General features: G+C 72.1%; 50 protein-coding genes (2 of these 50 running past the window's edge). 16 read left to right on the forward strand and 34 right to left on the reverse strand.

All coding sequences use genetic code 11. The annotated features are described in order from the left end of the window. The 7 genes in view from ACWEPX_RS15640 to ACWEPX_RS15670 are tightly spaced (at most 28 nt apart) and all read right to left on the reverse strand, a layout consistent with a single transcriptional unit that may run on beyond the window. On the reverse strand, window positions 1-115 hold the beginning of the coding sequence (locus ACWEPX_RS15640) for a 3-hydroxyacyl-CoA dehydrogenase family protein (protein WP_451897850.1). The gene continues 746 nt to the left of window position 1, outside the view; the window shows 115 of its 861 coding nt (coding positions 1-115); its start codon is at window positions 113-115; the stop codon falls past the left edge of the window. Between the two features lies 1 nt (window position 116). Further along, window positions 117-3,533: a thioester reductase domain-containing protein gene (locus tag ACWEPX_RS15645; protein ID WP_451897851.1), complete on the reverse strand. Its 3,417-nt coding sequence runs from the start codon at window positions 3,531-3,533 to the stop codon at window positions 117-119. Further along, complete coding sequence (locus ACWEPX_RS15650; RefSeq protein WP_451897852.1) at window positions 3,530-3,868, reverse strand: acyl carrier protein; 339 nt, start codon at window positions 3,866-3,868, stop codon at window positions 3,530-3,532. Before ACWEPX_RS15650 ends, ACWEPX_RS15645 begins: the two co-directional genes overlap by 4 nt. Next, window positions 3,865-4,743 (reverse strand): NAD(P)-dependent oxidoreductase, encoded by an 879-nt coding sequence (locus ACWEPX_RS15655; RefSeq protein ID WP_451897853.1) that lies wholly within the window; start codon window positions 4,741-4,743, stop codon window positions 3,865-3,867. The genes ACWEPX_RS15650 and ACWEPX_RS15655 overlap by 4 nt, the downstream gene beginning before the upstream one ends. Window positions 4,744-4,750: 7 nt before the next feature. After that, window positions 4,751-5,584 carry a class I SAM-dependent methyltransferase gene (locus ACWEPX_RS15660; RefSeq protein WP_451897854.1) on the reverse strand — a complete coding sequence of 278 codons (834 nt, stop codon included), beginning with the start codon at window positions 5,582-5,584 and terminating at the stop codon, window positions 4,751-4,753. Continuing rightward, a complete protein-coding gene (locus ACWEPX_RS15665; RefSeq protein ID WP_451897855.1) occupies window positions 5,581-6,000 on the reverse strand; it encodes a RidA family protein in 420 nt (139 codons plus the stop codon). The genes ACWEPX_RS15660 and ACWEPX_RS15665 overlap by 4 nt, the downstream gene beginning before the upstream one ends. A 28-nt stretch (window positions 6,001-6,028) precedes the next feature. Beyond that, window positions 6,029-7,315, reverse strand: coding sequence for an ATP-grasp domain-containing protein (locus ACWEPX_RS15670; protein WP_451897856.1), 1,287 nt, complete (start codon window positions 7,313-7,315; stop codon window positions 6,029-6,031). A 521-nt stretch (window positions 7,316-7,836) separates the two neighbouring features. Here ACWEPX_RS15670 and ACWEPX_RS15675 point away from each other — a divergent pair. Both ACWEPX_RS15675 and ACWEPX_RS15680 read left to right on the forward strand, forming a co-directional pair. Continuing rightward, the gene (locus ACWEPX_RS15675; RefSeq protein WP_451897857.1) at window positions 7,837-10,848 is read left to right on the forward strand and encodes a BTAD domain-containing putative transcriptional regulator; all 3,012 of its coding nucleotides are present in this window, start codon (window positions 7,837-7,839) and stop codon (window positions 10,846-10,848) included. A 77-nt stretch (window positions 10,849-10,925) separates the two neighbouring features. Further along, complete coding sequence (locus ACWEPX_RS15680) at window positions 10,926-11,558, forward strand: CHAP domain-containing protein (protein WP_451897858.1); 633 nt, start codon at window positions 10,926-10,928, stop codon at window positions 11,556-11,558. A gap of 103 nt (window positions 11,559-11,661) precedes the next feature. Here ACWEPX_RS15680 and ACWEPX_RS15685 read toward each other — a convergent pair whose 3' ends face one another. Then, a complete protein-coding gene (locus tag ACWEPX_RS15685) occupies window positions 11,662-13,626 on the reverse strand; it encodes a tetratricopeptide repeat protein (protein ID WP_451897859.1) in 1,965 nt (654 codons plus the stop codon). Continuing rightward, on the reverse strand, window positions 13,605-14,111 hold the full coding sequence (locus ACWEPX_RS15690; protein ID WP_451897860.1) for a hypothetical protein: 507 nt from the start codon (window positions 14,109-14,111) through the stop codon (window positions 13,605-13,607). Before ACWEPX_RS15690 ends, ACWEPX_RS15685 begins: the two co-directional genes overlap by 22 nt. 233 nt (window positions 14,112-14,344) lie before the next feature. On the opposite strand from ACWEPX_RS15690, the gene ACWEPX_RS15695 reads away from it, so the two are divergent. Beyond that, window positions 14,345-14,665: a DUF6881 domain-containing protein gene (locus ACWEPX_RS15695; RefSeq protein WP_451897861.1), complete on the forward strand. Its 321-nt coding sequence runs from the start codon at window positions 14,345-14,347 to the stop codon at window positions 14,663-14,665. 21 nt (window positions 14,666-14,686) lie between these two features. Here the strand turns inward: ACWEPX_RS15695 and ACWEPX_RS15700 are convergent, their stop codons facing one another. The 3 genes from ACWEPX_RS15700 to ACWEPX_RS15710 form a co-directional block, all read right to left on the reverse strand. Next, complete coding sequence (locus ACWEPX_RS15700; RefSeq protein ID WP_451897862.1) at window positions 14,687-15,577, reverse strand: S8 family serine peptidase; 891 nt, start codon at window positions 15,575-15,577, stop codon at window positions 14,687-14,689. Window positions 15,578-15,761: 184 nt separating this feature from the next. After that, on the reverse strand, window positions 15,762-17,879 hold the full coding sequence (locus ACWEPX_RS15705) for an ATP-binding protein (protein ID WP_451897863.1): 2,118 nt from the start codon (window positions 17,877-17,879) through the stop codon (window positions 15,762-15,764). A gap of 56 nt (window positions 17,880-17,935) precedes the next feature. Then, window positions 17,936-19,315, reverse strand: coding sequence for a peptidoglycan-binding protein (locus ACWEPX_RS15710; RefSeq protein WP_451897864.1), 1,380 nt, complete (start codon window positions 19,313-19,315; stop codon window positions 17,936-17,938). A 230-nt stretch (window positions 19,316-19,545) separates the two neighbouring features. On the opposite strand from ACWEPX_RS15710, the gene ACWEPX_RS15715 reads away from it, so the two are divergent. Next, window positions 19,546-20,184 carry a hypothetical protein gene (locus ACWEPX_RS15715; protein ID WP_451897865.1) on the forward strand — a complete coding sequence of 213 codons (639 nt, stop codon included), beginning with the start codon at window positions 19,546-19,548 and terminating at the stop codon, window positions 20,182-20,184. A gap of 92 nt (window positions 20,185-20,276) precedes the next feature. Further along, window positions 20,277-20,804, forward strand: coding sequence for a DUF488 domain-containing protein (locus tag ACWEPX_RS15720; RefSeq protein ID WP_451897866.1), 528 nt, complete (start codon window positions 20,277-20,279; stop codon window positions 20,802-20,804). Window positions 20,805-20,930: 126 nt separating this feature from the next. On the opposite strand, the gene ACWEPX_RS15725 is transcribed toward ACWEPX_RS15720, so the two are convergent. Continuing rightward, window positions 20,931-21,137, reverse strand: coding sequence for a hypothetical protein (locus ACWEPX_RS15725; RefSeq protein ID WP_451897867.1), 207 nt, complete (start codon window positions 21,135-21,137; stop codon window positions 20,931-20,933). Window positions 21,138-21,467: 330 nt separating this feature from the next. After that, entirely contained in the window at window positions 21,468-22,079 is a 612-nt protein-coding gene (locus ACWEPX_RS15730) for a class I SAM-dependent methyltransferase (RefSeq protein ID WP_451897868.1), read from the reverse strand. 122 nt (window positions 22,080-22,201) lie between these two features. Between ACWEPX_RS15730 and ACWEPX_RS15735 the strand changes: the two genes are divergently transcribed. After that, on the forward strand, window positions 22,202-23,476 hold the full coding sequence (locus ACWEPX_RS15735; RefSeq protein ID WP_451897869.1) for a cytochrome P450: 1,275 nt from the start codon (window positions 22,202-22,204) through the stop codon (window positions 23,474-23,476). Between the two features lie 97 nt (window positions 23,477-23,573). Here the strand turns inward: ACWEPX_RS15735 and ACWEPX_RS15740 are convergent, their stop codons facing one another. From ACWEPX_RS15740 to ACWEPX_RS15775, 8 genes are read right to left on the reverse strand one after another with little or no spacing between them, the layout of a single operon-like run. Further along, entirely contained in the window at window positions 23,574-24,014 is a 441-nt protein-coding gene (locus tag ACWEPX_RS15740) for a hypothetical protein (RefSeq protein WP_451897870.1), read from the reverse strand. 59 nt (window positions 24,015-24,073) lie between these two features. Next, entirely contained in the window at window positions 24,074-24,598 is a 525-nt protein-coding gene (locus ACWEPX_RS15745) for an EF-hand domain-containing protein (protein ID WP_451897871.1), read from the reverse strand. A 46-nt stretch (window positions 24,599-24,644) separates the two neighbouring features. Continuing rightward, window positions 24,645-25,853, reverse strand: a complete 1,209-nt coding sequence (locus ACWEPX_RS15750; protein WP_451897872.1) for a cytochrome P450 — start codon at window positions 25,851-25,853, stop codon at window positions 24,645-24,647. Beyond that, window positions 25,850-26,584, reverse strand: a complete 735-nt coding sequence (locus ACWEPX_RS15755) for a thioesterase II family protein (RefSeq protein ID WP_451897873.1) — start codon at window positions 26,582-26,584, stop codon at window positions 25,850-25,852. Before ACWEPX_RS15755 ends, ACWEPX_RS15750 begins: the two co-directional genes overlap by 4 nt. After that, a complete protein-coding gene (locus tag ACWEPX_RS15760; protein ID WP_451897874.1) occupies window positions 26,577-30,905 on the reverse strand; it encodes a type I polyketide synthase in 4,329 nt (1,442 codons plus the stop codon). Before ACWEPX_RS15760 ends, ACWEPX_RS15755 begins: the two co-directional genes overlap by 8 nt. Further along, window positions 30,902-32,662 carry a non-ribosomal peptide synthetase gene (locus tag ACWEPX_RS15765; protein WP_451897875.1) on the reverse strand — a complete coding sequence of 587 codons (1,761 nt, stop codon included), beginning with the start codon at window positions 32,660-32,662 and terminating at the stop codon, window positions 30,902-30,904. The genes ACWEPX_RS15760 and ACWEPX_RS15765 overlap by 4 nt, the downstream gene beginning before the upstream one ends. After that, on the reverse strand, window positions 32,659-33,528 hold the full coding sequence (locus ACWEPX_RS15770) for an NAD(P)-dependent oxidoreductase (RefSeq protein ID WP_451897876.1): 870 nt from the start codon (window positions 33,526-33,528) through the stop codon (window positions 32,659-32,661). The genes ACWEPX_RS15765 and ACWEPX_RS15770 overlap by 4 nt, the downstream gene beginning before the upstream one ends. A gap of 27 nt (window positions 33,529-33,555) precedes the next feature. Then, the gene (locus ACWEPX_RS15775) at window positions 33,556-34,356 is read right to left on the reverse strand and encodes an SAM-dependent methyltransferase (protein ID WP_451897877.1); all 801 of its coding nucleotides are present in this window, start codon (window positions 34,354-34,356) and stop codon (window positions 33,556-33,558) included. Window positions 34,357-34,542: 186 nt separating this feature from the next. Here ACWEPX_RS15775 and ACWEPX_RS15780 point away from each other — a divergent pair, with 186 nt between their 5' ends. From ACWEPX_RS15780 to ACWEPX_RS15800, 5 genes are all read left to right on the forward strand, one after another. After that, window positions 34,543-35,739, forward strand: a complete 1,197-nt coding sequence (locus ACWEPX_RS15780; RefSeq protein ID WP_451897878.1) for a cytochrome P450 — start codon at window positions 34,543-34,545, stop codon at window positions 35,737-35,739. Then, window positions 35,736-37,025: an aminotransferase class III-fold pyridoxal phosphate-dependent enzyme gene (locus ACWEPX_RS15785; protein WP_451897879.1), complete on the forward strand. Its 1,290-nt coding sequence runs from the start codon at window positions 35,736-35,738 to the stop codon at window positions 37,023-37,025. The genes ACWEPX_RS15780 and ACWEPX_RS15785 overlap by 4 nt, the downstream gene beginning before the upstream one ends. A 29-nt stretch (window positions 37,026-37,054) precedes the next feature. After that, window positions 37,055-39,004 (forward strand): radical SAM protein, encoded by a 1,950-nt coding sequence (locus tag ACWEPX_RS15790; protein ID WP_451897880.1) that lies wholly within the window; start codon window positions 37,055-37,057, stop codon window positions 39,002-39,004. Further along, window positions 39,001-39,579: a hypothetical protein gene (locus tag ACWEPX_RS15795; protein ID WP_451897881.1), complete on the forward strand. Its 579-nt coding sequence runs from the start codon at window positions 39,001-39,003 to the stop codon at window positions 39,577-39,579. Before ACWEPX_RS15790 ends, ACWEPX_RS15795 begins: the two co-directional genes overlap by 4 nt. Before the next feature lie 142 nt (window positions 39,580-39,721). Continuing rightward, window positions 39,722-40,906 (forward strand): FAD-dependent monooxygenase, encoded by a 1,185-nt coding sequence (locus tag ACWEPX_RS15800; RefSeq protein WP_451897882.1) that lies wholly within the window; start codon window positions 39,722-39,724, stop codon window positions 40,904-40,906. Between the two features lies 1 nt (window position 40,907). Here ACWEPX_RS15800 and ACWEPX_RS15805 read toward each other — a convergent pair whose 3' ends face one another. Then, the gene (locus tag ACWEPX_RS15805; RefSeq protein ID WP_451897883.1) at window positions 40,908-42,008 is read right to left on the reverse strand and encodes a class II histone deacetylase; all 1,101 of its coding nucleotides are present in this window, start codon (window positions 42,006-42,008) and stop codon (window positions 40,908-40,910) included. Between the two features lie 145 nt (window positions 42,009-42,153). On the opposite strand from ACWEPX_RS15805, the gene ACWEPX_RS15810 reads away from it, so the two are divergent. Next, on the forward strand, window positions 42,154-42,945 hold the full coding sequence (locus ACWEPX_RS15810) for a hypothetical protein (protein ID WP_451897884.1): 792 nt from the start codon (window positions 42,154-42,156) through the stop codon (window positions 42,943-42,945). Window positions 42,946-42,948: 3 nt separating this feature from the next. Here the strand turns inward: ACWEPX_RS15810 and ACWEPX_RS15815 are convergent, their stop codons facing one another. The 9 genes from ACWEPX_RS15815 to ACWEPX_RS15855 all read right to left on the reverse strand — a co-directional run bounded on the left by ACWEPX_RS15815 (window position 42,949) and on the right by ACWEPX_RS15855 (window position 53,826). After that, entirely contained in the window at window positions 42,949-43,992 is a 1,044-nt protein-coding gene (locus tag ACWEPX_RS15815; protein WP_451897885.1) for a hypothetical protein, read from the reverse strand. Beyond that, on the reverse strand, window positions 43,989-45,080 hold the full coding sequence (locus ACWEPX_RS15820) for a proton-conducting transporter transmembrane domain-containing protein (RefSeq protein ID WP_451897886.1): 1,092 nt from the start codon (window positions 45,078-45,080) through the stop codon (window positions 43,989-43,991). The genes ACWEPX_RS15815 and ACWEPX_RS15820 overlap by 4 nt, the downstream gene beginning before the upstream one ends. A 277-nt stretch (window positions 45,081-45,357) precedes the next feature. Further along, window positions 45,358-48,111, reverse strand: coding sequence for a putative inorganic carbon transporter subunit DabA (locus ACWEPX_RS15825; protein ID WP_451897887.1), 2,754 nt, complete (start codon window positions 48,109-48,111; stop codon window positions 45,358-45,360). Beyond that, a complete protein-coding gene (locus ACWEPX_RS15830; protein ID WP_451897888.1) occupies window positions 48,108-49,655 on the reverse strand; it encodes a SulP family inorganic anion transporter in 1,548 nt (515 codons plus the stop codon). Before ACWEPX_RS15830 ends, ACWEPX_RS15825 begins: the two co-directional genes overlap by 4 nt. Before the next feature lie 61 nt (window positions 49,656-49,716). Then, window positions 49,717-49,995, reverse strand: coding sequence for a hypothetical protein (locus tag ACWEPX_RS15835; RefSeq protein WP_451897889.1), 279 nt, complete (start codon window positions 49,993-49,995; stop codon window positions 49,717-49,719). 240 nt (window positions 49,996-50,235) lie between these two features. After that, window positions 50,236-50,685: a MerR family transcriptional regulator gene (locus ACWEPX_RS15840; protein WP_451897890.1), complete on the reverse strand. Its 450-nt coding sequence runs from the start codon at window positions 50,683-50,685 to the stop codon at window positions 50,236-50,238. Window positions 50,686-50,719: 34 nt separating this feature from the next. Beyond that, window positions 50,720-51,406, reverse strand: a complete 687-nt coding sequence (locus tag ACWEPX_RS15845) for an ANTAR domain-containing protein (RefSeq protein ID WP_451897891.1) — start codon at window positions 51,404-51,406, stop codon at window positions 50,720-50,722. A gap of 111 nt (window positions 51,407-51,517) precedes the next feature. Continuing rightward, window positions 51,518-52,882 carry a glutamate decarboxylase gene (locus ACWEPX_RS15850; protein ID WP_451898051.1) on the reverse strand — a complete coding sequence of 455 codons (1,365 nt, stop codon included), beginning with the start codon at window positions 52,880-52,882 and terminating at the stop codon, window positions 51,518-51,520. Window positions 52,883-52,959: 77 nt separating this feature from the next. Next, window positions 52,960-53,826, reverse strand: a complete 867-nt coding sequence (locus tag ACWEPX_RS15855) for a class II glutamine amidotransferase (RefSeq protein ID WP_451897892.1) — start codon at window positions 53,824-53,826, stop codon at window positions 52,960-52,962. A 202-nt stretch (window positions 53,827-54,028) separates the two neighbouring features. Here ACWEPX_RS15855 and ACWEPX_RS15860 point away from each other — a divergent pair, with 202 nt between their 5' ends. Beyond that, window positions 54,029-54,586: a hypothetical protein gene (locus ACWEPX_RS15860; protein ID WP_451897893.1), complete on the forward strand. Its 558-nt coding sequence runs from the start codon at window positions 54,029-54,031 to the stop codon at window positions 54,584-54,586. 17 nt (window positions 54,587-54,603) lie between these two features. On the opposite strand, the gene ACWEPX_RS15865 is transcribed toward ACWEPX_RS15860, so the two are convergent. Both ACWEPX_RS15865 and ACWEPX_RS15870 read right to left on the reverse strand, forming a co-directional pair. Then, complete coding sequence (locus ACWEPX_RS15865; RefSeq protein ID WP_451898052.1) at window positions 54,604-55,428, reverse strand: DUF72 domain-containing protein; 825 nt, start codon at window positions 55,426-55,428, stop codon at window positions 54,604-54,606. A gap of 142 nt (window positions 55,429-55,570) precedes the next feature. Beyond that, window positions 55,571-56,077, reverse strand: a complete 507-nt coding sequence (locus tag ACWEPX_RS15870; RefSeq protein ID WP_451897894.1) for a hypothetical protein — start codon at window positions 56,075-56,077, stop codon at window positions 55,571-55,573. Window positions 56,078-56,087: 10 nt separating this feature from the next. Here ACWEPX_RS15870 and ACWEPX_RS15875 point away from each other — a divergent pair, with 10 nt between their 5' ends. The 3 genes from ACWEPX_RS15875 to ACWEPX_RS15885 form a co-directional block, all read left to right on the forward strand. After that, window positions 56,088-56,417: a hypothetical protein gene (locus ACWEPX_RS15875; RefSeq protein WP_451897895.1), complete on the forward strand. Its 330-nt coding sequence runs from the start codon at window positions 56,088-56,090 to the stop codon at window positions 56,415-56,417. A gap of 19 nt (window positions 56,418-56,436) precedes the next feature. After that, a complete protein-coding gene (locus ACWEPX_RS15880; protein ID WP_451897896.1) occupies window positions 56,437-57,144 on the forward strand; it encodes an endonuclease V in 708 nt (235 codons plus the stop codon). Window positions 57,145-57,206: 62 nt separating this feature from the next. Further along, window positions 57,207-57,369, forward strand: partial view of a hypothetical protein gene (locus ACWEPX_RS15885; RefSeq protein WP_451897897.1) — the beginning only. 272 nt of this gene lie beyond the right edge of the window; only the first 163 of its 435 coding nucleotides appear in the window; the start codon lies at window positions 57,207-57,209; its stop codon lies off the right edge, out of view.

Consider the following 57,369-nt stretch of genomic DNA (forward strand, 5'->3'; position numbering starts at 1 on the left):
CGTCGATGTCGACCAGCACGACCGGGACACCCGAACCCACCGCGAGAGCGGCGATGCCGGTGCCCATGACGCCTGCGCCGAGGATCGCGACCCGGCCGAAAGCGCTGCCACTCATCTCAGTCCTCACTCCCGGCCTTCGTGATCAGGTGACCCACCAGGTCCCGCACGAGTTCGTCGCGCTGGGCCAGGTACTCGATGCCCCGGCGCAGCACCGCGCCGGTCATGGCCGGGTCGAGCCCGTTGCGGGCCAGCCACGGCTGCCATCCGGCGGCCTGCACCGCCAGTTCGTCGCGGTCGTGCCCCTCCAGCTCCAGCAGGGCCGCCGCCGAGAGGATGGGGTTGCCCTTCTCCAGGGCCAGCTCCCTGACCTTCGCCTGCCACTGCTCCAGCGGGAGCTGCTCGGTCGGCCAACCGGCGTTGGCCAGCTGCAGGAACAGGTTGCGCATGCTGACGGCCCGCTCGGCGACCAGGTGGTAGGCCCGGTTGACGGCGCCCGGCGACAGCGCCAGGTCGACGATGCCCTGGGACACCATGTCGACCGGCGACATGACCAGGACCCGGTCGTCCTCGGGGTGGGCGCCCACGGCCAGGCCGCTGATCAGGGTGAAGTAGATCAGGTCCTTGTCGTTGCCCGCGCCGGTGCGGCTCGACGCCATGATGAGGCCGGGCCGGAACACCCGGACCCGCATGCCGTCCTCCTCGGCGCGCGCGAGCAGCCGCTCGCACACCCACTTGCTGACGCCGTAGCTGCCGGACTCCGGGTCCAGCGCCTGCTCGCGCGTCTCCAGGTAGCGCGCGCCCGAGCCCATCGCGGGTCCGGCCGCGGCGAGGGAGGACACGTAGCTGAAGTCGCGGATGCCGCAGCCGCGCGCCCAGGAGATCAGGTCCGCCATCGGCAGCACGTTCTCCTCGCGCAGGGTGCGGTACGGCTCGGTGAAGACGACCTTCGCCGCGCAGTGCAGGATGTGGCCGACAGCGCGCTCCAGCTCGCCGTCGCGGAACTGGCTGGCGACCTTGGCGATGTCGCGCAGGTCGCCGGGGACCGCGCACACCCGGTCCGCGTCCGGCTCGGGCAGCATGAACTTGCGCGCCGTCGCCTTCAGCCGCTCCAGACCGCTGTGCTCGTCGTCGGCCCGCACGACGCAGTAGACCTTGCCCTTGGTGCGATGGAGCAGCTCGTGCAGCAGGAAGGCGCCCAGGTAGCCGGTGGCGCCGGTGAGCAGGAAGTCCTTGCCGCGCGAGCGCGTCGACGACACCTCGCCCAGCGGCAGGTTCAGGTCGCCGTCGATGAGCTCGTCGTCGCCGAGGTCCAGGCCGTCGCCCATGTCGACGGCCGCGGAGTCCGCCCGCTGGGCGCGGACCAGCTCGGCGAGCCTGCGCACGGTGACGCGGCTGCCGCCCGCGCGGTGCACGTTGACCGGGGTGCCCAGCCGGTCCTGGATCTCCAGGGCCAGCTGCATCGCCAGCAGCGAGGTGCCGCCGAGCGCGCCGAACTGGTCGTCGGGGGTGATCTCCGGCTTGCCGAACAGGTCGCGCCAGACGGCCAGCAGCACCGCCTCCACGTCGTCCCCGACCGCCGCGCCCTGCTCGACGGGCGCGGCGGGGCTGGCGGCTCCGGGCGCCAGCGACACGCGGTCGAGCGCCCAGTAGCGCTGGCGGGTGAACGGGTAGGTCGGGGCGGGCACGCGGCGGCCCGCACCGGGCGACAGCACCGCCCAGTCGACGGTCACGCCGTCGAGCCACGCTTCGGCGAGCGCGGCTTCGACCGCGTCGCGCTGGTCCGCGGCGTCGACGTCGAAGACGTGCCGGTGCGCGCCGGGCTCGTCCCGCCCGATGAGCACGAGGAACCGGTCGGCGGGCACGGCGGCGAAGTCGGCGACCACCGGCGTGTCGGCGGGCAACGCCGAGCGCAGCGCATCGAGCACGTCGGCGGGCACCGCTCCCTCGACGGCGACGATCGCCGCGCGCCGGGCGGCGCTCTTCCGCGTCTGCACCAGCGGCGGGCGGGGGAGCTTCAGCGCGGCGGCCAGCTTCCCCGGCTCGGCGACGACCAGCCGGCGCTCGTCGAACTGCTTGCGCCCCACCCGCAGGGTGTGCGCGAGGTCGGCCACCGCGTCGGGGGCCAGCCCCCCGATGTGCTCGGCCAGCCGCTTCGACAGCGCGTCGAGCTCGACGCGGGTGCGCGCCGACAGCACCAGCCGGACCTTGGCGCCCACCGGGGCGCAGGGGCGGGTCGGGGCAGGCGGCGGGCCGAGCACGACGGCAGCGTTGGAGCCGCCCATGCCCACCGAGTTGACCAGCACGAAGCAGTCGTCGTCGGTGCGGGACGCCTCGGTGGCGATGGTGAAGGGGCTCTCGGCGAGCACACCGGGCTGGCGCGGCCGCTCGAACGACGGGTGCGGCGGCAGCACGCCGGTGCGCGCGATGTTGATCGCCTTGATGAAGCCCGCCATGCCCGCGTTCGGCCCGGTGTGGCCGATGTTGGACATGACCGAGCCCAGCCTGCAGTAGCCGGTGGCGTCGGTGGTCTCCCGGAATGCGTCGGTGAGCGCGGCGAGTTCGACCTGGTCGCCCAGCGGGGTCGCGGTGCCGTGCGCCTCGACGTAGCGCAGCTGGTGCGCGCCGACGCCGGAGACCTGCAGCGCCTTGCTCACCACGCGGGTGATGCCCGCGGTGCTGGGGGCGACGTAGCCGAGCTTGTCGGACCCGTCGTTGCCCACGGCGCTGCCGTGCAGCACGGCCAGGACGGTGTCGCCGTCGGCGAGCGCGTCCGACAGCAGGCGCAGCACGACCACACCGACACCGGAACCGTGGTTGGTGCCGCTGGAGCGGTGGTCGAACGAGCGGCACTGCCCGTCCTCCGACAGCGCCCGGCCCGGCTTGTGCCGGTAGCCCAGCAGCGGCTCCTGAACCGCGGAACCACCCGCGAGCGCGATGTCGCACTCCCCGGCCAGCAAGCTCAGCATCGCGTAGTGCAGGGCGTAGAGCGATGAGGAGCACCCGGTCTGCACGCTCACCGCGGGACCGCGCAGACCCAGCTTGTACGCGGTGCGCGAGGGCATGAAGTCGACCTCGCCGCCCAGGGTCAGGTCCAGGTCGCCGACGGCGGCGGCCACGCCCTCCGCGCGGGCCTTCGCCGCGAACAGCGCCGCGTGGTACGGGCCCGCCCCGGTGCCCGCGAACACCCCCACCGTGCGGGTGTCCGTGCTGGTGGAGTGGCCCGCGCGCTCCAGCGCCTCCCAGGCGGTCTCGATGAAGATCCGCTGCTGCGGGTCGATCAGCTCGGCCTCGCGCGGGGTGTAGCCGAAGAAGTCGGCGGCGAACTCCGCCGCGCCCGGCAGCAGGGTGCCGACCTTGACGTAGTCGTCGCCGCTGAGCACCGAGTCGTCGACCCCGGACGCGCGCAGCACCTCGTCGGGCAGCGGGCGCATCGAGACGACCCCGTTGTCGATGTTCGACCAGAACTGGTCCGGGGTCCAGGCGTCGGGGAACCGGCAGCCCACGCCGACGACGGCGATGGCCGTGTCGCTCACGCGCCACCCCCGGCAGCGGCCCGCCGATTCGCCAGCAGCGAGCGTCCCGAGGACTGCTGGGCCGGGGCGGGGGCGGCGGGCTCGGGGGCCGAGGTCAACAGCTCGGCCTGGGCGGCCACGGTGCCGTGGTGGAACAGCTCGGAGAGCTTCACCGGGCGCGTCGACAGCGGCTGCAACTGCTCCCACAGCATGACCAGCAGCAGGGAGTTCCCGCCTGCCTCCAGGAAGTTCACATCCAGCGGCACGCTGTCCGCCGAGTCGCTGCCCAGGACATCGGCCCAGGCCTCGCGGACCGCGACGACGACCTCTTCGTACGTTGAGGCGGCGATGCTCATAATCCCCTCGTTCTCTCAGCTCTGTCCACACAGGAACGCATGTGCGCGATCACCGCGCTGATGTCCTTGTCCCCCAAGCCCGCGGCGACCGCGTCGGCGAATGCCTTGCGCGATCCGGCCACCACGCCCGCGGGGTCGGCGCCCGCGGCGAGCGCGAGCGCGAGGTCCTTCTCGGCCAAGCCGAGGCCGAACCGGGTGGGCACGTCCTCGGCGCCGATGCGCCCGCGCACCCGCTGCACGAAGCCGCCGATCGCGGACGCGCCCAGCAGGTCCAGCGTGCGATCGGCAGCCAGGCCCAGCTGGTCGCCCAGGGCCAGCGACTCGCCGATCAGCGCGAAGGCGGAGATCGTGATGAGGTTCGCGATCAGCTTCGCCGACGCGCCCGCCCCCAGGTCCCCGACGTGGTCGACCGCGCCGAGGACGGCGAGCGCCTCGGCGGCCCGCTCGACGTCGGTTTCGCTGCCGCCCACCAGGATTCGCAGCTCGCCGCTGGTCGCCTGCGGCACGCTGCCCACCACCGGCGCGTCGATGAGCCCCACGTCCGCGCGGACCTGGGCGCGCAACTCGCCCACGGCCTCCGGGCCGATGGTCGACATCTCCACCAGCAGGGCGTCCGCCGCCAGGGCGGGGGCGGCGCCCCGCTCCCCGAACAGCACCGCGCCGACGGCCGCGCCGTCGCGCAGCATGGTGATCACGATCTCGGCCTCGCGCACGGCCCCAGCCGGGGAGTCCGCGACCAGCGCCCCCCGCTCGGCGGCGGGCGCGCACTTCTCGGGCGTCCGGTTCCAGACGGTGACCCGGTGGCCCGCTTCGACCAGCCTGCTCGCCATGGGCACTCCCATGTGCCCTTGGCCCAAGAAGGCGATGTTCGTCATGGTGGTCCTACCTGTCGGTGTGGGCGGCGGCCTGCAGCTCGGCCTGGGCGCGCAGCGTGTCGCCGTAGTCCATGCGCGCGCCGGGCTTGGCGTACTTGCGCGGAACCGCGCCGCTGGTGCGCCGCAGGATGGTGAGGCTGTTCTGCGAGAGCTTGTGCGGCTCCAGCAGGTTGACGACCTCGAACTCCCCAGGATTGGCCTCGCGCTGCCGGGCGAGGTAGCGGAGCATGGCCTCGCCCTCCGGGTACGTCATCAGGTAGTGCATGACGACGAGCCCGCCGTCGGGGTTGATGAGGTCCCAGAAGTTGTCGAAGAAGTACAGGCACTCCCAGGCGTCCACCCACGCGAAGTCGATGGGCGTGAAGTCCTCCGGGAAGTGCTGGGCGCACTCGCGCAGGTTGGCGTTGACGACGGTGACCTGCTCATCGAGCCCCAGACCGCGCAGCACGTCGAGCACCCGCGGCGACGAGGACTCCGGGACCGACCAGTCGTCGACCGCGACCATCCGCGGCTGGTACGGGGAGGTGTAGAACTCCGGCGCCAGCAGGGAAGGCTCCGCGTACATCCACTCGTCGTCCAGGTCGGCGCCCCGGTCGAGGTAGCCGCGGGTCTTCGCCGCGAGCGCGGGCGCTTGGGCCCGCGCCTCGGCGGCGGCCTCGGCGAGCGCGGCGGCCAGCCACGGGGTGGTGTACCCCATGCCGACCTCCAAGACCCGTGACGGGCGAACGAGTTTCACCAGGTTGGCCAGCAGCGGCGCGACGACTTCGGTGCCCATCGCGGGCACGCGCAGGGTTTCGACCGCCGCGCGGAACCGCGCGTCGGTCAGCAGGGCTTCCGTCACTCGTCGGCCTTGCCCTTGACGACGGCCATGACCTCGACCTCGATGACGGCCTCGGGCAGGAACAGCGCCGAGACCTCGACCGTGGTGCTGGTCGGGAGCTGGTCGGCGACCACGTACTTGCGGCGGACCTCGCCGTACTCGGCGCGCTTGCCCATGTCCGTGAGGTACGTGCGGATGTTGACCACGTCGGCCCAGGTGGCGCCGTGCGCGGCGAGGATCGCCGTGGTGATCTCGAAGATGCGCTCGGACTGGCCGCGCATGTCGTGGGGCGCAACAACATTCATGTCGTCATCGACCGAGCACTGTCCCGAGAGGAACAGCAGCGTGCTGTCCCCGACGTTGACGCTGTTGACGTGCGCGTACCGACCCGGTGGCGGGGCGGGGACACCAACAGGGTTGTCGACGGTCTTCGACATTCTGCTCCTTCGCCTGGTGGGATGACGACTAGCTCGTGGGGTAGATCAGTTCGCGGGCGCTGCGCGTAACGGCCTCGCCCTCACTTTCGAACCGGTAGCGGATCCGGTCCATGAGCTGGCCGACCGCGGCGGCCAGGGTCTCGTGGTCGTCGGCCACCAGCGAGACCAAGTCGAGGTCCTGCGTGCCGAACCCGCCGACGGTCGCCCCGCGGCGCACCAGCGGCGTGTAGCGCACCAAGCCGGGCACGCCGGCGAGATCGTCCGCGCGGCAGACCCCGGTGACGACGGCCTGCTCGACCGGGGCGGGGGTGGTGAACTGGAAGAACACGCGGTCGAGCGCGACCGGCGGCAATGCGACCTGCTCCCCGAGCGCCAGGCTCGCGCCCACCTGGACGAGGTCGATCCCGGCGGCGTGCTGGGCGAGTTCGGGGATGTACCCGCCGACCCGCCCGTTGACCTCGATGATGCGCGGACCATCCTCGGTCAGCTTGACTTCGGTGTGCAAGATGCCCGTTTGCACGCCCAGAGCTTCAATTGCCCGGGTGGTCAGAAGTTCGATTTCGGCAATCTCCGCGGCGGAGAGGCGCGCGGGCCAGAATTGCCCGCACTCGCGGAACGGCGGGGCCAGCCGAAGCTTTCCGGTGACCGCCAAGTGTCGTAACCGTCCGCTTTGGGCGACGGTTTCCACCGACACGTAGTCGCCCCACGGGTCGGCGACCTCCGCGCCGCGCAGGTATTCCTCCACGACGACCGAGGCCTCGTCCTCGATGATCGCCGCGACCAGCGCGCGGCCCTCTTCGAGGTCGTGGACGAGCACGGTGTTGCGGCTGCTCACGCCGACCTCGGGCTTGACGACGACCGGCAGCCCGATGCGCGCGACGACGTCGTCCCACCTCCCCGCGTCGACCAGCGGGACCGACACCGTCGGGTCCACGCCCGCCTCTCGCAACCGCCTGCGCTGCTCCTTTTTGCTGGTCAGCAGCGTCACGGTGGTCGGATCGTGGAACGGGAGGCCGAGGTCGGCCGCCAGCCCGGCGGTGGCGACGAGCATCGGCTCGCTGAACGTCTGGATGCCGGTGACGCCGTGGTCGCGCAGGCGCCCGACCAGCTCCGGGTCGTCGAGGTCGTGCACCGGGCACGTCTCGGCGAAGAGCGGACGCATCCGCCGCGCGTGCTCGGTCGGGGCCAGCACGACCACCAAGCCGCGGTCGGCCAGCCCCAGGATATCGGAAGGCGAAACCGCGCCCTTGTCATAAACAACGGCTAAACGCATTAGCGACCTCTGATATCCGAAGGGAATGGCGGGGTGTCGCATCGGGGCCGGTCAGGATTGGGATGCAAATTGCGAATTCGCCGGCGCAGATGGCGCGTGCGTCCCTGCTCGGCAAACCCATGCATTGCCTCCCCCAAATTCGGCCGGGACGGTACCACGCACGAGATCGGGGCGGCAAGCATAGTTCATTCGGCCATAGCGCCCCTACGGCATCGGAAGGGGTGTCATTGCCCCGAGCAGCCTATTGCGCGTCATGCCGATTGCTTGTTTCCCCGGCTTCCATTCGGTCGACGCCGGGTGGCGACCGAGCCATCCCGCTCGGCGGCCGAGCCTCCGCGGTCCCCACCTTCGCCTGGCTGTCCGCTTAGGACACTGCCGAGGTCGGGGAGCTCGGCGACGGGTTGCCGACCGGGACTCCGCCGAACAGGGCGAACCGGCAGGAATCGGCGTCGAGGCTAACGGGCCGAGCTTGGGGAAACCTTGAATCACAACGTCTTCGCTGGTCAGTTCGGTGGGCGGCGCCCATCGCCTGCTGGTAGCCTCGCTGCCCGAGGAGGCAACCTGTGGGGGCGATCAGGTTCGGCCTGCTGGGGCAGATCGAGGCGTGGCTCGGTCCGGACGCCGTCGACCTGGGGCACCAGAAGCAGCGGCACGTGCTCGCGGCGCTGCTCGTCGACGCCGACCGGGTCGTGCCGATGGCGCGCATGCTGGAGCGGGTCTGGGGCGAGGATCCGCCGCGCAGCGCGCAGACCACCCTCTACAGCTACCTTTCCCGGCTGCGCAGGGTACTGGCCGCGGAGTCGGAATGCTCGGTGATCGAGCGGCATCCGGGCGGTTACGTGGCACGCATCGATCCCGACTTCGTTGACCTGCACCGCTTCCGCAGGCTGGTCGCCGAGGCCAAGGCGACCGCCCGCCCCGGGGCCGCCGCCGAGGTGCTGGAGCAGGCGCTGGCCCTGTGGCGGGGCGAGCCGTTCGACGGGACCGACAGCACCTGGTTCACGGGGCAGCGGACCACCCTGCATCGCGAGCACGCCGCCGCCCGGCTGGAGCTGGCCGGTCTGCTGCTGCGCTGCGGCCGCGACGCCGACGCGCTCGCCGTCGCCTCGGCGTGCGCCGCCGACGACCCGCTCGACGAGCGGGCCGCCGGGCACCTGGCGCTGGCCCTGCACCGCCTGGGCCGCACGGCCGACGCGCTCGCGTGCCTCGACCGGACCCGCAGGCTGCTGGCCGACGAGCTGGGGGTCGACCCCGGCGCCGCCTTGGTCGAGCTGCGCGGGCGGGTGCTGGCGGGCGACCCGGAGCTGCTGCGGATCGATCCCGGCGCAGGCGCCGCCGAGCCCTCGACCGCCATCTCCTGGTCCGCGCCCGCCGCGCTGCCGCCGGATGTGCACGACTTCACCGACCGGGTCGCGCAACCCGCGCAGCTGGTCGAGCAGGCGATCACCGGCGGGCGGGTCGTCGCGGTCGTCGGCATGGGCGGGGTCGGCAAGACCTCGCTCGCCCGGCACGTGGCGAACCGGGTCGCCGACCGGTTCCCGGACGGGCAGCTCTGGGTGGAGCTCGGCGACGCCAAGCCCGGCGACGTGCTCGCCCGGCTGCTGCGGGAGCTCGGTGTCCCGGACCGCGCCATCCCCGCCGACCACGCCGAGCGGGGCGACGCCTTCCGCACGCTGCTGCGCGGCCGGGCGGTGCTGATCGTGCTCGACAACGCGATGTCGGCCCAGCAGGTCTACCCGCTGCTGCCGGGCACGGGCACGGGCGCGGTCCTGGTCACCAGCCGCGCCAAGCCGACCGGCGCGGAGGGGGTCGAGTGCGTCGAGCTGGACGTCTTCACCCCGGACGAGGGCGTGGCGCTGCTGGCGAAGCTGGTGGGCGCCCGGCGCGTCGAGGCCGAGCCCACCGCGGCCGAACGCATCGTCGCGCTGTGCGGCGGGCTGCCGCTGGCGGTGCGCATCGCCGGGGCGCGGCTGGCCGCCCGGCGCACGTGGCGGCTGGAGCACATGGTGGCGCAGCTGCGCGACGAGCGCAGCAGGCTCGACCGGCTCGCGGTCGGCGACCTGGAGGTGCGCGCCTCCCTGGCGATGAGCTACGCGGACCTGGCCCCGCCCGCCCGCCGGCTGCTGCGCCTGCTCGGGCTGGTCGCCGTGCCCGACTTCCCGCCGTGGGTGGCCGCCGTGCTGCTCGAACTGCCGCTGGAGGAGGCGGTCGGGCACGCCGAGGCGCTGGTCGACGCGCACCTGCTGACGGTGTCGGAGGTCGACCCGGTCGGGCAGTACCGGTACCGCTGCCACGACCTCGTGCGGCTGTTCGCGGCCGAGCGCGCCGCGGAGGAGGAGACCCCCGCCGAGCGCGCCCAGGCGGTCGAGCGGGCGCTGGGCGGCTGGCTGGCGATCGCCGAGCGGATGGCCGAGTTCGTGCCCGGCCCCTGCTACGCGCGCATCAGCGGCCCCGCGCCCCGCCCGCCGATGGACGGCCTGGGCCCCGACCTGCCGCCCGAGTGGGCGGACGCCTGGTTCGACGCGGAGCGCCAGGCGCTGCTCGCCGCGGTGCGCCAGGCGTGCCGGTCCGGGCTGGTCGACCTCGCGTTCGACCTCGCAGGCTGCCTGGAGAAGTACTTCGACCTGCGGGGCATGTACTCGGACTGGCGCGCGCTCAACAGCGAGGTGCTCCAGGTGTGCGTCGAGCACGGCCACCGGCTCGGCGAGGCGGTGATGCGCCGGGGGCTGCTCGACGTCACGACCTGGATCGCAGGCGGTGCTGGCGAGGCGATGGGCCAGCTGCGGGTGGCGGCCGCCGAGCTGTGGGAGCTGTTCACCGAGATCGGCCACGACGCGGGCGCGGCGGACGTCGCCGTGATGCACTCGTGGTCGTCGACCGCCGCGGGCAGGCACGCCGAGGCCGTCGCCACCGCCGAGGCGGCGCTGGCCTTGGCCGAGCGCGCCGACCACGGGGGCGGGAAGGCCAGGGCCGAACTCGCGCTGGCCGTCGCGCAGTGGGACAGCGGCGAGTTCACGGCGGGCATCCGGCACGCCGAACGGGCGCTGGCGCACGCGCGCGAGCTGGGCAACCCGCGCCTGGAGGCCACCGCGCTGCAGTTCGCGGCCATCGGGTACCGGGAGGCGGGGGAGTTCGAGACCAGCGGCCGCCTGCTGGACCGGTCGCTGTCCATCGCGCGCGCCCACCGCGACTCCTACACCGAGGTGCTGACCCTGCTCGCGTCCGCGCGCCTGCACCTGCGGGTCGACCGCGACCGGGCGTGCGCCGACGCCGAGCGCTCCCTGGCGCTGAGCCGCCGCCACCGGATGACCCACCACACCGCCGAGGGCCTGGAACTGCTGGGGCTGCTCGCGCTGGCGGAGGACCGGCCGCACGACGCCGTGACGCACCTGGAGGAATCCGTCGCGCTGTGGCGAACCCGCGGGTGGCACACCTTCCTCGCCGCCGCGCTGGACTCGCTCGGCCGGGCCTACGAGCAGATCGACCCGGCGGCGGCGCGCCGGGCCTTCGCCGAGGCACGCGCGATCCGCGCAGGCGACGGGCCGCCGACCAGCGCGTTCCAGGAACGTCCATAGGACCTCCAAGCAGGCTCCCCGAAAGTTGTCGGTGCCGGTCGATGACGGCCGGTCGACATGAAGGGGATGGAGCTGCGATGTCGAGGATCACCAAGGTGTTGACGCTGGCGGCGGCGGCGTTCGTGCTGAGCACGGGTGCGGCGACGGCGGCGGTGCCGGGGCAGTCGGCGGGCACGGGCCAGGTGACGGTGGCCGTCGCCGAGGTGCAGGCGCAGGCGTCGGTGCGGAGCAAGATCGTCTCGGTGGCGAAGAGCGAGCTGGCGAACAAGTCGCGCAACCGGGAGAAGGGCGCGAAGAACTGCAACTACTACAGCGGGAAGGTCGGGGGCGGGTCGACGAAGGGCTGCCCGAAGGGGTGGAAGGCCGAGGCCTGGTGCGCGGACTTCCTGAAGTTCGTGTGGAAGCAGGCGGGCGCGTCGACTTCGGGGATCACCCCGGCGGCGGCGAGCCTGTACTCGTACGGCAAGAAGCACAAGACCTGGAACCCGGGCAAGAGCATCAAGGGCGTGAAGGCCGGTGACGCGGTCGTCTACAACCTGAACAAGGCCGGGACGTGGGCCAGCCACGTGGGCATCGTGACCAAGGTCGACACCAAGTCCGGCAAGATCACGGTGATCTCGGGCAACAGCGGCAAGAACTCCATGTACGTCGCCCAGCGCACGTTCGTTCCGGACAACACCGTCTCCGGCTACGTCTCGCCCAAGGGCTGATCCCGCGCTGAATCGGCGTCACGACCCCCGGTCGTGACGCCGATTCGCCGCGACCTCCTGTAACGGAAGGGGCCAAACCGTGTTGCGCGTCGAACGACCATCGCTACTCAGGTGGAGCGGCCTGCCAGCGGGTGAGTTCATCGCGTGTTCTGCGGGTGTCGGGGTGGTCGCTTCCGAGGATGCGTTCTTGCTCGGGAAGGAGGTTGCGCAATCCGCCAAGTGCCGCTGTCGGGTTTCCCGCTTCCCCGGTCCACTTGGCGAGGCTGAAGCGGGTGGTGAGGGTGGCTGGGTGGTCTGGGCCGTTGACGCGCAGGCGGTCGGCAAGGAGGGCGTTGAACTCGGCTGCTGCCCTGCCGGGCTCACCGGCTCTCCCTCGCCAGTAGGCGAGGTTGTTGCGCGCGCTGAGGGTGTGGGTGTGGTCGGAGCCGTGGATGCGGAGGAAGTCCTGGAGCAGGTCCTCGTACAGCGCGACGGCCGTGGAATGGTTGCCGCAGTGGCCTTGCCAGTGGGCGTAGTTGTTGCGGGTTCGCAGGGTCTCGGGGTGGTCGGGGCCGTAGATGCGCTGCTTCGCGCTCAGGATGTCGCGGTGGTCGGCGACGGCCGCGGCTGGATCGCCTGCCTGTCCGCGCCAGTAGGCGAGGTCTTCTCGACCGGAGATGACGGCTGGGTGGTCCTCAGGGTAGATCCGCCGCAGGTCGGCGAGGAGTTCTTCGAACGCGGTGACGGCGGCGGCGCTGTCGCCGGCTCGGCCACGCCAACGGGCTAGGCCGGAACGCAGCGCCAGCGTGTCGCGGTCGTCCCGTCCGGCGTCCCTCTGCCATTCCAGCACGAGTTGCTCGTACATGGCTGCCGCGCCCGCGGCATCCCCGGCCTCCCCACGCCACCCCGCAAGGGAGTGCGCGATGTCCTTGACGGTGTAGGCATCCGGTTGGATCGTGCGGTTGCGAACCGCGGCGAGCAGATCTTCCAGCACGGCCACGGCGCCTTGGGCGTCACCGCTCACCCCCCGCCAGTGCGCGATCTTGATTCTGATGGAGGCGGTGTTCGGGCTGCCTGCGCCGCAGTGGTGCGCCGCTGCGGCCTCCAGCTGCTGGAAGTACTCGACGGCGGCGCGGGATTGTCCACTCTGGCCGAGGCTGTCGCCCACCCGCCACAACGTGCCGTGGCCGCTGGGCCGCCACAGGTGCGCGCCGCTGTTCTCGTGCAAGGCCATGGTGTTGGCGCGCAACGCCGCCGTGAGACCGTGATCGCGCTCAATCTCCGGCCAGACGTGGTGCAGCGCGTCGGCGATGGCCGGTGCCAGGGCGGCCAGTGCGCTGTCGTCCAGTTGTTCGCGGGTGGCGCGCTGCACGAGGGCGTGGATCTGGACCCCTAGGTGCGGGACGGTGGGGTCGTGGTTGACGAGGTTGAGCCGGTGCAGGCAGTTGAGCCCGTCGCGGGCGTGCTCCGGCTCGATGGATGGCGGAATGCGGCGCGTAAGGGCTGCCTTGACCCGGTTCAGCGGGGAAGGCTTTCCGCGCCTGCGCTCGGCGAGATAGGCCAGGGTCGGGGGAGCGGTGAAGAGCGCGAGGGGAATCCCGTTCGGGGCGAGCAGGCTGGCGACGTCCAGCAGGGGACGGGCCAACCCGGCCGGGGTGAGCAGGTCGGCCAGGTCCACCGACAGCGACCACGCGGTGGCCACGGTGGCCCGGTGCTCGTCGGGGAGCGCCTCGTGCTCGGGCAGCACGTCGCTGAGGCTGCGGCGGCGATCGCGGAAGCGCGCCAGGTACTCGGCGCAGGTCAGCCCGCGGTCGAGCAGGTAGGCCGCGGCTTGGGCCAAGGCCAGGGGCAGGTGCCCCAGCTCCTCGGCGAGTTCCTCCGCCCCGGCCGCCAACCGCGGCTGGTCGGCGACTTTGCCCGCCAGGTAGGCCTGGGACTCCGCAGGGGTGAACAGCCCGACCTCGATCAGGTGCCTCCCGTGGCCGCGCAATGCGGCGTCGCGTCGGCGGGTCGTCACCAGTACCCGGCCGGTCGTGGTGTGCGGTGGCATCAGCCCGTCGATCTCCGCTAGTGCCTGGAGGTCGTCCAAGACCACAAGCCACCGCTTCCTGCTGACCGCCAACCAGTCCAGCAGGCGCCGCGCGCCCACTCGGGATCGGCGTCTTCGACCCCGGTCAGGTCCTGGGCGAGCCGCGCGTAGTCAGCGACCACGGCAGCGCGCGTGGACGCGGTGACCCACACCAACAGGTCCACGTGCCCCGCGGCCCATGCCCGCTCGGCGTGGTCGATCGCCAACTGGGTCTTGCCGACGCCGCCCAGCCCGGACAACACGCCGGTACGCACGGCTGACCCGGAGGTGAGCACGGCCGATCCGGCCTCGTCCAACGCCCTGGCCACCACCGACGCGATCTGCCGGTCGAGAAAGGCCTCTGCCCGCGGCGGAACCCGACCGAACCGGTACGGCAACGCCACGGGCCGTCGTCCCAGCGGGCCGTAGTAGTTGTGCTGGTGCAGCGTCACACTGCCGTGGATGTCCCTGGCCAAGACCGCCTGGCCCGAGACGTCCCCTGCCACCGTGTTGCGGTTACGCCTATCCGAGCTGCCCCCATCAGGCTGCCCGGGCTCCCGGTCCACCGACATCACCCGATCATCCCGCAGAGCACTCCGCTACCGCAGGCTGGCCGGGAACGAGCGGTGATCTCCTGATCACGGAAGTGCGAGCAGCGGCTTAGGTGCGGCGCAGCCGGCAGGGAAGAATGTGTCGCTGACACCTCAGGGGCGAGTTCGTTTGAAGATCGGAGTTGTCGATGTACCTGAAGGTCCTCTGGCATCACGACTACCCGGATGAGCCGGTGGCGACCTGGAGCGAGATCGACGACGAGCGGTGGGAGGTGAGGAAGGTGGAGCAGTACCCGGATGGTTCCTTCGGGTGGGTTGACGGGGTCGAGGAGAAGGAAGGAATTGCGCTCGCGGAGGTTCCGATGCCCGAGTTGGAGTTCATCAACCAGGAGGAGGGATTGCAGCTGAGTACATCTCTGAAGATGAGTTCAGCGTGGTCTGGCAAGAGGCTCGAACGCGACAGGCGTGACGAGCGTCGGGGGCAGAAGGGAACCGCCCGACACCGGTGAGCCCTGCGTCCCCGGGGCCGACTACAGCCAGGACGGGAGGTGCAGGACCCTGCCGCCCCAGGTGGTGGGGGTTGCCATTCCGACGATGGCGGCGTGCACCTGGGCGGGGGTGGCGGTCGGGTACAGCTGGAGGTAGCGGGCGGCGGCGCCTGCTGCGTAGGCGCTGGCCTGGCCGGTGCCGTTGAAGGTGGCTGCCGACGTGTCGCTGGAGGTGAAGGCGGAGAGCACGCCCATGCCTGCCGCGTAGACGTCCACGCTCGCGCCGTAGTTGGAGAAGGGGGCCCGGGTGTCGGCGGTGGCGGTGAGGGCGCCGACGGTGATGGCGCCGGGCAGTCGGGCGGGGGAGTAGGCGCCTGCGTCGGCGTTGCTGTTGCCTGCGCCCACCACCACGGTGATTCCCGCGGCGATGAGCTGATCGAATGCGGCGTCGATCGCGGCGTCGGCGTATCCGGCGCGCGGGAACAGGACTACCGCGGGGAGGACTGCGTTGGCCTGCACCCAGGACAGGCAGGGCAGCGGGGTGCTCGCGCCGCTGAACCGCAGGCCCCAGATGGTGGCGTCCTTCGCAACGCCGTGCGTGGTTCCGGCCACGATGCCAGCCATGTGCGTGCCGAAACCGTAGAGGTCCTGCGCGATCGGGTCGTTGTCGACGCAGTCCCAGCCGTTGAACGCCTGGCCGTCGAACTCCTGGTGGGTGGTCCGGATGCCGGAGTCGATGACGTAGACGTTCACCCCGCTGCCCTCGGAGATGTAGCTGTAGGAGTTGCTCAGCGGAAACGCCGTCTGATCGAGCCGGTCGAGCCCGGGTGCCGCGGGAGATTGGGTGGTGAGCACTCCCACGGTTCCCGCCGCGGGTGGGACCACGGTGACCGCGAGCACGAGCGCGGTGAGACCTGCCGTGAAGCTGCGCATTGAAGCCTCCGGTGAACTCCAGTCGGGCTCCGCGGACCCGGTGCCCCGCCCGCGGCCCAGCGTAGGGCGAACCGCTGACACGAGGAATCAGCCAGAGGCAGGACCGGCAGATGCCGCTGTACCGCAAGTTCGCGGCCGCCCTCTTGAGGAACGATGTTCGGAGCGGGCAGACGGGCTCCCCGGCCTATGTCGCCGGGAGGTCGTTGAGTTGTTGTTCGACTCGTGTGGCGGCTTGTTCGCGTCCCTGGGTTTGGTAGAGCTCAAGCGCTTCCTGCCAGCAGGTGCGGGCCTGGTCGTGGTCGCCGAGAACGTTCTGGGAGTGGCCGAGCCGGTCGAGCGTGTTAGCCGCTTCGTAGGTGTCGCCGTGGTTGCTGCGTAGGGCGAGGGCTTGTTGGTAGTAGCTGATGGCGCTGAGGTGGTCGCCGGTGCGGTGTGCGATGAAACCGAGGCTGTCGAGGGCGGCCGCCTCGCCGGTGGGGTCGTGGTGGTTCTGGTAAAGAGCAAGGGCTGCCTGGCAGTGGATGCGGGCGGTGTCGACATCGCCGAGCCGGGCGGCGTACCAACCAACGGCATTGAAAGCGCTTGCTTCCCACAGTGGCAGGTCGAGGGGGCGGACGAGGTGCAGGGCGCAGGTGGCGTGGTTGAGCGCCTGCCGGTCGTCTCCATACCGCTCCCAGGCCCATGCCAGGACCCGATGAGTGCGGATTCGGTGGGTGGGGTCGGAGTGCTGTTCGGCTAGGGCCAACGCCTTGGTCAGGTGTTCGATCGCATTGTCGTGGTGCCCGAGACTGGAATAGGCGCGTCCGATGTACCGGTGGGTTTGGATGTGCGGCGCAGGGTCGGTTAGGTGTTCGGTGGCGGCGAGAGCGGCCCGCCATGCGGCGAGTTGACTGCGGAGGTGTCCCCGTCGGGTGTGGAAGACGTACATGGCCCAGGCCAGGTGTCGCACCGTCGAGTGCCACATGTGCGTGGCAGCGATCTCTTGGGCTGCTAGCAGGTTGGCGTGTTCGCTGTCGAACCACTCCAGTGCCGCCTGGCTGTTGAGCAACGGGTGAGGATGGGCACCGGCGACGGGCGGACCAAGTTGGCTGGGCACACGGTGGGGGTACAACAGCCGATCGGCCGTGTGAGCGGTGTGGGTGTAGAAATCCAGCACCCGCCGCAACGCGGCCAGCCGTACCTCATCATCCACGTTGAGGGTAATTGCGTAGGCGCGAATGAGGTCGTGCATTCGGTACCGGCCGTGTCCGTCGTGCTCGAGGAGAGATGCCTCCTCCAAAGCGCGCAGTATTCGCCGGGTTCGGGCCGTGGAGAGGTTGCTGAGGCTACTTGCGGCCAGCAGCCCGATCTCCGGCCCAGGGGCTATCCCGAGCAGCGCGAACACCTGCCGCTGGTCGGCGGTGAGAGCCTCGGCGGACCAGGACAGCACGGCCGGAAGGCTGGCGGTGGGGTCGTCGCTGTCCAGGGCGTCGAGCCGGGTGGTGGCATCCCGCAGTTCGGCGGCCAGTGCGGACAACGGGGTGTGAGGGCTGGTAGCGGCACGACCAGCCACGATGCCCAGGGCGAGTGGGAAGCCGCCGCAACAGGTGACCAAGTCGTCCATCGCGTGGGGTTCGTCGGCCACTCGTTGATCGCCCAGTTGCGTGGCCAGCCTGTGGTGGGCTTCGCCGTCGGTGGGCACACCGAGTTGGATGGGCCGCGCCCCATAGCGGCTAATCAACCCCGACAGGTGCCGGCGGCTGGTCGTCACCACCGTGCAGCCGGGGACGCCAGGCAACAGCGGGGTGACTTGGGCGGAACTTGCGGCGTTGTCCAAGACGATCAGCATCCGCTTCCCCGCGACCAGGCTGCGATAGAGCGCCGCTTGAGCGTGAAGATCAGCCGGGACGCGCCCGGGGGCGACACCCAGTGCGTCGAGGAATCCGCGCACTGCCACCGACGGCTCCATCGGCTTGCCGGTCGGGGAGAACCCCTGGAGGTCGACGAACAACTGCCCGTCGGGAAACCTGTCGCGGTGCTGGTAGGCCCAGTGCACGGCCAGCCACGTCTTCCCGACGCCGCCCGCGCCTGCCAGTGCCGAGATCATCCCACCCCGGCCCGACGCTAGGTCCAAGGCGGTGGTCAGCGCGGCGAGCTCCTCGGCACGGCCGACGAAATGCGCCGGAGCCACGGGAAGCTGCTGCGGAACCACGCCCCACCCATCGGACGAGGACAGGACGACCTGCCGAACGGTGCCAGCCTGCACCACCGCACCCACCACCCGACCACCGACCGCGTTCACCACGCTCTCCTGGTAATCCACACCCACAGTGTCTCGGCAACCCTGTGTGCGGGCAGCTGAAGCGGGCGCGGTGTTGCCTACTGCTGTCTGTCGGATGGGCCGCTGGACTCGTGGATGTCCTGGTACACGCCGTCGCGCCACACGACGGAGAATCGGAGTTCGTGACCGTTGGGGGCGCGGATCACCAGGACTCGCTTCACTTCGGCGGGGTCGTCGGAGAGGTCGTCCGGTTGGAGGCGGACGGGGGTGAAGTGCTCGCGCGACCACTGGTTGTACGGGGGGCGGTTCAGCGGCGGCGGATACCGGTGCATCAACTCTTCGAAGGCGGATCGCTCGGTGAGGGGTACCGATCGCGGCGTGCCGATGTCTTCGCCGCGTTGGAGGCGTTCGTAGTCGGCCACTTCTCGTTCCAGGCCGGTCAGTTCGGCCTGAGCCGCGCGGCGAATACGCTCGTCGGCAGCGCCGAGCCGGTCTCGCAGGTCGCGGACGTCGCGGAACAGGCGGCCGGATCGCTCCAGTTCATCCAGCCGGTGTCGGGCGCTCTCGATCTCGGGGGACGAGGCCTGCAGTTGCTCGACCCGCGTCGGCGGGGCGGGCAGGGACATCGGCCCGTGGGCGGTGCGCTGGCCTGGAGCCGACACCGGACCGCTCTGCGGTGCTCCGGGAGCGTGGGCTGGTCCGGTGGGAACCGCGGGCGGGTCGGTGACCGGGCCGCCGGTCGCGCCCGAGGGGGCCTCAGCCCGCTCCGGCTGGTTGTAGTGGCGGTAGACGAGGTAGCTCACGACGCCGATCACGATGACACCGGCGACGACCCACCCTGCCACCGGAATGGTCGCCGCGCCGCCTGCCGCGGCCGCCCCCGCCTCGGCGACCGCTGCAGTTGTTCCCACCGCGGCGGCAGTGCCCGTTTCGGCGGCCACGGCTCCTGCGGCGGCCGCGCCCACCTCGGCAGCGATGGCTTCCGCAGCGGCCGCCCCCGCCTCGGCGGCCGTGACTTCCGCAGCGGCCGCACCTGCTCCCGCGCCGGTCACGACGCCGGACTCCGCGGCACCCGCACCGAACAGAACCGACGGCGGGAGGCCTGCACCGGGCGCCGAGGTGGTCGGCACGATGAGCATCCCGGCCGCCAGCGGGATCGCCCCCGACAGCCCCTCCGGTGCGGGTGCCGCGACCTGGACCGCGGGAGGGTGTTCGGTCAGCGCCAGGAGCTGGTCGCGCTCCTGCATGAGCCGCTGCAGTTCGGCCGTGGACATGTTCGGGTCGGCCTGGACCTGCTGGTCGATTTCGAGGGCGCGGGCGCGGGCATCGGCCGCGGACGTGGGCCCGCCGCTGGGCGCCGCCGTGTTCACCAGCGTGTCCCAGGTCTGGGCGTCCGCCACGCCGTCGCAGGTCAGCCCGTGGTGCTCCTGGAAAGCCAGCAGGCGCTGCCTCAACCGCTCGTCGAATTCGGTAGCCACCAGGTTCTCCGATCTCGGATCACGCGGCCCGGGGTGCGTCGACCGTAACGACGGATCGCGTCGTGCGGATCGTCCGTCGAGGCGCCTGATGGGGCACGAGTTCCGGCGGATCGGCCCAGCAGGACCGAAAGGGCGCGGTGAAGAGCCCCATGGAGCACCTCGCCGGACGTCACGGAACCGCGGGCACGAGTCGATCATGGGGCCACTGCCTGCTACCCACGGTGGGGACCATGGACGCGACCGTTGAATCCGCGATCTCCGCGGTGCACCTCGACGACGAATACGCGCAGGAACGCTGGTTCGAGTTCCTCCGCACCACGGCCGAACAGCACCAGGACGGCGACTGGGGGCAGCTCTCGTCCGCGCTGGCCGAAGGTGCGATGGCGGCCGGGATCGACAACCACGTCGTCGAGACGTTCGTCGAGCACATGAACAACTACGACCCGGCGCCCGCGGAGACGATGCAGGCCATCGCCTTCCTCTCGACCGTCGACCTGCAGGAGAGCTATCGCCAGCTCACCGCCACCCCGGCTGTCGGCGACGAATCCGCCTGGTACGCCTTCCTGGCTGAGCGCGGGCCGTACTGGGACGGCACGGACGCGGCGTGGGAGCCGTTCAAGACGTGGTTCCTCTATGAGGCTGAGCAGAACGCGGTGGAGACGTACGCGACCACCTTCATCGAATACGCCGAGTCGCAGGGCGACAAGGCGGCGGTGTTCCGCGAGTACGGCGTGCCGATCGCTGTGGCAGGCGAACAGCAGACGACCGAGGACAAGCAGGACGTGAGCACATTCCCCGAGATGAAGCCCGGCGACTCGGGGGAGTGGGTCGAGTACCTGGACCGGATGCTGACGAGCCGCGGTTTCTGACCCGGCGTGCCTGCGGCCGGCGGGCAGGCGGAGAAGCCCGCCAAGGCGACCGTACAGACGACTGCGGGCGTGGCATTCGGGTATACACCGTCATGGCTCCATCCCTCCTCACCGTTGGACACGGCACGGCGTCGCAGGACGAGTTCAGCGAGCTGTTGCTCGCGGCGGGCGTGGTCAAGCTCGTTGACGTGCGCCGCTATCCCGGCAGCCGGGCCCATCCCCACGTCAGCCGCGAAGCGTTGGCCCATTGGCTTCCGGCGGCGGGCATCGACTACCGGTGGGAGGAACGGCTGGGTGGCAGGCGTCGGCTGCCGCCGGAGTCACCGGACGGGTGGTGGCGGGTTGAGGCGTTCCGCGCCTATGCCCACCACATGCGCAGCGCCGAGTTCCACGAAGCCGTCGACGGGCTCCTCGCCGACGCGGCCGTGGCCCGTACGGCGGTGATGTGCAGCGAAAGCCTCTGGTGGCGCTGTCACCGCAGGCTCATCGCCGACTTCGTCGTCCTGGCCCGATCGACGCCGGTGCACCACCTCGGTCATGACGGCAGCCTCACCGAGCACCTGGTGGCGGCCGGAGCCCGCCGAGCTGCTGCCGATGAGCTCGTATACGACCTGAGCTGAACCCTGACCAGCGGTGGCTCGCTGGCGGCGGCGTGGTCGCGTCAAGCTGCGAGACCGGACGTGCCCAGAGGAAGGGAGGTCTGGGCTGCGGTGAGTGGGTGACAGAGGAACCGTGGACGGGGGCGGTTACTCCGCGCGTCCAGAGTCCCGATCGCCGACCGCGAGCAGCAGGGCGAGGCCCGCGAAGTGCACGAGCACACCGCCGACCACGCCACCTGCGACAGCGAACAGCCAGAGCGGGCCGGAGACGACGAACCCCACGACGCCTGCGACGACCCCAGCGGGCACCAGCACCAGGCCGCCCGCCATCAACACCCAGGCGAGTGCCGTCACCAGAGGACCAGTCCGGTCAGCGCCGTGAACACCACGCCTACGGCGTTCACCAGCCGGTACCGCGGTCGTCCGGGTTCTTCCTGCCACGACGGCATTGTCATACCGACAGCCAGCCCCGTCACACCCGGCGACGTCTTCAAAGACGACTAATGCTGCGGTCGATCCGGTTCGGGCGCCTTGGTCGACGCCGGGTCGCTCTGACCGGAACGCGCCACGGGGGCGGGGTCACGCCTGGCCCGGTGGACGCCTCTGGCAGCGCTTCGGCGCGGTTCGACGAGCTTGTTGGGGCCGATTGAGTCTGGTTGCGCTGGCGGGGACGCGATGGCTGGTTCAGGCGTAGTGGGCGGTGACGGCGGGTTGGCCGGTGTAGTTGGGGCCGGCCGCGGGGTCGGCGCCGAGGTAGGTGAAGGGGAAGGTGATCTGGGCCGGGCCGGTGCGGGTGAGGTGTTTGCGGCGGGGGTTGTAGGTGAAGCCTGCGTCGCGGAGGGCGGTCAGGAGGGCGCGGCGGGAGGGGCCCTGGATGGAGGCGGCGTCGAAGTTGGCGGCGAACCTGCCGCTGGGGGTGAGCCAGGTGCTGGCTCGGGCCAGGAGGGCGAGTTTGTCGCCGAGGTAGTGCAGGCCGTGGACGCAGGTGATGAGGTCGAACGGGGAGTCGGGGTTCCAGTCGGTGAGGGATGCGGTGTGGAAGTCGACGTCGGGGTGTCGGGAGTGGAAGTAGTCGACCAAGTCGACGCCGACGAGGCGGTGGCCGCGGCCCGCGGCTTCGAGCAGGGCGCGGCCGGAGCCGCAGCACAGGTCGAGCCATCCGCCTGCGCCCAGGCCGGCAAGCGGGTCGAGGCCGAGTTCGGCGCGGTAGGTAGACAGACCGCGCTCGCGGTTCATCGCGTTGTTGGCCACGACTGCGAGTCCAGCGAGCGCGATGTCGTTCACCAGGCGGGGCACCCCACCATCCTCCCAGAGCTCATCAGGGCAGCTGGCAACGATGGGCGCGCCTGAGAGCACCGCGACAACACGGTACTCGCAGCGTTCGTTACAGTGCGTTACTGTCGCGGGTGGTGGGAAGCGTGGAGGTTGTCTTGGAGACCGTGCGGCCGGCGGAGTTGGATCCCGGGTTCATGGCGGGCTGGAGGTCTTCCGGCGGTGGGCTGGTGGAGCTGCTGGCCGCCGCGCAGCGGTTGGGTGGGGTGAGCGGGTTCCGGGTGGGCGATCGGCCTGTCGTGCTGGTCACGGAGCCTGCCGCGGTGCACCACGTGTTGGCACTGCATCCGGATCGGTATGTCAAGCGGTCGCACCGGTTGAAGGTCGTGCTGGGGGACGGGTTGCTCACGGCTTCTGGCGAGCGGTGGCGCATGCAGCGGCGGGTGATGCAGGCGCAGTTCACCCGTCAAGGGGTGCGGCGGTACGAGGGGTTGATGCGCGAGGCGGTGACGGAGATCGTCGGGCGGTGGAGCGCGAGCGCCCGGAGCGGCGAGCCTCGGGACATCGCAGCCGACATGCGGCACTTCTCGCTGGACGTGATCTGGCGGTCGATGACCGGTCGCCCGCTGGACGAGACGACCCACCGGGAGTTCCTCGCCGCGGGGCGGATCGCGGCCGCGCTGCCCGCGTTCGCGCCTGCCACCGGTGAGGCCGCGCCGGATGTGTCCGCTGAACTGGCGCAGGTCGAGGCAGTCGCCGAGCGGGCGATCGCGGCGGCGCGCGAGTGGCCGGGCCCCAGCCTGCTGCACGTGCTCCTGGCGGCGGCGCAAGAGCACCCCGGATACACCGACCGCCTCGTGCGGGACGAGTTGGTCACGCTGCTGGCCGCAGGCTACGAGACCACGGCGACCACGCTGAGCTGGTTGTTCCTTCTGCTGCGGGACAATCCCGTGGAGCTGGACCGAGTGCTCGCGTTTCCCGAGGACTCGCCCGAGCGCGCGGCGGGAATCCGCGCCCTGATCGACGAGGCGCTGCGCCTGTACCCGGCCGCGTGGATCATGCTGCGCTACGCGGCCGAGGACGACGTCCTGGCGGGCCACCGGATCGACGCGGACACCACGGTGATCGTGAGCCCCTACCTGACCCACCGCGACGAGGCGGTGTGGCCGGAGCCGGAGCGCTTCCGCCCGGAGCGGTTCCTGGAGTCCGCGCCCCGCCCGGCTCCGGGCGCGTACTACCCGTTCGGCACGGGCCCGCGGACGTGCCTGGGCTTCCTGTTCGGATTGCGCGAGATGACCATGCTGCTCCAGACCCTCCTACCCGCGTTCGAGGTCGACCTGCACACCAGACCCGAACCGGTCTTCGGCGTCACCGTCCGACCGGACGGCCCGCTCACCGCGACGATCACCACCCGGAGTTGACCCGCCGACTGCTCAGCGGCTTCAGGTGGATACGCAGAACCGGCGCAATCCGTGTTGCCGGAGCGAGGCACGCCCGGCAGGTGGGTGCCAAGCTGAGTCACCCGAGGAAGTCGCGCCACATCGTGTAGTACGCGGTGCGGGTGATTCGGCCGGTGTGATGGGGGTCTAGGGCCGCAGTGAGGGCCGCTGGGTCGGGGATGTGCAGGGGGGCCAGGAGGGTGTGCAGGGCCTCGACCGCCATGTCCTCGCCGTCCGGGGCGGCGAGGTCGTATTCGAAGTGGACGACCGGGCCGAAGGTGCGGTCGAAGTCCGCGGTTGCGGTGCCTGCGCGGAAGGCGGCTCGCGTCAGGACGTCATCAGACGGGGCGAAGGTGTTCCACAGGGTGCGGTAGTGGTGGTCGAGCGCGTGGGCCTGCGGTGAGGTGGGCGGGTGGCCGAAGGAGGCGAGCACGGCTGAGCCCATCGCCCGCAGGTCCTCGTAGTGCAGCAGGTCGTCGCCGTCGCGGTCGAGGAGGTCGAACAGGTCGTCGGCGGACACGGTGGCTCCTGTCGGCAGGGGCCGGGGAGGCGTCACCGCCTCCCCGGCGATCGTGCGGGTCAGATCCCGGCGAACACCTTGCTGCCGATGTTGCCCGCGCCGCTGAGGTAGCCGGTCGCGGCCTTGATGTACTCCTCGCGCGAGACGACGCCGTCGTGGTCCTGGTCGAGGCGGTCGAACACCTCGGCCACGTTGCCGCCCTCGCGGCTGAGGACCCGGATCAGGCGGGTGAACTCGTCGCGGTTGAGGGCGCCGTCCTCGTCGCTGTCGGCGGCGTCGAACTCGGCGCCGCTGGTTTCGGCGAGGTGGGACTTGAACTGCGGGTTGCTGGCCAGCTGGGACATCGCCTGGTCGAACTCCCGGTGGCTGATCTGGCCGTCCTGGTCGGCGTCGAGCTGGCCGCTGAGCAGCTGCCACGCCTCGCCGTAGCTGCGCGTGAGCGCCGAGGCCTTGCCGGGGTTGGACTTCAGGCCGAACTCCCGGATGACGGCCTCGGCCACCGACTCGAAGTCGCTGCGGTCGACCCTGCCGTCGCCGTTGTGGTCGAGGTGGCGGAACGAATCCTGGGATTGACGTGTGGACATCGTGGTCGAACCTTCCTGATCGGGAATCGAGCGCGCATCGCGTCGATCACCACTGGAGGGGCAGTGCGGCCAGGCCGTAGGTCGCCGACAGCGACTGGAACTGGATCTCCTCGAACGGGACCCCGAGCCGCAACCCGGGGAACCGCCGCAGGACCTGGCCGAGCACGGTGCGCAGCTGGAGCCGTGCCAGCGGCGCGCCCGCGCAGTAGTGGGCGCCGTGACCGAAGGCGAGGTGGGCGGTCGGCTCGCGGGTGAGGTCGAGCCGGTCCGCGTCGGTCAGGTAGGCGGGATCGCGGTTGCCGGAGGGGAAGGCGCACATCAGCCACTCGCCCGCGCGGATGGGCACGCCCGCCACCTCGGTGTCCACCACGGCGCTCAGCACCACGCCGTAGTGGACGACGGTGGCGTAGCGCAGCAGCTCCTCCACGGCGCGGTCGACCAGCGCCGGGCGCGCGCGCAGCAGCGCGGCCTGCTCGGGGTGGCGCAGCACCAGCAGCAGACCCAGGCCCAGCATGTTGGCCGTGGTCTCGTGCCCGGCCAGCAGCAGCAGGTTGGCCGTGCCCGCCAGCTCGGCGTCGGTGAAGTCCCGGCCGTGGTCGCGCACGAGCCTGCCGACGAGCCCGGGCCCCGGGTCGACCCGGTGGCCCCGCACCAGCTCGACCATGTACTGGCCCATCTCGGCGAAGTTCTCGGCCTGCTGCTCGGGGGTGGTGGTGAGGTCGAACAGCCGCTCGGCCCGCCTGCGGAACGCGGGCTGGTCGCCGCGCGGGACGCCGAGCAGCTCGCAGATCACCGCCGAGGTCACCGGGTGGGCGACCGCGGCCATGAAGTCCGCGACCGGCCCGCGCACGGCGAAGGCGTCGAGGTGGTCGGCGCTGATCTGCTCGACGCGGCCCGCGAACCTGCTCACCTGCTGCACGCCCAGCTCGCGGGCGAGCGCGCGCCGGTAGCGGCCGTGCTCCGGCGGGTCGTAGGCGACGAAGAACCCGGGCTGCGCGGCGGGCACCCGGCCATCGGCGTCGCGCGGCGGCGGGATCGGGCCCGCGCCCGCGACGGCGTTGCTGAAGCTGACCGGATCGCCCAGCACGCGGCGGATGTCGGCGTGCCGGGTCACCACCCACGCCTCGTCGCCGGTCGGCAGGGTGGTCCGGAACACCGGTTCCTCCACGCGCAGGCGGGCGAACTCCTCGGCGGGGGAGAACGGGCACGCGCGGCCGCGGCGCAGCGGCAGCATCGGTTCGGCGGTCGTCGTCACGCGGTCGCCTCCTCCTCCGCGCGCAGCCGCGCGGTCATGTCGGCCAGCAGTCGTGCGGCCTGGGGCACGAGGTAGAAGTGGTCGCCCGGCCACACCCGCACGTCCGCGCCCACCGAGGTCACCTCGGCCCACGCGGCGAGGTCGTCCGGGGCGACCAGCGGGTCGTCTGCGCCCGCGTAGCCGACGACGGGCACGGGCAGCGGATCCCGCCGCGCTGGCCGGTACCGGGTCATCAGGCGGTGGTCGGCGCGCAACGGGTCCAGCACCAGGTCGGCCAGGTCCGGGTCGTCCAGCAGCGCGGGGTCGACACCGCCGAGGCTGCGCAGCAGGGCCGCCAGGTCGGCGTCGGCGCGCTCGATCCGCTCGCCGAGCCGGTGGGGCGCGCGGTGCGCGGAGACGAACAGCGCGCCCGGTGCCCTGCCCGCCGCCACCAGCCGGTGCGCGACCTCGTAGGCCACGATCGCACCCATGCTGTGCCCGAACAGCGCCACCGGCCCGGCATCGATCAGCGCCGCCACCGCCGGCTCGACCAGCTGGTCCATGGTCGTTGCCGGTGGCTCGGCGAGGCGGTCCTGGCGGCCGGGGTAGGCGGCGATCCGGATCTCGACGTCGGCGGGCGCCAGCTCGGACCAGCCGCGGTAGAACGCCGGACCCGACCCGCCGTGGGGGAAGCAGACCAGCCGGGTCGCCGGGGCGCGCACCGGGCGGTAGCACCGCAGGGCGTCAGCCATCGCGCGCCTCCAGCGACCGGGCGAGCCGGGCGACCGTCGGGGCGGCGAGCAGCGTCCGGGGGCTCACCGGCGTGCCGAGGGCTTCCGCGCAGCCGCGGGCTGCCCGGATGGCCACCAGCGAGTCGCCGCCGAGGTCGAAGAAGTTGTCGTCCAGACCGATGCCGTCGATGCCCAGCGCGGCCTCCCACGCCCCCAGCAGGGCGCGTTCGACATCCGTGGCGGTCGGCGGCCCGCCGCTGCCGCGGGTCGGGGCTGCGGGCGCGGCGGGTGGCGGCGCGTTCGGGTCGTCCGGGCTGACGACGACCTGGCCGAGGTGCAGCAGGCCGAGCGCGGCGTCGAAGGCGGCGACGGCGTCGGCCGGGTCCAGCCCGCCCGTGGTGTCCGCGCCGGTCAGGTCGCGGTGGCGCTGCTCGACGTCGACGGCCATGCCGGTGCCGCGCCAGCGGTCCCAGTTCAGCGAGAGCGTGGGCACGCCGAGGTCGCGGGACGCCTGCGCGGCGAAGGAGTCCAGGAAGGCGTTGGCGGCGGCGTAGCAGGCCAGCCCGGGCGCGCCGCGCAGGGCGGCGATGGAGGAGAACAGCGCCAGGAAGTCCGGCGGGTCCGGGCGCAGGGCGTCCACGAGCACCCGGGAGCCGGTCACCTTGGCGTGCAGCGCTTCGGCGACGGTCGCGGTGTCCAGGGAGTGCAGGACGCCGCCGCCGGGCACGCCCGCGGCGTGCACAACGCCGTCGATCCTGCCGAAGCGGTCCCGGAGCTGGTCCAGCAGGAGCCGGACGGCCTCGGCGTCGCCGACGTCACCGCGGTGCGCCGACACCTGCGCGCCCAGCCCGCGCAGCCGCGCCACCAGGTCCGGATCGGCCGGGCCGCGGCCGAGCAGCGCCAGCCGCGCCTCCCGGGTCTTCGCCAGGTGCTCGGCGACCGCCGCGCCCGCGCCCCCGAAGCCACCGGTGATCAGGTAGACACCCCGGTCGCGCAGGAGCCCGGAGCTGCCGGTGACCGGCTCGAACGACCGGGTCCAGCGGTGGCCGCCGCGGTAGGCGACCGGGGTCGCGCCTGGTCGGTCGAACTCGGTGGCCAGCAGCTCGGCCACGCCATCGGCGGTGCGGCCCGCGGTGGCCTCGACGTCGGCGACGAGCACGCGCGTGCCGGGGTGCTCGACGCCCAGCACCGGGGCGGCCCCGACCGCCAGGGCCTGCGCGGGGTCCAGCCGTTCAGCGCCGGTCACGGCCAGCGCCTCGCGGGTCACCACCAGCACCTCGACGGGCACGGCGACGTCCAGTCGCGCCCACTCGGCCAGCGCGAGGGGGCCGCCTGCGCCCGCCTGGAAGTCGATCACCCGCAGCGGTTTCCCGCGGGCGCTGTCCCGCGGCACGAGCGCGGCCACCCGGTCGGCGAGGGCGGAGCCGTCGGACCGGATCAGCCAATCGCAGTCGGGAGCCGCTGGCGGGGCGGGGTCGACGGTGCGCCGCCACGAGACGCCGTGCAGGAGCCCGCGCGGCCTGGTGACGACCGGTGCGCGCGACGGGAGCGGGGTGGCCGCGAACGGGTAGGGGCCGATCGGGGCCTTGAGCCGCCGCTGCCCCGCGTGCCAGGTGTGCGTGTCGACGTCGACGCCTGCCGTCCACAGCGCGACTGCGGACGCCAGCACGGCGGCCTGGTCGGGGCCGGTGTCGCGGGGGTGCTTGCCCGCGGCGACGGCGACCGCGCCGGGCACGTGCGCACGGGCCAGGGCGGTCAGCGCGGTACCGGGGCCTGCCTCGACGAACGCCGTGTCGGGCAGCGCGTCGAGCGCGTCGGTGAACTGCACGGTGCCGCGCAGGTGTGCCACCCAGTAGTCGGGATCGGCCACCTCGTCGGCGACCTCGCGGCCCAGCAGCGACGACACCAGTGGCATCACCGGTCGGCGTAGCGGGATACCGGCCAGGAACCGGCGGAACCGCGGCAGCTCGGGGTCGATCAGGGCCGAGTGCGCGGCGGTGCGCAACGGCAGCGGACGCACGTCCACCCCGCGTTGGCGCAACTCGATGGCGACCGCCCGGAGTGGACGGGCCGCCCCGGCGAGCACGACCTGATCCCGCCCGTTGACCGCGGCCAGGCACACCCCCCGCCCCAGAAGCGGACCCACGACCCCAGGCGCTGCGGCGACACCGAGCATCGCCCCGCGAGCCGCCCCCGCCAGGATCTCGGCCCGCTCGGCCACCACGGCCAGCGCGTCGGGCAGCGTGAACACCCCGGCTATGTGCGCGGCGGCGTACTCGCCCAGACTGTGCCCGAGCAGCACATCCGCCCGCACCCCGAGAGCGCCGAGCAACCGGGCGAACGCGACCTCGGCGACGAACAGCGCAGGCAACGCATGCCGCGGATCGCCCTCACCAACCTCACCCGCAAGCAGCGCCCGAATGCGACCGGCCACCGCAGGCGCGGCGGCCTCCAGGCACTCGTCCACCGCCGCCCGAAACACCGGCTCGTCAGCGCAGAGCCCCCGCAACGCCCCGGTTGGGGAGGCCCCACCACCAGGAAACAGAAACGCCACTCGTCCAGGTGCCCGCCCGGCGTCTCCCACCAATGACCCGGAACCACCCGCAGCAAACGCAGCAAGCCCAGCAGCGGCCGCCTCCGCGTCCGCGTACACCCCACCGACTCGATGGTTGAACACCGCGCGACCAGTGGCCAGGGTGTGCGCCACGTCAGCGAGCACCACCCCGCCTGCCGCGCTGCCGAGTGCGGCGGCGGCCGAGTCGGTGTGCGCGTGAGCGTCGCCGATGTGGTGGTTGAACTCCGCGCGGCCAGCGGCCCGGGTGTGTGCGACATCGGCGAGCGCCGCCGCTGCCCCGTCCTGCGGCGGGTCGCCGAGTGCGGCGGTGTCTGGGCGGGCGTTGAGGTGGTTGGGCTCCGTGCCCCCGGTGGCGTGGCCGTGTGCGGCGTCGGTGAGCGCCACATTGTTCTGCGCCAAGGCATCGAGGGCGGTCGCGCAGCGGGACGCCAGCGTGCGTAGGGTCTGCGGGTCGCGGGCGGAGAGGACGAGTGGGGTCCATGGACGCGCTGCGTCACCCGGCCTGCGGGTGGGGGCTTGTTCCAGCACCACGTGCGCGTTGGTGCCGCCGATGCCGAAGGCGCTCACCGCGGCCCGCCGCAACCCGCCCCACCCCCCATGCGCGGCCGGGTCGAACGGGCCGAAGTCGATTTCCGGGTTGGGGGTGCGGAAGTGGACCAGCGGCGGCTTGACCCCGTGGTGCAGCGCGAGCGCCACCTTGATCAGGCCCGCGACCCCGGCCGCCGCGTCGGTGTGGCCGATGTTGGCCTTGACGGAGCCGAGCGCGCATCGGGCTGAGCTGGTGCCGCCCGCGGCGCGGTGGGCGGCGGACAGGGCCGCCACCTCGACCGCGTCACCCAAGGGCGTCGCGGTGCCGTGGGCTTCGACGTAGCCGAGGGTGTCCGGGTGGACGGCCGCGGCGTGCAGGGCGTCCACGATCACGCGGCGTTGGCCGTCGGCGCTCGGTGCGACCCAGCTCTGCTTGGCGTGGCCGTCGTTGTCGATCGCGCTGCCCTTGATCACCGCGTACACCCGGTCGCCGTCGGCGAGGGCGTCGGCGAGGCGGCGCAGGACCACCACGCCGAGCCCGTCGGCGGGTACGAACCCGCTCGCGTCGGCGTCGAAGGGGCGCATGTGGCCGTCGGCGGACCAGACCCCGCCCTCTTGGCGCAGATAACCGAAGCGGCGCAACGGCGTCCACGACACCCCACCGGCCAGCGCGGTATCGCAGTCGTAGGTGAGCAACGCCTGGCATGCCAAGTGGACGGCGACCAGCGACGTCGAGCACGCGGACTGGACCGCCACCCCCGGCCCGGTCAGCCCGAGCTTGTAGCAGACCCGCGTCGGTAGGAAGTCCTTGTCGTCGGTCGCCGCGAGCAGGTCGGCGGAGGTGCCCAGGAACGTCGCCGGGTCCAGGACGCGGTGCGTCCCCACCGTCTGCCCGGCGTACACCCCGACCCGTCCGCCCGGGCGGTGCCCGCTGTCCTCCAGCGCGTGCCAGCACGCCTGCAGGAACATCCGCTGCTGCGGGTCGATCCGGGCCGCGTCGGCCGTCGAGTAGCCGAAGAACGCCGCGTCGAACTCCTCCGCGCCCGCCAGGATGCCCGCCGCGGGCACCAGGTCGGGATCGGCGGCGCGGGCCGGGTCGACGCCCGCGGCGCGCAGGTCCTGCGGGCTGAGCCTGCTGATGCCCTCCTCGCCCCGGCTGATCAGCCGCCAGAAGGCCGCCGGGTCGTTGGCGCCGGGGAACCGGCAGCTCAGGCCGACGATCGCCACGTCGAACGTCATCGCCGCACCTCCCGCGCCAGGAACTCCAAATGCGTCCGCCTGCGGTCGGCCCGCGCGCCGGGGGAGCGGTCCGCAGGCGGCGCTCCGCCGTCGATCCGGGCGGCGAGCAGGCGCACGGTGTGCGCGGCGAGCAGGTCGGCCACGGGCAGCCGCAGCGACCAGCGGGCCTCCACCTCGGCGCGCAGCCGGGCCAGGTCCAGCGAGGTGCCGCCGAGGGCGAAGAAGTCGTCGTCCGCGCCGACCGCGGCCACCCCGAGCACGGCCGCCCAGATCCGGGCGACCGCCTGCTCGGTGTCGCCCCGGGGCGGGGTGTACCCGTGCCCGAGGTCCGGGCGGGGCCGGGCCGCGGGGAGGGCGTCGCGGTCGAGCTTGCCGTGCGGGGTCAGCGGCAGGGCGTCGACGGTGGTGAACACCGACGGGACCAGGTGCTCGGGCAGCCGCGACCGCAGGAACGAGCGCAGCACGCCCGCGGGCACGGGGTCGCGGGCGGGCCGGACGTGGGCGACGAGCCGCTGGCCTGCCGCGGACACCGCGGCGTCGGCCACGCCGGGGTGCGCCCGCAGCGCCTCCTCGACCTCCGCGGGCTCGACGCGGAACCCGCGCACCTTCAGCTGCCGGTCCACCCGGCCGACGAACTCGTACGTGCCGTCGGCGGCCAGCCGGGCCAGGTCACCGGTGCGGTACAGCCGGGCGCCGGGGTCGTCGGCGAACGGGTCCGGCCGGAAGTGCCGCGCGGTCAGCTCGGGCCGGGCGAGGTAGCCCCGCCCGACGCCCGCGCCGCCGACGTGCAGCTCGCCGACCTCGCCCTGCGGCACCGGACGCCCGTCGGGGTCGAGCAGGTGCACCGCGACGCCGGGCAGCGGCACGCCGATGGACGGCTTGCCGACGCCGGTGCAGCGGCCCGCGGTGGCGCACACGGTCGCCTCGGTCGGGCCGTAGGCGTTGATGAAGTCGACCCGCCCGCGCCACCGCCGCACCAGCGAGGCGGGCAGCACCTCACCGCCCGCCACGACGCAGCGCAGGTCCGGCAGCTCCTCGGGCGCCAGCGTGGCCAGCAGGGACGGCGCGGCGGACAGGTGCGTGGCCCGGCAGGCCCGCAGCCACCGGGTCAGCTCGGCGCCGGTCAGCGGCCCGTCGGGGTCGGGGAGGCAGAGCGCCGCGCCCCCGGGCAGGCTCATCGCCAGCTCCCACACCCAGGCGTCGAACGTCGGGCGGGCGAACTGGAACACCCGGGCCGAGGTCAGGTCGCCGAACAGGGCGGCCAGGCCGCGGGCCAGGTTCACCACCCCGCCGTGCTCGATCGCCACGCCTTTGGGGAGGCCGGTCGAGCCGGAGGTGTACAGCACGTAGGCGAGATCCCGGTCGTCCACCACGACCGGGTGGCGGCGCGGCGCTGCTGCGAGCCGGTCCAGCCGCAGCACCGATGCGGGCACGCCATCGGTGTCGGCGAGCACGATCCGCGCGCCGGTCTCGGCCACCGCGGCCCGGATGCGCGGGGTCGGATCGTCGACGGGCAGCGGGACGTACGCCGCGCCTGCCTTCCACACCCCCAGCACGGCGATCAGGCGTCGCAGCGGGTCGGTCAGCGCGAGGCCGACCACCGTGCCCGCGGCGTCCGCGGCGGCGAGCCGGTCGGCCACCTCCTCGGCACGCCGGTCGAGTTCGCCGAAGGTGACCTCGCCCGAGGCCCGCCACACCGCCACCCGATCGGGTTCGCGGCGTGCCCGCTCGGCGATGAGGTCGTGCAGCCCGCTCACCCGGCGGCCCGCCCGCCGCGGAACTGCTCGACCACCACGGCGATGTGCTCGCGGCGGCCGCCGAGGTCCACCGCGCGCTGCACCCGGTCGCGCACGGCGGGCAGGAACGAGTCGGTGATGCCCGCCTTCGCGGCGAACTCGGGCAGGTAGCGCAGGATGTCCAGGTGCGTGGTCAGCGGGGCCTGCTCGAAGGTGTAGTCACCGCGCTCGATCAGCTCGCAGCCGATATCCACAGTGGACTGAAGTCCGGCCTGGTACATCGGCACGGACTGGGCGAAGGCAGGCAGCGGGACGCCTTGGTCCAGTGCCATCGCCGCGCACTCCAGGAAACCGTTGACGCAGGCGTAGTAGTAGGCAGCGGCAACGAGCAGGTATGCCTTGGCAGTGGGCAAATCCGGTCCGAGGTGGATCCGCGTGCCGCCCACGGCGTCGGTGAGCGGCTGAACCGATTCGTAGGTGGCGGCCGGACCCGCGTACACGGTGAACGCCCCCGCCGAGCCGATCGCCTGCGGATAGTTGAGGATCGCGGCCTCCAAATAGGACCCGCCCGCGCCGTGCACCGCCTCGGCGAGCGGCTCGACCTCGGCGGGCGCCCCACTGGAGGTCTGCACCAGCGTGCGCCCGGCCAGCCCGGGCAGCGCGCGGCCCAGCACCTCGTGCGCCACGTCGTAGTTGAGCAGCGCCGACACCACGATCGGGGCGGCGCGCACCGCGTCAACGACCTCGTCGTACCGCGTGACGCCCGCGCGCTGGGGCGCCCGCTCCGGCGTGCGGTTCCACACCGCCACCGACAGCCCGGCATCGGCGCACGCCCGCGTCACCGCCGACCCCATCACGCCCGTCCCGATCACCGCGACCTGCGCCATCGATCACCCTTCCTCGTCCGGACGTGCTCATCGGCGATGCGCGGTCAGCACCGCGCCGCCCACTTCGGTGACCGACGCCCAGTCGGCGAACAGCGCGATCACCCGCTCGGCCTCCACCGGGCCGACCCGGCTGGCCAGGTCGTCCCGCCGGTCCGCCAGCACGCGGGCGAGGCGGGTGAACGACGGGCGCACGTGCGGCGTGATGTCCTCGACCGCCGCAGGCTCGAAACCCGCCTCCCGCAAGGCGACTAGGTGCTCGTCCACGGTGTGGATCGCCGTGGCCTGGACGAGTTCGAGGAATCCGGCGGCCCGACCGCGCGCGGAGGCGTCCAAGGGTCGGCGGGTGCACGGCGTCTCCACGACCAATCGCCCACCGGGCCGCACCAGCCGCCGCAGCACGGGATACAGCGCGTCCAACTCGAAGTGCGGCGTCGACTCCACGGCGATCACCGCGTCGAACGGCTCCCACTGCGCTTGCAGCACATCGTCCAACATGAACTCGACAAGGTGCTCCACGCCCGCGTCGCGCGCCCGATCCCGGGCCACCGCAAGCGCGCCGGGGTTGACGTCGATCCCGACCACCGCCGCGCCCGTCGAGGCGGCGATCTCCACCGCCGGGCCGCCGCAGCCGCACCCGACGTCGAGCACCCGCTGCCCCGGACCCGCCCCCAGCCGGGCGACCACCTCCCGGGTCAGGCGCGCGGTGGCGGCGCGGAAGTCGTCGTCCGGTTCGTCCCAGTAGCCGTAGTGCAGGTCGTGGCCCCACAGCTCGCCCACGAGGTCGCCGATGCGGTCGTAAGCCGTTGCCAGGGCTGAGGATTCCGTCACCCGTCCTCCAAGCGTTGGGCGGGACGTGACGACTGTCCGAGGTGAACCATCGCCTCGCCCTTCCTAGCAACGGCTTCCGCCCCGCGACAACCGGTGTGACCAGTACGGGTGACTTCCCGGCCGACGCGCTGCCGACGGCGCGGTATCGCGCTGAACTGAACCGTGGAAGTGGAGGGAGGCCCCGCCATGGAGCCCGGTGCCAGAGCCGTGCCCTACCCGTTCGCCGATCCCGTGCGCCTGGAGCTGGACGACGGCTACCGGCGGTGCCGGGAGCGCGGCGGGCTGACCCGCGTGGCCGTCCCGTTCGGGGACCAGGCGTGGCTGGCCACCACGCACGCCGACATCCGCGCGGTGCTGGGCGACCCCCGGTTCAGCCGGGCCGCGGCCGCCCGCCACGACGAAGCCCGGCTGACCCCGCTGCCGCTGCAGGCCAGCCTCCTGGGGGCGGACCCGCCCGACCACACCAGGATGCGCGGCCTGCTGGCGAGCGCGCTGCGGTTCACCGGCCCCCGCGTGGCGGCGATGCGGCCCGCGCTGGAGCGCACGGCCGACGAGCTGCTGGCCGCGGGGGTCGCCGCAGGCCCGCCGCTGGACCTGGCCGAAGGGCTCGCCACCCCGCTCAGCGTCGCCGTGGCGTGCGACCTGATGGGGGTGCCGACCGCGGACCAGGACATCTTCCGGGAGTGGTTCGAGGCGTTCGCGAGCACCGAGCTGCCCGCCGCCGAGGTGGAGGAGCGGATGGCGCGGATCTCCCGCTACACCCGCGACCTGCTCGCCGACCGCCGGGCCTGCCCCCGCGACGACCTGGTCAGCGCCCTGGCCGCGGCGGACGCGCTCACCGAGCACGAGCTGGTCGAGGTCGTCGACGACCTGTTCCTGGCCGGGGACAACGTCGCCACCCAGCTGACCAACGCGCTGTACGTGCTGTTGACCTCGCCGGAGCACTGGCAGGCCCTGCAGCGCGACCCCGGGCTGCTGCCCGGCGCGGTGGAGGAGCTGCTGCGGTTCGTGCCCTTCCCGTCGCACGTGACCTTCGCCCGGTACGCGCTGGAGGACGTGCGGGTGGGCGACACGCTGGTGCGCGCAGGGGAGGCCGTGCTGCCCGCGCTGCCGTCGGGCAATCGGGACGAGGCGGTGTTCACCGACCCCGACCGCCTCGACTTCCACCGCAGCCCCAACCCGCACCTGGCGTTCGGCCACGGCAGGCACCACTGCCTGGGGTCGCGGCTGGTCCGCGAGCTGCTCGCCGTCGTCATCGGCCGCGTGCAGCACTGGCTGCCCGGCGCCCGGCTCGCCGTGGCGGTCGAGGACGTGCAGTGGCGGGCCGACATGCTCATCCGCCGGGTGGCCCAGCTGCCCGTCACCTGGCTGGAGGACCGTTGACCGCCGCCCCCCTCACCGTCGACGCCGAGCGCCTGGGCGTCGTGGCGCGAGACCACCTGCTGCGCGGCTACAGCAGGCACACGGCGGACGCGGTGCCGCTGATCACCCGCGGCGAGGGCTGCCACGTGTGGGACGGGCACGGCCGCCGCTACCTCGACGCGGTGTCGGGCGCGTTCCTGGTGCAGGTCGGGCACGGCCGGGTGGATCTCGTCGAGCGCGCTGTCCGGCGCACCGCGGACCTGGGCTACTTCCCGCTGATGGAGCGCGCGCACCCGCTCGCCGCGGAGCTGGCCGAGCGGCTCACCGGGGGCGAGGGCCGGGTCTTCCTCAGCTCTGGCGGCGCGGAGGCGGTCGAGAGCGCGTGGAAGTTCGCCAAGCAGTACTTCAAGGCGATCGGGCAGCCCGCCCGCCACAAGGTGATCCGCGCCGACTGGGCCTACCACGGCGGCACGCTCGGCGCGCTGGCCGCGGGCGGGCTGCCCGGCCTGGGCGAGGTGTTCGGCCCGCTGCCGCCCAGCGGGTCGGTGGTGCCGGTCGGGATGGCCGCCGCCGACGTCGACGCGGCGATCGAGGCCGACGGCCCGGAGACGGTGGCCGCGGTCATCGTCGAGCCGCTGTCGCGGCCATCGGGGTGCAGGCCGCCCGCGCCGGGCAACTTCGTCGAGCTGCGGCGCGTCTGCGACCACCACGGCGTGCTGCTGATAGCCGACGAGGTGATCTGCGGCGCAGGCCGCCTCGGCACGCTGCGCGGCGGCGCGCGCTACGGCCTCGAACCCGACATCACCTGCATGGCCAAGGGCCTGACCAGCGGCTACGCGCCCCTGGGCGCGACGCTGGTGAGCGAGCCGATCGCGGCGGCCATGCTGGCGGGGATGCCCCTGCTGCACGGCTACACCTACAGCGGCCACCCGCTGGCGGCCGCCGTGGCGCTGGAGAACCTGGCGCTGGTCGACGCCCTGCACGACCACGTGCTGGCCACCGAGGCCGAGCTGCGCGCGACTCTGGAGGAGCTGACGTCCCTGCCTGCCGTGCGCGCCGTGCACGGGTCGGGCTTCCTGTACGCCCTGGAGCTGCAGCGCGGCCCCGGGCAGCCGCTCACCGCCCAGGAATGCGCGCGGCTGGGCACCGGGTGGCTGGCCGACGCGCTGTTCGACGCCGGGCTGCACTGCCGCGCGGGCGACCACGGCCAGCCCTACGTGCACATCGCGCCACCGCTGATCGCAGGCCCCGCCGAGTTCGCCGAGATCCGCCGGATCCTCGCCGCCGTGCTGGGCGCGCTCGACTGACGGCAGGCCCGACAACCCACGGAGCACCCATGGCCAGGCAAGTCCACCTCGTCGACCTCACCTCGGTCGACGGCATGACCTACAGCCCGACCCTGGGCTACCTGCAGGCGGCCGCGCAGTCCGACCCGGACGTCGCCGCCGCCTGCACCTTCCACAAGCACATCCGGGTGGCCCGCGGCACCCTGTTCCCGCGGGTGTGCGCGGACGTCCTGGCCGCGATGGACGACCCGCTCGTGGCCGCGTTCTCGGTCTACAACTGGAACCGCTCCACGTCGCTGGAGCTGGCCGGGCTGGTCAAGCGGCGTTGGCCGAGGTGCCGGATCGTGCTGGGCGGCAACGACGTGAGCCACCAGCAGGACGCGGTGTTCGCCGAGGCGCCGTGGGTCGACGCGCTGGTGCACGGCGAGGGCGAGCTGCGCTTCCGCGACGTGCTCGCCGCGTACCTGCGCGACGACGACGACCTGTCGGGCGTGCCGGGGGTGTCGTTCCGGCGCGGCGGCGCGGTGGTGACCACCGAGCCCGCCCAGCGGATTGCCGACCTGGCGGCCGTGCCGTCACCGCTGCTCGGCGGCGCGTTCACCGACACCGAGCTGGCCGCCACCAGCATGGTGATCTACGAGACGAACCGGGGCTGCCCCTACAGCTGCGCGTTCTGCTACTGGGGCGGCGCGGTCAACTCCAAGGTCCGGCAGTTCCCCTTCGACCGCATCGTGGCCGAGCTCGACCGGGTCGTGCGGTGCGTGCGCGATGGCGCGCTGCTGTTCCTCGCCGACGCCAACTTCGGGATGCTGCCCCGCGACCCCGACATCGCCCGCGCCATCGTGTCGCTGTGCAGGCGCCACGACCGGCAGCTGGGGTTCATCGCGGCGTGGGCCAAGAACACCAACGACCGCGTGATCGAGACCGCGACCGTGCTGCACGAGGCGGGCCTGCTCAAGGCCGTGACGCTCTCGGCCCAGTCGTTCGAGCCGTCCGCGCTGACCGCGGCCAACCGGACCAACCTGCGGCCGGACCGCTTCCGCGAGCTGCACGCGCGCTTCCGCGGCCTGGGCATCTCCACCTACACCGAGCTGATCTGGGGCCTGCCCGGCGAGACGTACGAGTCGTTCAAGAACGGCGTCGAGGAGGTGCTTGCGGTCGGCGGCAACGTCGTCGTCTACCCGTTGCAGCTGCTGAACAACACCGAGTACGACAGCGCCCGGTTCCGGGCCGAGCACGCCGTCACCACGCGCCGCATGCCCGCCGACATCAGCAACCCCGAACTGCTCGGCGAGCTGGTCGTGGCCCACTCGACCATGACCGAGCAGGACTGGCTGCGCGGCCTGGACCTGCGGCTGTCGCTGTTCCTGTTCCAGAAGACGCTGATGCGGGCGACCTTGCGCCTGCTCAGCGCCGGGACCGGCACGCGGATCATCGACCTGTGCGAACGCCTGGTGACCTACCTGCGCGACTGCCCCGACCCCCGGGTGGCCGCCTTCGCCCGCGACTACCACGAAGCATGGCGCGACCCGCAAAGCACCGACTGGACCCTGCTCTCCGACGAACTGGGCAAGGAATTCCTCACCGACGACTCGCACTACCCGACCGAGGTCCACCTGCAGGCCATCGTCCACCACCTGGTGACCACCCCGGGCGCGCTGGAGCGGTTCCTCAACGGCGCGGTCGAGCACCTGCTCCCAACCGGGAGTTGCGACGTCAGCGAAGCACTGGCCCTCGACCTGGCCGCCGCAACCGCATTCCGCGCCCACCTGTGGGGAACCCCGCAATCCGCGGAGTTCTCCCTGTCAGCGCCCACCACCCGAATCCTCCGCGCAACCGGCGAACTCCCACCCGGCCCCGATGAAGTCCTCATCGGACGGTTCGAGACCGGCCCGCAAGCCGTCGACCGCTTCTCGTTCAGCCGCTACACGGACATGGTGTGGCGCAGCCTCGCCCACCCCCTGCACGCCGCCACCCTGACCGCCGCGGTGGCGACATGACCACCGCCATCCCGGCAACCCCAGCCGACATCCCCGCCCTCAGCGCCCTCCTCGGCACAGCCCTGCACGACAACCCCTTGTCCGCCCACTACCAACCCGACCCCGAACAACGCCGCACGGCCTTGCCAGCCCACTTCACCACCCTGCTCACCACCTGGCTCCACGCCGACCCAACCATGGTCCGCGCCTGGACCACCCAGGACCGCGACGCCCTCACCGTCTGGACCCACCAGAACCACACCGAACCCGCCACGGACCTCACCGACCTGCTCGGCCCCCGCAGCGCCGAACTCTTCACCGAAGCCATCTCCATAGCCGACGCCCACGAACCATCCGAACCCCACCACACCTTCCAACTGGCAGCCACCACCCCCCACCGCCGCCGACAGGGCCTAGCCACAACCGTCGTAACCCCCGGCCTCCAATGGTGCGACGCCGACCACATGCCCGCCTACTGCTGGACCGCCCACGAACCCGTAGTCGCCTGGCTATCCACCCACGACTTCCACGTAATCTGGAACGCCCCCCTCCCCTCAGGCCCAACCCTCTGGGGCGCCTGGCGAGACCCCCACTAACCCGGCGATCGTGGTGTGAACCCTGATCAACGCGCGCGGCGCGAGCGGTCGTGCGCCTGATCGAATGCGAGCGAACCGCCGGTGGGTGCCGCGGATCACTGTACGATCGGGACGCGATCCGGACGGGCGAGCAGGGGGCGCGGTGAGCGGTGTCAGGGTGTTGGTGGCGGGGGCGAGTATTGCGGGGCCTGCGCTGGCCCACTGGTTGAATCGGCGGGGGGCCGAGGTGACCGTGGTGGAGCGGGCTTCCGAGTTGCGTCCTGGTGGGCAGGCGGTGGATGCGCGTGGGGTGGCCAGGGACGTCATCGGGCGCATGGGGTTGGATGCGGTGGTGCGTGCGGCGTGCACTGATACCGCTGGGGCGCACACTGTGGACGCGGACGGGAAGGTGCTGGAGACCTTCCGGGCCGAGGACGACGGTGGTGACGGGTACATCGCGGACATCGAAATCCTGCGCGGGGATCTGTCCCGAGTGCTGTACGAGGACACCCGCGACGGCGTGGAGTACGTCTTCGGCGATCGGATCGCGGAGCTGACGCAGGACGCGGACGGGGTTGACGTGGTCTTCGCGGATGGCGGCCGGCGGCGCTACGACCTGGTGGTCGGGGCTGATGGGTTGCACTCGGCGCTGCGGGCGATGGTCTTCGGGCCGCATGAGCGGTACCTGCGCCATCTCGGGCACGTGCTGGCGTTCTACAGCGTGCCCAACGAGTTCGGGTTGGACCGCTGGCTGCTCGAATACCAGGACCAGGCGACCGGGCGCTCCGCCCTCCTGCGGCCCATCCAGGACGCCACCCGGGCGATGGCGATGTTCACCTTCCCCTCGGCTAACTTCGACGTCGACCACCGGGACGTCCCGGCGCAGAAGGCGCTGCTGCGCGAGCGGATGGCGGGGCTGGGCTGGCTGGCCCCGGACATCCTCGCGCACCTGGACGACACCCCGGACTTCTACCTCGACCAGGTCGCCCAGGTGGTCATGGACCGCTGGTCGCGCGGCCGGGTCGGGCTGCTCGGGGACGCGGCGTTCAGCTCGTCGCCGCTGTCCGGGCAGGGGACCGGGCTGGCCTTGGTCGGCGCCTACCTGCTGGCCGGTGAGCTGGCCGCCGCTGGCTGGGACGCCGAGGCCGGGTTCGCCCGGTACGAGGAGCGGATGCGGCCGTTCGTCGAGGGTAACCAGGAGATCGGCAGGCTCAACGCCCGCAGCCGCGACGTTCCCGGGCCGGGTCCCGACTTCGCGGGCGAGTGGTTCATGGAGCTGGTCGGGCGCGCGATCAACGGCGTCGAGCTGCCCGACTACGCCGGGGTGCCGGACTCCGGAGCCCCGTAGCTCACCGGATGTCCTTGACCAGCTTCTCCGCGGCCTTGATGACCTCCTTCTGGTGCGGTTGGAGTTCCTGCTGGCCCAGCCGGTCGAACACGAAGGGGCTCTCCAGGGGGTCCTCGACGCCTGCCAGCACCTCGATCACCGCCTGCGTGCAGAACGGCACGTACGCCTCGTCGTACCCGCCTTCGTTCGAGCACACGATGCGGCCGTCGCACAGGTCGGCCGCGGCGTCGATCAGGGCCTTGGCCATCTCCCGGAACCCGGTGGGGGTGACCATCATGCGGCCGAGCGGGTCCAGGGCGCTGGCGTCGAATCCGGCCGCGACGACGATGAGGTCGGGCCGGAACCGGCGCAGCGCGGGCACCACGACCCGGCGCATCGCCTCGGCGTAACCGCCGTTGCCCGTGCCCGGCGGGAGCGGGAGGTTCAAGGTGTAGCCGAAGCCCGCGCCCGCGCCGCGCTCGGTGAGGTGGCCGGAGTCCGCGGGGAACATCCGGTCCTGGTGCAGCGAGAGGGCGAGCACGTCCGGGTCCTCCCAGAACACCGCCTGGGTGCCGTTGCCGTGGTGCACGTCGAAGTCCACGACCGCGACCCGCTCCACCCCCTGCCGCTGCCGCGCGACCTGCACCGCGATGGCGATGTTGGCCAGCATGCAGAAGCCCATGCCGGAGTCGGGCAGGGCGTGGTGGCCCGGCGGGCGGACCAGCGCGTAGGCGTTGTCCACCTCCCCGCCCACCACGGCCTCCACAGCGCGGATCGCACCCCCGGCCGCGAGCCGCGCGATCTCGACGGAGCCGCGCCCGAACGGGGTGCCCCCGTCGCCTGCGTCGCCGCCGGTGTCGTTGGCGTCTATCAGGCGTTGCAGGTGCTCGGGGGTGTGGACGAGCAGGATCTCCTCGTCGGTGGCCTGCCGCGGCGCCAACCGCGTCAACCGATCGATCAGCCCGCTCACCACGACCAACTCATGCGACCGGCGCTTGGGTTCGGGGTTCTCGAAGTGGTGGAACGGTTGCAGCCCCAGCCGGTGATCAGCAGGCCGCAGCGCCGCGTACGTCCCGGTGTCATGCCACCCGTACAGCTCGTGGTACACGTAGCCAGTCGCCATGATCACGATCGTGGCCGCCCAGCAGCGCGCTGATCTAGACCAATTCGGGGCGTGCTGGCCGGCATCCGGGGCATATCAATCCCCGGGGACGTCACCCGCTCGTAGTGGGATGCTGCGGCTCGGCGCCTGCTGGCACGATCACCGCGTGGAGTCCTGGGAGTTGCACGTCGTGGCTCGCCGGTACCTGGCGGCCCGGTACGACGAGCTGGTCGAGACCTATGCCGGTTTGCCCGATCAAGGGCGGACGGCTGGCGACTACTCGGATGAGGCGAAGCGGATCTACCCCAGGTACAACGCGGTGGCCGCGATGCTGGAGGAGGTCGAGAGGCTCGATCCCGATGACCTCCCGGAGCTCGACCGCCTCGCCGCTGATCTCGCCGCGGCGGCCTTCGTCGCGCAGTCGCCCTTCACCAAGCCTCCGATGGAACAGGTCGAGGCGGAGGTGATCGAGGACGAGCGGCTGCGGTTCCGCCAGCTCATCCCTGTCTGGATGGCGAACCCGCCGCCGGCGGTGGTCCCGATGAAGTACCGGCGGGTGCTGCGGCAGGAGGAGTCCGCCGATTGGCGTCGCCGGCTTGAGGCGCGGTGGGGCCTGGTCGACCTGTGTTGGCACCCGCAGATCGAGGATTCGGTGCCGGAGGACGTGCTGGTGCTCCGGGGGAGGTCCATGTGGGATGGTCCAGGGGTCGATCGCGTGCGCGAGGCGCTGCGGGGGATGGGGCGGCTCCGCGTGGTCGAGCTGCGTGAGTACGGCGCTGACCGGCTGCTGGACGTCGAGGGGGTCGAACCCCGCTACACCCTTGCCGAAGGGGTGTGGACCGATGAGACGCTCGACTGGATCGCCTACGCCTCCCACGAGGGGACCATCGCGTTCGGTGGCACCCTCGCTGCCGTCCTCCCAAGTGCCTGGCCGGACATCGAAGGGTCTCGCTGGTAGCCGCTAGACCAGCACGCCGAGGGCTAGGGCGGTGGCGCTGATCGTGACGGCGTAGTGCTCCAGGCGGGTCAGGTCGGGTTCGGGGGTGGGGTGGGGGGTGCCGCCGAAGAGGCGGAGGAAGGCGCGCAGGATGGTGATGCCGTTGATGGCTGCGGCGACGGCCAGCAGGGGTGTCGTCTCGATGGCGTGGTGGGTGCCTGCGAAGCCGAGCAGGGGTGGGAAGCCCACCGCGGCCAAGCCGAAGACCAGGAACGCCACGGCCAGTCGGGGGGTGGCGGTCAGGCTGCCGCGAGGGGTGGACAGCGAGAGGTCGCCGCGGCGGGCGGTGAGGGCGGCGGTGGTCATGGCCAGGCCGGTGGCGGCGACGGCCATCGCCTGCCAGGCGATGCCCGTGAGCAGGAAGCAGTTGAGCGACAGCAGCAAACCGGCGAGGCCGCGTCGGGCGTCGTTCTGGGCGGCGGCGTACCCGGCGGCCAGGACCGCGAGTGCGGCGATGGCCGTGCGTGCCGGGGTGGGCAGGGCGGTGGGGTCCACCGGGACGACGGCTACCGCGACGAGCACGCCCATCGGCGCTCGCGTCGTCCACGCCAACGCCCTGGCCTGCGCTGCCAGGGTCAGGCCCCAGCCCATGCAGACCATGCCCACCGCCTGGGCCAGCAGGTACACCGGTCCGCGCACGAAGCGCAGCGCCAAGGCGACCGAGCAGGCCCACAGCAGCACGTCCGCCACCGCGTGGTGGAACGCGAGGTGGGCGGTGTCCACGGCGAAGAGCACGCAGACGAGCCCCAGCGTGCGCGGCGGGTGGTCGGCGGCGGGGGCCAGCGCCGTGGCCAGCAGGCCGCAGAGGGCGACCGCCACCAGCGCTGACGACGGGGCGGCAAGCAACCCCAGCCACGCCCCGATCACAGGCACCAGGGACGCGGCGAGGAGCCCGGTCGCCCAGTGCACGGCGGTCCGGCGCGCGGCGACGGGCGTGGCGCGGGTGGCCGTGGTGATCCCGGCGACGACCCACAGGATCGCGATCACGAGCGGGGTCAACGAGATCATCGCCTGCCTCGCAGGAGTCGGGCTACCGGACGCATGGCGCGGTCGAGCAGCAGGCCGTCGGTGTAGCCGCGTTCCAGCGCGAAGCGGTAGACGCGCAGGCGCGCGGGCTCCGGCAGGGCGGTGAAGACCCGGCCCGCAGGCGGCAGCGGGCGGGCGAGGTCCTGTTCAAGCAGCCGGTGGTCGTGCAGCAGGCTCGGCGAGCGCAGGAACTGCCCGGTGCGCAGCAGGGCGTGGGCGGCCAGGTGGATCGCCGCCAGCACCGTCCAACCCGCGCCGACCTCGACGAACACCAGCGCCACCTGCGTCATCGATGCGTAGGCCAAGGCGCTCTTGATATCGGTCTGCACCCGCGCGACGACGGTCGCATGCACGGCGGTCAGGACCCCGACGGCGATGATCGCCGCGTGCGCGAAGGTCGACTCGTCCCACAGCGGCATGGTGTGCAGCAGCAGGTACGGGCCGAGGCTGACGGAGATGGCGCCGTAGAAGACCGCGCTTGAGGGGGTCGGACCCTCCATCGCCCTGGGCAGCCACCCGCCGAACGGGAACTGCGCCGACTTGCCCATCGCCGCGAGCAGCAGCAGCGCGCCGACCAGCGGCGCGGAGGCGTTGGGGAGCACGAGCGCCAGGACGAGCCCGATGTCGGAGAGCCGGTAGGCGACGAACGCCCGCAGACCGTGTTCGAGCGGCCCGCGCCGCTGGTGGAAGAACGCGATCAGCAGCGCGGACGCCAACCCGCACACCTCCCAGCCGATCAGCGTCTGCCGCAGCCCCCGCCCGCCGACGACGAGCTCGGCCGCGGCGACGAACAGCGCGAGCAGGAGGTGGAAGCGGAGGAAACCGGGGTCGCGGTGCAGGTACCGGCGCGAGAAGACCGCGATCAGCCCGCCCAGGAGCGCGACCAGCGCGGTGAAGGACCGCTCCAGCCACGTCCCGGCGAAGGGCGCGGCCAGCAGCGCGGTCGCACAGCCGCCGACGGTCACCCACGACACCACGCCCTCGCCCAGCCGCACCCCGAACCAAGCCGGAATGGCAAGCCCGCCGAACCCGACCAGCGGAGCGAGCGTGGCCAACCACCAGGCGCTCACCGCACGCCTCCACGCAGAACCCAGGCGCATGCCGCGCGCCCGACCCGCTGGCGGGCGGGTTCGTAGGGCGGGTTGGACCCGCCCAGGCAGGCTTGCCGGGGAGATGCGGGGGGAGCGGGTGCAGTTGGTGGGGGCGGCCCGGACCGGCGCGGGGCCGTGGGTGCGGTTGGTGGTGGCGGGGTGATGGGGCTGGGCGTTTCGAGCGGTGGGGATCCGCACGGGGTGGGCTTGTGGGGCCGAGAGGAGTGGTGGGTGGGCGGGCGCGAGGGGGCGGGGATCATGATGCGCCGTCCAGGGCTGGGGTGGGTTGGGCGGCGAGGACGTGGGCGCAGCCGACTGGGCCTCGGTTGCCCGCATAAGCCGAGCGGGAGCGGTCGACCACCGGGAGGGTGACGTCGGAGGGGGTGTAGGGGGTGAAGCCGCCGTCGGTGAAGAGGTGCATCTTGTCGTCGTCGGGGTTCCAGGCGACCAGGCGGATCCAGCCGTTGCCGACGAGGCGGGCCAGGTCGGGGTCGCGGAGGCAGATGTCGAGCAGGCGGGTGGGGGTGGTGCGGACGACCAGGAGGAGGCGGACCGGCTCGTGGATCTCGACCATCTGCCAGGGCAGGCCGGTCCGCAGGTCGGAGGCGTGGCCGTCCATGACCCCGATCAGGCCCACCACGTTGTGCGGCAGCTTCGTCCCGCAGCCGTAGCCGATCGGGTCCACGAAGCTGAAGTAGTACTCCAGGTTGATCCCCGCGCACACCGGGCCTGCCGCCCGCAGCAGCGCGTCCAGCAGGTCGTGGTGGACGTCGGCCTCGCCGTCGTAGGAGATCAGGAAGGCGCGCCGGTCCAGGAACAATCCCCTGGTCAGACTGCGCTCCCCGACGATGCACACCGCGTTCGTGGCGTGGCCGTACTCCGGACGCGGCTGGGAGAGGTCGATCGAGTGCCGCAGCACGTGGCCGATCGCTCGCTCTTCGGGCAGGTCTTGCGGCGCGGACTCGAAGCGCCTGCACCGCTCGTGCGCGTCCGCCGCGCACGCCGCGCTGAGCGCGGCACGGGCGCGGTCGAGGTCGGCGGCGCGCTCCGGGGGCACCAGGTCGGTGTCGTAGTACACGACCGTGTCGTCGGCGGTGTTGTGGTACGCGCCGACGAACCACGTCCCCTCCGGTATGTCCACACCGGACTCCCGCAGCCGGTCGCGGACGGCGGGGTGGTTGGCCATCGCGGCGAAGGCGCGCGCGTTCGGGCCGCCGCGGCCGCCGCCGGTCGCCCCGCAGTCGTGCGCGGACTCGTGCGGGTTGTTCATGCTGGTCGAGCCGTGCCCGACGATGAGCACCAGCGGCGTGAAGCCCGCCGCCAGCCCGGTCGTCCTGGTGATCCCGGCGACGATGGCGGCCATCTCCGCGACGCTGAACTCCGGTTCGATGGCCAGCCGGGTGCGCGGCGGCGCCGCCTGCCGGTCGAACAGCCGGTGCGCGAGGGCCGGGAACAGGCACCGCGCGACGAGGGCGGCGGCGTGCCCGAGGCCGAGCGCCACCGTCAGCAGCCCGCCGCGGCCCAGCGTGCGGGTGCCGACGTGCAGGTGTCTGCGCCAGCGGGCGCGCAGCGTGGCGCGGGGCGTCGCGTCCGCCACCTCCACGACCGACTTGGTCGGCGTGATCACCACCGGGCAGAGCGGCCGGTCCCGCACATCGCGGAGGCCGCGGTAGCGCATGGCGACGCCGAAGAACCCGGCCGCGCCGAACGTCGCCACCTCGGGCGCGATCTCCTCCAGGTGCCTGCGCAGCGACTCCTCCCGCTCGTCGAGGCAGAACACCGCCTGCCATGCGGGCGCCTGCGCGGGCCGGGCCAGCCGCCGATGCGCGGCCAGGCAGCCGAGGACGTCCTCCTGGTGGCGGCGCTCGTAGGCCAGGTGCAGCAACCGCCGCCTGCGCAGGCCGTCGAACTCGGCGACCGCGCCGAGCCACGCCGCGGCGTGCCGGGGGTCGGCGAGCAGGTCGGTGTCTACCGGCATCACCTGGGCCAGCACGAACGCCTCGTGCACCAGCGCGAGATCGGGGCCCGGTTCCGGGACCGGCAGGTGGGGCAGGGCCGCGACCGACCGCGCCGCGAAGACGTCCAGGACCAGCTGGACCGCCAGGTAATCGGTGAGGCGGGCGGGTGGCGCGGCGACCGGCGCGTTGTCGGGGCGCAGCTCCAAGTGGCGGACCATGCCCGCCCAGCCGGGCAGGGACAGCAGCGTGTCCTGGACGACCTCCGGCCACTCGGCCTCGACCACCCCGAGTTCGCCCAGCGCCCACCGGATCGTGGCGACGGCGTCCCAGGACCGCTGGTCGGCCAGGGTGGCGGACAGGCCGCGCAGGAAGCGCGCCGGTGCCGCGCCCTGCCCGTACAGCGCGCGGAACGCCGCGAGGAGCCCGCGCTCGCGGGCGGGCATCGGCCAGTGCGCCACGCCCTGGTCGAGGAACGCCGCGGTGAAGCGGATGAGCACCGGGTGGACCAGGTGGTCGGCGTCGGCTCCGGTCGCGGCCAGCAGCCGGTCCCTCGGCCGCGCGCCCGGCGCCCGTGTCGCCCGCTCGGGCGCGACCACGGCCAGGTGCTGCCACATCGCGCCCAGGTCGACCCCGGTGAGCGCTGCGCGGCGTGTGGGCGACGCCAGAGGCGTGATCGTCGTCAGCAGGTCGGTTTCGGCCAGCAGCCACGGGATCTGCCTGGCATCGGGCACGTCGACCCGGTGGTGCAGACGTTCGCAGTGGAACAGCGACCGGTTCGGGCCGCCGGGGATGACCGGCCTGCCGCCGTCGTCGACCTCGTCGGCCACGACCGCGTCGATGTCGGCGGTGGTGATGCGGCCCTGGCGCAGCAGGTCGTGGAAGGCGTCCTCGCTCTGGTAGGGCTCGGTGCCGTAGAGCTGCGACGCGGCGGCGATGGCGTCGGTGAACTCCATGCTCTCGAAGGCGTGCAGGGTGTTGTGGTGCACGAACGCCTGCAGCGGGCCTTGCGTGGGCAGCAGCTCGGCGGCGTGGTCGACCAGCTTCTCGATCACGGCCGCCGCCGGTGGGTGGCGTGCGGGTGGTTGGCGACCGCGGCCAGGCCGTCGCGCCCGGTGATGGTCAGCCGCGCGGTCGGCCACTCCTTGGCCAGCGTCTCCAGCCGGTCGAGGAAGGTGTGGTCGACCAGGCGCGCGTCCCGGAGGTCGACGACGACCTCGGAGAGGCCGTCGCCCGCGGCGGCGACCGCGCGCCGGATCGGCAGCAGCGCCGGGAACACCGCCGCGTCGCGCACCGTCAGCGTGAGCACCGATCCCTCGCGGACCGCGCGCACGCGGGGACGCACGAGGGCGGTCACCGGGACACCGCGCGCCACGTGCAGGATGAGCTTGAGCAGCAGGCCCGCGCCCACGCCGACCAGCAGGTCGGTGAGCAGGGTGACCACCAGCGTGGTGAGGAACAGCGCCAGCTGGTCGCGGCCGGTGGTGGCCGCGTGGCGGAACGCTCCCGGGGAGGCGAGGCGGAACCCGGTGTAGACGAGCATCGCGGCGAGGGCGGCCAGCGGGATCATCTGGAGCACGCCGGGGATCAGCGCGACGAACAGCAGCAGGAACGCGCCGTGGGAGAAGTTGGCCCAGCGCGAGGTCGCCCCCGCGTCGACGTTGGCCTTGCTGCGCACGATCTCCGAGATCATCGGCAGGCCGCCGATGAGCGCGCAGACCAGGTTGCCGCCGCCGAGGGCCAGCAGGTCCCGGTTGAGGTCGGACACCCGCCGCAGCGGGTCCATCCCGTCCACGGCGATGACGGTGAGCGTGGACTCGACCGAGCCGATCAGCGCGAACATGAGGATGTACTGGATCGATGTGCCGCTGGTGATCTGGCTGAAGTCGGGCAGCACCACGGCGTCGACCAGCGACCCGGGCAGGCTCACCAGCTTGATGGCGGGCAGATGGGCGAGCAGCGCGATCGGCACGGCGACCGCAAGCACGGCCAGCGGGGCGGGCACCGCACGCACGCCCCGCACCCGCGGGACCACGATCATCAGCGCGAGGGAGACCACCCCAATGACCAGCACGACCGGGTCGGCGTGCAGGAGGCTGCTCGGGATCTCGGCGATCAGCCCCACCGGTGACCCGGCCGCCGGCGCGACCCCGGCGAGCACGTGGACCTGCTTGGCGATGATGATCACGCCGATCGCCGCCAGCATCCCATGCACGATCGACGGCGACAGGATCATCCCGATCGTGGCGACCCGGAAGAGGGCGAACAGGATTTGCAGCACCGCGGCGACCACGCCCACGGCGATGGCCCTGCGGTACCCGGCCACCAGGTCGCCGCCGCCGAGGTCGTGCACCGCGCCCACGGCGATGACGATGAGCCCGGCGGCAGGCCCCTTGATGGTCAGCCGGGCGCTGCCGAGCAGCGTCACCAGCACGCCGCCGACGATCGCCGTCATGACGCCTGCGATCGGCGGGAAACCGCTGGCCAACGCGATTCCCAGGGACAGCGGCAGGGCGATGAGGCAGACCAGGAAACCGGCTCTGATGTCGGCGGGGGAGAACCCCCGGATCGCCGTTTTCGGGCGCGGACCACTATTCATGAAAATTCCTCGGGTGGGGGCGGCGCAGCCGGTTAATGGGCGCGCGCGAATAACGGGCGGTTCAGGCGGAAATGGACATTCCGACTGGCGAACCGCGCGCTACCGGAGGAACGGGGACCGCTGTCCGCAGCGGCCAGTCCGCCTGGCCCGCCGCGCACCGCTGAGCTGGCAGTACGACGCCCTTGTCCTTGCGCTGCACGACATCTTGGCCGTCCTCAACGGACCCCGACTCATCGCACACGACGACGGCCGCGGCCCCGACGAACGGGCAGGAATCCGGCACTTCGGCCATCGACCCGAATAGGGCGATCGCAATGGCGACCACGATTGCGGCCAGCACGACACCCTCCCCCGTCGCCAAGACTTTGATTCGATCATGGCATGAAAGGGGGTGGCGTCAAGGGTTGCCCATTCCCATTCTCGCTGACGTCGAAAAACTGTGATCAACATTGTCCGCGTGTTAGTTTATTTTATTGCCCAGTGTCAACGAAATGCCGGCTGACAAGTTGTCGGGGTGCACTTGGGTGACGATCAAGGGCCACTCGCCGGTAGGACCGAATCGCCGGGGGCGATGGTGTGATCAGGGGATGGCTCGGTCGGCGTTGGCGATGATCGCGTCGTGCATGTACTTCGACAGTCCGGGGGCTACGTCGTCGAGGACCTCAAGCCGTTCCCGGGGCGTCAGGGTGATGCCGAGCTTGCGGGCATTCAGCTCTTTGTCGATGGCTGCGACCATCGCCTCGTGCCGGGCCATCCGCTCGGTGAGGAGATCGCGTTGGTGGCGGAGTTGGTCTTCGTCGGTGGCGTCGGCGAGCATGGCGGCGATCGTGGCGAGGTCGAAGTCCAGTTCCCGGTAGAACAGGATGCGCTGGAGCCGCCTGAGGTCTTCTGCGGAGTAGAGCCGGTAGCCCGCCGCGCTGCGGTCGCTGGGTTCGAGCAGGCCGATCTCGTCGTAGTGGTGCAGGGTGCGCACCGACACCCCGGCCAGTTCTGCCACCGCGCCGACGGTGTGCTCGTTCACGTCATCCATGCCGACCACAGTGCGGCCTCACCTCGCGGGAGGGTCAAGCGCTGCCCGCCCGGTCGTCTGATGTCCGGAGCTCGCCGGTTCGGGTGAGGTGGTCGGCCAGGTCGCGGAGTTTGAGGTTGGTGTGCTGGCTCGCGCGCACGAGGAGGCTGAACGCCTGGTCGGCGGTGAGCTTGTGGCGTTCCATCAGGATGCCCTTGGCCTGGCCGATGAGGTCGCGGGTCGTGATCGCCTCGGCGAGGTGGTCCTGTTTGCGGGCGGCGGCCAAGGCGACCGCGGCGTGGTCGGCGAACAGGAGGCCGACGTGCTCGGATTCCTCGTTGAACGCCCGCGGCAAGGCGGAGTACAGGTTGAGGGCGCCGAGATCGTCGTCGCGGACGAACAGCTGGAACGAGAGCATGCTGGCCACCCGGAGCTGCTGCACCCGCTCGGTGAACGAGGGCCACCGCCGCTCGGCGGCCAGATCGGGCACCGAGACCATCTTGTGCTGGTAGAGCGCGTCCAGGCAGGGGCCCTGACCGGCGTCGTACTGGCCCTGGTCGACCTGGTTCGGCAGCTCGTCGGTCACCGCCACCGTCTCGATCTGGCGCCGGGAGACGACGGTGATGATGCCCGCGTGCTCGGCGCCGGGGATGGTCTGCACCGCCGAGCGGACGATCGCGTCGAGGGTGTCCTGCGCGTTGTCCTGCTCCTGCAGGGTGCGGGCCACCTCGCTGAGCTGCACGGCCAGTTCGTCACGATCGGGCCCCGCCCCTGGCCGTCCTCCTGAAGTGTTCGCCACTGCTCACCTCTTCGGGTTCGAGTACCCGGCCGTAGACGAAGTATCACCGCATCGTCATGACGGGGCTTGGTGGGTGCGGGCGGTGTCCGCGCCGTGGGAGAAGGACGCCGACTCCTGACCGCGCTGGGGGCGGTCCTGGGCACGCAGCCGGGGGAGGGTGCGGCGGAGGGCGTCGATGAGCAGGTCGGCGAGGTCGCGGCTGAAGCCGTTGCGGACCACGATGCGCAGCACGGCCAGGTCCTCGCGGTGGGCGGGGAAGGTGTAGGCGGGCACCAGCCAGCCCTGTTCGCGCAGGGCGGCGGAGACGTCGAAGACGGAGTAGCCGGTCTCGCCGTCGGCGAGGGTGAAGGCGAACACCGGGAGCTGCCGCCCGTCGGTGAGCAGGCGGAACGCGCCGAGGTCTGCGATGCGGGCCGCCAGGTCGGCGGCGACGTCGCGGCAGTACTGCTGGACGCGGCGGTAGCCCTCGCGGCCCAGGCGCAGGAAGTTGTAGTACTGGGCGACGACCTGCGCGCCGGGGCGGGAGAAGTTCAACGCGAAGGTGGGCATCTCGCCGCCGAGGTAGTTCACCTTGAACACCAGGTCGGCGGGCAGGGCGTCGGCGTCGCGCCACACCACCCAGCCGACACCGGGGTAGACCAGGCCGTACTTGTGGCCGGACGTGTTGATCGATGCGACGCGCCGCAGGCGGAAGTCCCACTCCAGGGCGGGGTCGCAGAAGGGCGCGACCATGGCCCCGGACGCCCCGTCGACGTGCACGGGGATGTCCCAGCCGCGTTCGTCGCGCAGCCGGTCGAGGGCGGCGCAGATGTCGGCGACGGGCTCGTAGCTGCCGTCGAAGGTGGAGCCCAGGACGGCGACCACGCCGATGGTGTTCTCGTCGCAGTGCGCCACGGCCTCCTCGGCGGTCAGGTGGAACCGGTCGCCCGCCATCGGCACCAGGCGGGCCTCGACGTCCCAGTAGTTGGCGAACTTCTCCCAGCAGACCTGCACGTTGACGCCCATGACGAGGTTCGGGCGGTGGGTCGCCAGCCCCGCGGCGCGGCGCCGGTGCTGCCAGCGGCGCTTGAGCGCGAGCCCGGCGAGCATGCACGCCTCGCTGGAGCCGGTGGTGGAGCAGCCGGTGGCGCGGTCGGGGTCGGCGGCGTGCCAGAGGTCGGCCAGCATCCGCACGCACCGCTGCTCCAGGTCGGCGGTGCGCGGGTACTCGTCCTTGTCGATCATGTTCTTGTCGGCGCACTCGGCCATCAGCGCCTGGGCGGTGGGCTCCATCCAGGTGGTGACGAACGTGGCCAGGTTGAGCCGGGCGTTGCCGTCGAGCATCAGCTCGTCGTGGACGATCTGGTAGGCGGTGTCGGCGGCGAGGCCGTCGTCGGGGAGGCGGTTGCGCGGCACCTCCACCGGCTCGCGGGTGAACACCGGGTTGACCGCCACGTCCTCCCGACCGGTGGCGTGCGGGTCCGCTGGGTTGAGGGGCACGTGCGGGCCTTTCGTGGTCAGGCGCCTGCTTGGGACGCCGCGGCGTGGGCGCCGAGCTGGTCCAGGGTCAGCGGGTGGCGCGGCGGGTGGTCGACCGCGGTGCGCCGGGTGACGCGCAGGCTGCCGTCGACGTGCAGCAGCTCGCCGGGGCGCAGCTCCTGCCACCCGGGGTCCTCATCCATCCGCTCGCTGGCCACCACCACGGCCGGGTGCTCGGCCAACGCCCCCGCCCGAGCCCGGATGCGCCCCGACGCGCTGGCGTGCTCCAGATGCCGCCCCCCGTGCGGCCCACCCGCGCCGCGCTGGAGGACGAACAGGTCGTGGGTCTCGGGGTAGCGCAGCGCCCACAGCTCGGTGGGGGTGGTCAGGATGAGGTTGATCGCGTAGATCGGGAGGTGCTCTGCCGCCCAGCGGGTCGCCGCGGTGATGCCTTCGCCGATGTCGCCGGTGGCGTCGACGTGCTTGGTGACCAAGGCGAAGTACCGCTCGGAGTCGGTGTCCCCGGAGACGAGGTCGCGGTAGGGGCCGAGTTCGGCTTCGAGCGTCGGCAGGTCGCCGATGACGCCGTTGTGCGCGAACAACCGCCCACGCTGCTCGAACGGGTGAGTGTTGCGCGGGTCGAGCCCGCCGGTGGAGGCGTAGCGGATGTGCGCGACGAACGTGGTGGAATCCCGCTGCTTGGCCTCCTGGGCGAACTCCTGGTCCTGGTAGGCGGCGAGGGGCTGCTTGTCCACCTGCGGGTCGCCGTCCTCGCCGAACACCCCCAACCCGGTCCCATCCGGCTCCCGCCTGCTCTGCTCGGCAAGGCTGTCGGGCGCCTCCAACAACCAGAACGTAGCCCGCACCCGCCGCGGCGCGGCCGACAGGCCGAACAACCGGCACATCCGCCCTCCCGTGGTCACCTCCCACTGGAGGTACCCACGAGGTCGTCCCGCAAGCGTCGGGCACCGGACGGTCACCGGTGTAGGTGTCGCGGAACGGGGCGTCCCCGACTGCTCCTGCGCGCAGCGATCGACGTGCTTCTCCGGCACCTGGTCTTGGGCGGCTCACCGGTATCCTCCGCGCCAACTGCTGGGGGTGGGGAACTTGAGCGGAGAGTTGGTCAGGAGCGGCCCGTGGGCGAACTGGCCTGCCCTTGCGGTTGTCTGCATCTTCCTCGCCGCTCCAGCGCCTGGTCTGCTGAAGACCGAACTGGGCGTCGACCTTCCTGCGGCCGCGGTCGGTGCCGTCTCGGCGGCGGTCGCCTGCGAAATCATCTGGCGCTTCGGAATTCGGCCTCGGCTGCTGTGGAACGAAGGAGGTCTCGCCATCGTCCATCCGCTCAGCGTCTGCCTAGTCCGCTGGTCGGAGGTGGCGACCGTCGAGTTGCAGGGCAATGCGATCCGGGTATCCGCTTCTGCTGGTCAGACCCATGAATGGGATTTCGACCGAATGTGGTGGCTGGCGCGGCTTTCGGATAGGTATGCGTCACGGGGCGTGAACGCCGTGGAAGAAATGCGCAGCCACCTCGGTCGTGGTGAGGCTCACCGACTGCCCGCCGCCGAGCTCTCCCGGCCATGGGTCATGTGGTTGGTGGTAGCAGCAACCGCGCTGCTCGCGCACTTCGTCACCCCCTTCGTGATCGCCTTGGATCCTGCGCTATAGGGGGCTGCGGCTGTTGCTCAGAACAGGGTGGCGGGCTCTACCGGTTCCGGTTCGGGCAGGGCGGGGAGGGTGGGGGCTAGGGCTCGGACGTCGTCGTGGAAGCGGCGGACGAGGGCGGGGGCCTCGTCGTTGTCGGGGGTGTGGATGAAGATGGTGGGGGAGCGGCCCTCGTGCAGCCAATCGGCGGCGACCGTGGTCCACGGCTGCCATCCCTCGACCGTGTCCTCGATCGAATCGCGGCCCAGGTAGCGGATGATGGGGCGGTCGGTCAGGGCCTTTGTGCGGCGGGGGAGGCGCGGCTTCTTGGTCCAGGCGTCCCGCTCGGCCTCGCTGGTCGGGGGGCGCTGGAAGAAGACGGTGGTGTCGAACGGAACCCACTCGGTGTTGGCGTCGGCGAGGGTCCGCTCCAGCAGCGCTGTCGAGGCGGCTTCGGTGAAGAATCTCGGATGTCGCACCTCGACGGCCCGCTGGCGGTCGGTGGGGAGTCTGCGCAGGAAGCGGCCTAGGGCATCGACGTCACCCGGGCCGAAGGTGGCGGGAAGCTGTGCCCAGAGCACCGCCCGCTCACCGAGCGGCTCGATCGCGTCGAGGAACGCCCGCATCTCGACCTCAACCCCGGCGAGCCGACGCTCGTGGGTGACGACTTTGGGAATCTTCAGCACGAACCGGAATCCGGCATCGGTCTGCTGCGCCCACGTCGCAACCGTTGCCCGCGCGGGTGTCGCGTAGAAGGTGGTGTTCCCTTCCACGGCATTGCACCAGCTCGCGTAGGCACGCAACCGCTCCTTGGCAGGCAACGACTGCGGCATGAACCGCCCAGGCCACGCTTTGTGCGTCCACATCGCGCACCCGACGTTCAGACGTGCCACTCCGCAAGCTCCCCTCGAACCTGATCAGCAGCTTACTCGGCAAGGCGGTGGCCGAGTCCCTGCCTACGCCGCGAGTTGCCCGGTCCTGGAGAGCAGGATTGACCAGTTGAGCTGGTCAGTCGGCATCCGGATTCGCTTCCACCACGGTGCCCGAAACCACTCCCGGCGGTATCCCAGGCGCCGGTTCCGCGTGCGTTTCGGGCCATGAATCCGGGGCTGGTCCGAACGCGCGCCGCGCCGCCCGGACGGCCAGGGCGGCGACGGTGGCATTGGCGCCGCCGCCGATCACCGCGCCGATGCCGAACGGGGCCACGCGGCTGAGCACGATGACCCCCTGCTTGATGCCGTACTTGGTGATGAAGTTCCGGCCCAGCACACCGTTGATCTGGCGCAGCGTCGCCGCGGGCACCTTGCTGACGAGTTGGCGGGCCCAGTGCTGACCCGTGCGCTCGGCGACCTTGCCGATGGTCTTCGTCCCGGACTCGCCGAGCAGGATGCCCATGACCAGGGTCCGGCGCCGTTCGACCTCGTCCACCCGGACCCCGTGGACCTCGGCGACCGAGAGGACGAACAGGGCGCTCAGTTCGAGCGAGGACAGGGCCTCACCCGCCGACAGCGCCACCGCGACCCCGGTGCCGATCCCCGGCGCGGCTGCGGCCCCGCCGACCGCGGCCCCGGTGCTCGCCAGCGCGCTGACGTACATCCGCTCCAACGCGCGGACGACCTCCCCCGGCGTGGCCTCCGGGTTGCGCTGGCGGGCCCGCGCGATGTTCTTGCGAACCAGCTCGCATCAGGGGTATTGCTACTACTGGTTCGCCGCCGATGAAGGCGATGATCCACCAGTGATGGAGTACATCGAATGCGAACCGGGCGTTGCGAGGCGGTGGTCATCCTTCACGGACTTCTTGTCGGAGGAGTTGGATGGGATCGCTACCCAGGCGAAGTGGAGGTCGACCGAGTGAGGACCGCTGGGCGTGGTGCTTGCGCACCACGCCGGTTGGGCTCGACGTCATCGCGCTGCAGGGCGACGTGACCCCGGACGAGGCGATTGCTGAGCAGGTTCGGTTGGCGCCGTTGGTGGTGGCTGCGCCGCCTGCTGGGTTCGACCCTCGGGTGGCGGTGGGGCTTGACGTGGCCTATGTGGATGGGACTGGGGATCTGGTCGCGGCGGCGGCCTGTGTGGACGTCGTGTCGGGTGGGGTGGTGGAGTCGGTGGTCGTGGGTGGGCATACCGACTTTCCTTACGTTCCGGGGTTGTTTGCCTACCGCGAGTTGCCTGCCCTGCTCGACGCGCTCGCCGCCTTGACAACCCAGCCGGATGTGTTGGTGTGCGACGGTCACGGGGTGGCTCACCCGCGCCGCTTCGGGCTGGCGTGTCATCTCGGTGTCGAGACCGGTGTTCCGACGATCGGGGTCGGCAAGAGCGCGATGGGGGCGTTCGAGATGCCTGCGGCGGCGCGTGGTTCGTGGACCGACATGGTTGACGACGGCACTGTGGTCGGTCGGGTGCTGCGGACGCAGGACGGCGTCAAACCGGTGTTCGTGTCGGTTGGCCACCTCATTGATCTCGACACCGCCACCGACCTCGTGCTGCGGCTCAGCCGCCGCTACCGCCAGCCGGAAACCACCCGCGCCGCTGACCACTTTTGTCGGCAGGCTGTGAAAGGCTTCCGCCAGACCGACGCCTAGCCGGTGCCGGTCGTGGACCGGGTGGTGCGCGCGCCGCCGTTGAGCAGACGAGAGAGAACCGCATGGCCAGGGACAACGACCCCGGGGTGGTCGCCGAGCTGGACCGCCTCGACGAGGCGGTCAAGGCGGCGCCTGCTGGAGACACGTCGGCGCAGATCGCGTTGTGGCGGCAGGCCACCGCGCTGGAGCACTGGTTCTTCATCGCGCGCGGATCGGCCGAGCAGC

The organism is Actinokineospora sp. NPDC004072 (assembly GCF_053604195.1).

What these genes read in the sequence shown, in the direction of transcription:
- ACWEPX_RS15670 (WP_451897856.1), bottom strand. Translation starts at nt 7,315, where the DNA reads ATGCGACACCCCGCCATTCCCTTCGGATATCAGAGGTCGCTAATGCGT.
- ACWEPX_RS15715 (WP_451897865.1), top strand. Translation starts at nt 19,546, where the DNA reads ATGGACGCGACCGTTGAATCCGCGATCTCCGCGGTGCACCTCGACGAC.
- ACWEPX_RS15840 (WP_451897890.1), bottom strand. Translation starts at nt 50,685, where the DNA reads ATGGATGACGTGAACGAGCACACCGTCGGCGCGGTGGCAGAACTGGCC.
- ACWEPX_RS15745 (WP_451897871.1), bottom strand. Translation starts at nt 24,598, where the DNA reads ATGTCCACACGTCAATCCCAGGATTCGTTCCGCCACCTCGACCACAAC.
- ACWEPX_RS15815 (WP_451897885.1), bottom strand. Translation starts at nt 43,992, where the DNA reads ATGATCTCGTTGACCCCGCTCGTGATCGCGATCCTGTGGGTCGTCGCC.
- ACWEPX_RS15665 (WP_451897855.1), bottom strand. Translation starts at nt 6,000, where the DNA reads ATGTCGAAGACCGTCGACAACCCTGTTGGTGTCCCCGCCCCGCCACCG.
- ACWEPX_RS15830 (WP_451897888.1), bottom strand. Translation starts at nt 49,655, where the DNA reads ATGAATAGTGGTCCGCGCCCGAAAACGGCGATCCGGGGGTTCTCCCCC.
- ACWEPX_RS15655 (WP_451897853.1), bottom strand. Translation starts at nt 4,743, where the DNA reads ATGACGAACATCGCCTTCTTGGGCCAAGGGCACATGGGAGTGCCCATG.
- ACWEPX_RS15780 (WP_451897878.1), top strand. Translation starts at nt 34,543, where the DNA reads ATGGAGCCCGGTGCCAGAGCCGTGCCCTACCCGTTCGCCGATCCCGTG.
- ACWEPX_RS15805 (WP_451897883.1), bottom strand. Translation starts at nt 42,008, where the DNA reads ATGGCGACTGGCTACGTGTACCACGAGCTGTACGGGTGGCATGACACC.
- ACWEPX_RS15680 (WP_451897858.1), top strand. Translation starts at nt 10,926, where the DNA reads ATGTCGAGGATCACCAAGGTGTTGACGCTGGCGGCGGCGGCGTTCGTG.
- ACWEPX_RS15755 (WP_451897873.1), bottom strand. Translation starts at nt 26,584, where the DNA reads ATGGCTGACGCCCTGCGGTGCTACCGCCCGGTGCGCGCCCCGGCGACC.
- ACWEPX_RS15855 (WP_451897892.1), bottom strand. Translation starts at nt 53,826, where the DNA reads ATGTGCCGGTTGTTCGGCCTGTCGGCCGCGCCGCGGCGGGTGCGGGCT.
- ACWEPX_RS15700 (WP_451897862.1), bottom strand. Translation starts at nt 15,577, where the DNA reads ATGCGCAGCTTCACGGCAGGTCTCACCGCGCTCGTGCTCGCGGTCACC.
- ACWEPX_RS15795 (WP_451897881.1), top strand. Translation starts at nt 39,001, where the DNA reads ATGACCACCGCCATCCCGGCAACCCCAGCCGACATCCCCGCCCTCAGC.
- ACWEPX_RS15770 (WP_451897876.1), bottom strand. Translation starts at nt 33,528, where the DNA reads ATGGCGCAGGTCGCGGTGATCGGGACGGGCGTGATGGGGTCGGCGGTG.
- ACWEPX_RS15790 (WP_451897880.1), top strand. Translation starts at nt 37,055, where the DNA reads ATGGCCAGGCAAGTCCACCTCGTCGACCTCACCTCGGTCGACGGCATG.
- ACWEPX_RS15865 (WP_451898052.1), bottom strand. Translation starts at nt 55,428, where the DNA reads ATGTGGACGCACAAAGCGTGGCCTGGGCGGTTCATGCCGCAGTCGTTG.
- ACWEPX_RS15695 (WP_451897861.1), top strand. Translation starts at nt 14,345, where the DNA reads ATGTACCTGAAGGTCCTCTGGCATCACGACTACCCGGATGAGCCGGTG.
- ACWEPX_RS15720 (WP_451897866.1), top strand. Translation starts at nt 20,277, where the DNA reads ATGGCTCCATCCCTCCTCACCGTTGGACACGGCACGGCGTCGCAGGAC.
- ACWEPX_RS15760 (WP_451897874.1), bottom strand. Translation starts at nt 30,905, where the DNA reads ATGACGTTCGACGTGGCGATCGTCGGCCTGAGCTGCCGGTTCCCCGGC.
- ACWEPX_RS15650 (WP_451897852.1), bottom strand. Translation starts at nt 3,868, where the DNA reads ATGAGCATCGCCGCCTCAACGTACGAAGAGGTCGTCGTCGCGGTCCGC.